Annotated in this window: 58 protein-coding genes, 3 tRNA genes, 1 rRNA gene and 1 other RNA gene (1 of these 63 cut by a window edge); 25 read left to right on the top strand and 38 right to left on the bottom strand. The window is 68.7% G+C overall.

Annotated features, from left to right (window positions below; translation table 11 throughout):
• The 4 genes in view from ABZV40_RS07705 to ABZV40_RS07690 are tightly spaced (at most 19 nt apart) and all read left to right on the top strand, a layout consistent with a single transcriptional unit that may run on beyond the window.
• Positions 1 to 646, top strand: the 3' portion of a protein-coding gene (locus ABZV40_RS07705; protein ID WP_355437249.1) for a cytochrome P450. The gene continues 560 nt to the left of window position 1, outside the view; 646 of the gene's 1206 nt are visible here — the last part of the coding sequence; its start codon lies beyond the left edge, outside the window; its stop codon occupies positions 644 to 646.
• Positions 643 to 1443, top strand: coding sequence for an SDR family NAD(P)-dependent oxidoreductase (locus ABZV40_RS07700; protein ID WP_355437247.1), 801 nt, complete (start codon positions 643 to 645; stop codon positions 1441 to 1443). The genes ABZV40_RS07705 and ABZV40_RS07700 overlap by 4 nt, the downstream gene beginning before the upstream one ends.
• A gap of 15 nt (positions 1444 to 1458) precedes the next feature.
• Complete coding sequence (locus tag ABZV40_RS07695; RefSeq protein ID WP_355437245.1) at positions 1459 to 1824, top strand: carboxymuconolactone decarboxylase family protein; 366 nt, start codon at positions 1459 to 1461, stop codon at positions 1822 to 1824.
• 19 nt (positions 1825 to 1843) lie between these two features.
• Positions 1844 to 2071, top strand: coding sequence for a hypothetical protein (locus ABZV40_RS07690; RefSeq protein ID WP_355437243.1), 228 nt, complete (start codon positions 1844 to 1846; stop codon positions 2069 to 2071).
• Between the two features lie 70 nt (positions 2072 to 2141).
• Here ABZV40_RS07690 and ABZV40_RS07685 read toward each other — a convergent pair whose 3' ends face one another.
• The gene (locus ABZV40_RS07685; RefSeq protein ID WP_355437241.1) at positions 2142 to 2792 is read right to left on the bottom strand and encodes a TetR/AcrR family transcriptional regulator; all 651 of its coding nucleotides are present in this window, start codon (positions 2790 to 2792) and stop codon (positions 2142 to 2144) included.
• A gap of 440 nt (positions 2793 to 3232) precedes the next feature.
• Positions 3233 to 3305 (bottom strand) — tRNA-Ala (locus ABZV40_RS07680).
• Between the two features lie 123 nt (positions 3306 to 3428).
• Here ABZV40_RS07680 and ABZV40_RS07675 point away from each other — a divergent pair.
• The gene (locus ABZV40_RS07675) at positions 3429 to 4667 is read left to right on the top strand and encodes a phenylacetate--CoA ligase (RefSeq protein ID WP_355437240.1); all 1239 of its coding nucleotides are present in this window, start codon (positions 3429 to 3431) and stop codon (positions 4665 to 4667) included.
• On the opposite strand, the gene ABZV40_RS07670 is transcribed toward ABZV40_RS07675, so the two are convergent.
• From ABZV40_RS07670 to ABZV40_RS07660, 3 genes are read right to left on the bottom strand one after another with little or no spacing between them, the layout of a single operon-like run.
• Positions 4660 to 5442, bottom strand: coding sequence for a thioredoxin domain-containing protein (locus ABZV40_RS07670; protein ID WP_355437238.1), 783 nt, complete (start codon positions 5440 to 5442; stop codon positions 4660 to 4662). The genes ABZV40_RS07675 and ABZV40_RS07670 overlap by 8 nt on opposite strands.
• A gap of 46 nt (positions 5443 to 5488) precedes the next feature.
• Entirely contained in the window at positions 5489 to 6775 is a 1287-nt protein-coding gene (locus tag ABZV40_RS07665; protein WP_355437236.1) for an MFS transporter, read from the bottom strand.
• Between the two features lie 50 nt (positions 6776 to 6825).
• Entirely contained in the window at positions 6826 to 7635 is an 810-nt protein-coding gene (locus ABZV40_RS07660) for a GNAT family N-acetyltransferase (protein WP_355437235.1), read from the bottom strand.
• A 26-nt stretch (positions 7636 to 7661) separates the two neighbouring features.
• On the opposite strand from ABZV40_RS07660, the gene hrpB reads away from it, so the two are divergent.
• The 4 genes from hrpB to ABZV40_RS07640 are packed head-to-tail and all read left to right on the top strand — an operon-like array spanning position 7662 to position 13204.
• Complete coding sequence (hrpB, locus tag ABZV40_RS07655) at positions 7662 to 9932, top strand: ATP-dependent helicase HrpB (RefSeq protein WP_355437233.1); 2271 nt, start codon at positions 7662 to 7664, stop codon at positions 9930 to 9932.
• Positions 9929 to 11497 (top strand): GMC oxidoreductase, encoded by a 1569-nt coding sequence (locus ABZV40_RS07650; protein ID WP_355437231.1) that lies wholly within the window; start codon positions 9929 to 9931, stop codon positions 11495 to 11497. The genes hrpB and ABZV40_RS07650 overlap by 4 nt, the downstream gene beginning before the upstream one ends.
• 25 nt (positions 11498 to 11522) lie before the next feature.
• Complete coding sequence (locus tag ABZV40_RS07645) at positions 11523 to 12605, top strand: macrolide family glycosyltransferase (RefSeq protein WP_355437229.1); 1083 nt, start codon at positions 11523 to 11525, stop codon at positions 12603 to 12605.
• A complete protein-coding gene (locus tag ABZV40_RS07640; RefSeq protein ID WP_355437227.1) occupies positions 12602 to 13204 on the top strand; it encodes a hypothetical protein in 603 nt (200 codons plus the stop codon). The genes ABZV40_RS07645 and ABZV40_RS07640 overlap by 4 nt, the downstream gene beginning before the upstream one ends.
• Here the strand turns inward: ABZV40_RS07640 and menC are convergent.
• From menC to ABZV40_RS07620, 4 genes are read right to left on the bottom strand one after another with little or no spacing between them, the layout of a single operon-like run.
• On the bottom strand, positions 13189 to 14292 hold the full coding sequence (menC, locus tag ABZV40_RS07635; protein ID WP_355437225.1) for an o-succinylbenzoate synthase: 1104 nt from the start codon (positions 14290 to 14292) through the stop codon (positions 13189 to 13191). The two genes, ABZV40_RS07640 and menC, sit on opposite strands and share 16 nt — an antisense overlap.
• On the bottom strand, positions 14289 to 14996 hold the full coding sequence (locus ABZV40_RS07630) for a hypothetical protein (protein ID WP_355437223.1): 708 nt from the start codon (positions 14994 to 14996) through the stop codon (positions 14289 to 14291). Before ABZV40_RS07630 ends, menC begins: the two co-directional genes overlap by 4 nt.
• Entirely contained in the window at positions 14986 to 16398 is a 1413-nt protein-coding gene (locus ABZV40_RS07625) for an amino acid permease (protein WP_355437222.1), read from the bottom strand. Before ABZV40_RS07625 ends, ABZV40_RS07630 begins: the two co-directional genes overlap by 11 nt.
• A 25-nt stretch (positions 16399 to 16423) precedes the next feature.
• Complete coding sequence (locus tag ABZV40_RS07620) at positions 16424 to 17371, bottom strand: helix-turn-helix domain-containing protein (RefSeq protein WP_355437220.1); 948 nt, start codon at positions 17369 to 17371, stop codon at positions 16424 to 16426.
• A gap of 53 nt (positions 17372 to 17424) precedes the next feature.
• Here ABZV40_RS07620 and ABZV40_RS07615 point away from each other — a divergent pair, with 53 nt between their 5' ends.
• Positions 17425 to 18411 (top strand): saccharopine dehydrogenase, encoded by a 987-nt coding sequence (locus ABZV40_RS07615; protein WP_355437218.1) that lies wholly within the window; start codon positions 17425 to 17427, stop codon positions 18409 to 18411.
• 32 nt (positions 18412 to 18443) lie between these two features.
• On the opposite strand, the gene ssrA is transcribed toward ABZV40_RS07615, so the two are convergent.
• Positions 18444 to 18816, bottom strand: a transfer-messenger RNA (tmRNA) gene (ssrA, locus tag ABZV40_RS07610).
• Positions 18817 to 18946: 130 nt separating this feature from the next.
• On the opposite strand from ssrA, the gene ABZV40_RS07605 reads away from it, so the two are divergent.
• Complete coding sequence (locus ABZV40_RS07605) at positions 18947 to 20176, top strand: sensor domain-containing protein (RefSeq protein WP_355437216.1); 1230 nt, start codon at positions 18947 to 18949, stop codon at positions 20174 to 20176.
• Positions 20164 to 20805, top strand: a complete 642-nt coding sequence (locus ABZV40_RS07600) for a response regulator transcription factor (protein ID WP_355437214.1) — start codon at positions 20164 to 20166, stop codon at positions 20803 to 20805. Before ABZV40_RS07605 ends, ABZV40_RS07600 begins: the two co-directional genes overlap by 13 nt.
• Positions 20806 to 20812: 7 nt before the next feature.
• Here the strand turns inward: ABZV40_RS07600 and smpB are convergent, their stop codons facing one another.
• From smpB to ABZV40_RS07575, 5 genes are all read right to left on the bottom strand, one after another.
• Entirely contained in the window at positions 20813 to 21289 is a 477-nt protein-coding gene (gene smpB / locus ABZV40_RS07595; protein WP_204764515.1) for an SsrA-binding protein SmpB, read from the bottom strand.
• A 30-nt stretch (positions 21290 to 21319) separates the two neighbouring features.
• Positions 21320 to 22222, bottom strand: a complete 903-nt coding sequence (gene ftsX / locus ABZV40_RS07590) for a permease-like cell division protein FtsX (RefSeq protein ID WP_355437211.1) — start codon at positions 22220 to 22222, stop codon at positions 21320 to 21322.
• A gap of 39 nt (positions 22223 to 22261) precedes the next feature.
• On the bottom strand, positions 22262 to 22951 hold the full coding sequence (gene ftsE, locus ABZV40_RS07585) for a cell division ATP-binding protein FtsE (RefSeq protein ID WP_189255772.1): 690 nt from the start codon (positions 22949 to 22951) through the stop codon (positions 22262 to 22264).
• A gap of 247 nt (positions 22952 to 23198) precedes the next feature.
• Entirely contained in the window at positions 23199 to 24302 is a 1104-nt protein-coding gene (gene prfB, locus ABZV40_RS07580) for a peptide chain release factor 2 (protein WP_355437209.1), read from the bottom strand.
• 70 nt (positions 24303 to 24372) lie between these two features.
• Positions 24373 to 24873: a helix-turn-helix transcriptional regulator gene (locus ABZV40_RS07575; RefSeq protein WP_355437207.1), complete on the bottom strand. Its 501-nt coding sequence runs from the start codon at positions 24871 to 24873 to the stop codon at positions 24373 to 24375.
• 388 nt (positions 24874 to 25261) lie between these two features.
• Here ABZV40_RS07575 and ABZV40_RS07570 point away from each other — a divergent pair, with 388 nt between their 5' ends.
• Entirely contained in the window at positions 25262 to 25462 is a 201-nt protein-coding gene (locus ABZV40_RS07570; RefSeq protein WP_030470381.1) for a hypothetical protein, read from the top strand.
• An 84-nt stretch (positions 25463 to 25546) separates the two neighbouring features.
• Here ABZV40_RS07570 and ABZV40_RS07565 read toward each other — a convergent pair.
• The 3 genes from ABZV40_RS07565 to ABZV40_RS07555 form a co-directional block, all read right to left on the bottom strand.
• Positions 25547 to 25620: transfer RNA gene (locus ABZV40_RS07565), tRNA-Met, on the bottom strand.
• Between the two features lie 256 nt (positions 25621 to 25876).
• Positions 25877 to 25950, bottom strand: a tRNA-Met gene (locus ABZV40_RS07560).
• 53 nt (positions 25951 to 26003) lie between these two features.
• Entirely contained in the window at positions 26004 to 29009 is a 3006-nt protein-coding gene (locus ABZV40_RS07555; RefSeq protein ID WP_355437205.1) for a UPF0182 family protein, read from the bottom strand.
• A 94-nt stretch (positions 29010 to 29103) separates the two neighbouring features.
• Between ABZV40_RS07555 and ABZV40_RS07550 the strand changes: the two genes are divergently transcribed.
• Together ABZV40_RS07550 and ABZV40_RS07545 are read left to right on the top strand one after the other, a co-directional pair.
• Complete coding sequence (locus ABZV40_RS07550; RefSeq protein ID WP_355437203.1) at positions 29104 to 29643, top strand: PPA1309 family protein; 540 nt, start codon at positions 29104 to 29106, stop codon at positions 29641 to 29643.
• Positions 29644 to 30008: 365 nt separating this feature from the next.
• Positions 30009 to 30242, top strand: a complete 234-nt coding sequence (locus tag ABZV40_RS07545; protein ID WP_355437201.1) for a hypothetical protein — start codon at positions 30009 to 30011, stop codon at positions 30240 to 30242.
• On the opposite strand, the gene ABZV40_RS07540 is transcribed toward ABZV40_RS07545, so the two are convergent.
• Positions 30243 to 31322, bottom strand: a complete 1080-nt coding sequence (locus tag ABZV40_RS07540; RefSeq protein ID WP_355437199.1) for a PDZ domain-containing protein — start codon at positions 31320 to 31322, stop codon at positions 30243 to 30245.
• Between the two features lie 44 nt (positions 31323 to 31366).
• On the opposite strand from ABZV40_RS07540, the gene ABZV40_RS07535 reads away from it, so the two are divergent.
• Entirely contained in the window at positions 31367 to 32674 is a 1308-nt protein-coding gene (locus ABZV40_RS07535; protein WP_355437197.1) for a zinc-dependent metalloprotease, read from the top strand.
• Positions 32675 to 32877: 203 nt separating this feature from the next.
• Here ABZV40_RS07535 and ABZV40_RS07530 read toward each other — a convergent pair whose 3' ends face one another.
• Positions 32878 to 33405: a M48 family metallopeptidase gene (locus tag ABZV40_RS07530; protein ID WP_355437195.1), complete on the bottom strand. Its 528-nt coding sequence runs from the start codon at positions 33403 to 33405 to the stop codon at positions 32878 to 32880.
• 195 nt (positions 33406 to 33600) lie between these two features.
• On the opposite strand from ABZV40_RS07530, the gene ABZV40_RS07525 reads away from it, so the two are divergent.
• From ABZV40_RS07525 to ABZV40_RS07510, 4 genes are all read left to right on the top strand, one after another.
• Entirely contained in the window at positions 33601 to 33756 is a 156-nt protein-coding gene (locus tag ABZV40_RS07525; protein ID WP_169774275.1) for a DUF5679 domain-containing protein, read from the top strand.
• A 45-nt stretch (positions 33757 to 33801) separates the two neighbouring features.
• Positions 33802 to 34602, top strand: a complete 801-nt coding sequence (locus ABZV40_RS07520) for a hypothetical protein (protein WP_355437193.1) — start codon at positions 33802 to 33804, stop codon at positions 34600 to 34602.
• Positions 34599 to 35909 (top strand): AarF/ABC1/UbiB kinase family protein, encoded by a 1311-nt coding sequence (locus ABZV40_RS07515; protein WP_355437191.1) that lies wholly within the window; start codon positions 34599 to 34601, stop codon positions 35907 to 35909. The genes ABZV40_RS07520 and ABZV40_RS07515 overlap by 4 nt, the downstream gene beginning before the upstream one ends.
• 86 nt (positions 35910 to 35995) lie before the next feature.
• Entirely contained in the window at positions 35996 to 36565 is a 570-nt protein-coding gene (locus ABZV40_RS07510; RefSeq protein WP_355437189.1) for a hypothetical protein, read from the top strand.
• 554 nt (positions 36566 to 37119) lie between these two features.
• On the opposite strand, the gene ABZV40_RS07505 is transcribed toward ABZV40_RS07510, so the two are convergent.
• The 4 genes from ABZV40_RS07505 to ABZV40_RS07490 all read right to left on the bottom strand — a co-directional run bounded on the left by ABZV40_RS07505 (position 37120) and on the right by ABZV40_RS07490 (position 41181).
• Complete coding sequence (locus ABZV40_RS07505; RefSeq protein WP_355437187.1) at positions 37120 to 37941, bottom strand: methyltransferase; 822 nt, start codon at positions 37939 to 37941, stop codon at positions 37120 to 37122.
• Positions 37942 to 38276: 335 nt separating this feature from the next.
• Entirely contained in the window at positions 38277 to 38600 is a 324-nt protein-coding gene (locus ABZV40_RS07500; protein ID WP_355437185.1) for a WhiB family transcriptional regulator, read from the bottom strand.
• 99 nt (positions 38601 to 38699) lie between these two features.
• The gene (locus ABZV40_RS07495; RefSeq protein ID WP_355437183.1) at positions 38700 to 38969 is read right to left on the bottom strand and encodes a hypothetical protein; all 270 of its coding nucleotides are present in this window, start codon (positions 38967 to 38969) and stop codon (positions 38700 to 38702) included.
• Positions 38970 to 39111: 142 nt separating this feature from the next.
• Positions 39112 to 41181 carry an ATP-dependent DNA helicase UvrD2 gene (locus ABZV40_RS07490; protein ID WP_355437181.1) on the bottom strand — a complete coding sequence of 690 codons (2070 nt, stop codon included), beginning with the start codon at positions 41179 to 41181 and terminating at the stop codon, positions 39112 to 39114.
• A 61-nt stretch (positions 41182 to 41242) separates the two neighbouring features.
• On the opposite strand from ABZV40_RS07490, the gene ABZV40_RS07485 reads away from it, so the two are divergent.
• Positions 41243 to 41971, top strand: a complete 729-nt coding sequence (locus ABZV40_RS07485; protein ID WP_355437179.1) for a DUF4191 domain-containing protein — start codon at positions 41243 to 41245, stop codon at positions 41969 to 41971.
• 71 nt (positions 41972 to 42042) lie between these two features.
• Here ABZV40_RS07485 and ABZV40_RS07480 read toward each other — a convergent pair whose 3' ends face one another.
• Positions 42043 to 42516: an RDD family protein gene (locus ABZV40_RS07480; RefSeq protein ID WP_355437177.1), complete on the bottom strand. Its 474-nt coding sequence runs from the start codon at positions 42514 to 42516 to the stop codon at positions 42043 to 42045.
• Positions 42517 to 42685: 169 nt separating this feature from the next.
• Here ABZV40_RS07480 and glnA point away from each other — a divergent pair, with 169 nt between their 5' ends.
• Positions 42686 to 44110 (top strand): type I glutamate--ammonia ligase, encoded by a 1425-nt coding sequence (gene glnA / locus ABZV40_RS07475; protein WP_355437175.1) that lies wholly within the window; start codon positions 42686 to 42688, stop codon positions 44108 to 44110.
• 30 nt (positions 44111 to 44140) lie between these two features.
• On the opposite strand, the gene ABZV40_RS07470 is transcribed toward glnA, so the two are convergent.
• The gene (locus ABZV40_RS07470; RefSeq protein ID WP_355437173.1) at positions 44141 to 44425 is read right to left on the bottom strand and encodes a hypothetical protein; all 285 of its coding nucleotides are present in this window, start codon (positions 44423 to 44425) and stop codon (positions 44141 to 44143) included.
• 60 nt (positions 44426 to 44485) lie between these two features.
• Between ABZV40_RS07470 and ABZV40_RS07465 the strand changes: the two genes are divergently transcribed.
• A complete protein-coding gene (locus ABZV40_RS07465; RefSeq protein WP_355437171.1) occupies positions 44486 to 45076 on the top strand; it encodes an NUDIX hydrolase in 591 nt (196 codons plus the stop codon).
• Here ABZV40_RS07465 and ABZV40_RS07460 read toward each other — a convergent pair.
• From ABZV40_RS07460 to ABZV40_RS07450, 3 genes are all read right to left on the bottom strand, one after another.
• Positions 45047 to 45430, bottom strand: coding sequence for an NADAR family protein (locus ABZV40_RS07460; protein ID WP_355437170.1), 384 nt, complete (start codon positions 45428 to 45430; stop codon positions 45047 to 45049). The two genes, ABZV40_RS07465 and ABZV40_RS07460, sit on opposite strands and share 30 nt — an antisense overlap.
• Before the next feature lie 121 nt (positions 45431 to 45551).
• Positions 45552 to 45713, bottom strand: coding sequence for a hypothetical protein (locus ABZV40_RS07455; RefSeq protein ID WP_355437168.1), 162 nt, complete (start codon positions 45711 to 45713; stop codon positions 45552 to 45554).
• A 31-nt stretch (positions 45714 to 45744) separates the two neighbouring features.
• On the bottom strand, positions 45745 to 46284 hold the full coding sequence (locus tag ABZV40_RS07450; RefSeq protein WP_355437167.1) for a hypothetical protein: 540 nt from the start codon (positions 46282 to 46284) through the stop codon (positions 45745 to 45747).
• 137 nt (positions 46285 to 46421) lie between these two features.
• Here ABZV40_RS07450 and ABZV40_RS07445 point away from each other — a divergent pair, with 137 nt between their 5' ends.
• Positions 46422 to 46655, top strand: coding sequence for a hypothetical protein (locus tag ABZV40_RS07445; RefSeq protein WP_355437165.1), 234 nt, complete (start codon positions 46422 to 46424; stop codon positions 46653 to 46655).
• 64 nt (positions 46656 to 46719) lie between these two features.
• Here the strand turns inward: ABZV40_RS07445 and ABZV40_RS07440 are convergent, their stop codons facing one another.
• From ABZV40_RS07440 to ABZV40_RS07415, 6 genes are all read right to left on the bottom strand, one after another.
• Complete coding sequence (locus ABZV40_RS07440) at positions 46720 to 47652, bottom strand: NADP-dependent oxidoreductase (RefSeq protein ID WP_355437163.1); 933 nt, start codon at positions 47650 to 47652, stop codon at positions 46720 to 46722.
• The gene (locus ABZV40_RS07435; protein WP_355437162.1) at positions 47649 to 50549 is read right to left on the bottom strand and encodes a bifunctional [glutamine synthetase] adenylyltransferase/[glutamine synthetase]-adenylyl-L-tyrosine phosphorylase; all 2901 of its coding nucleotides are present in this window, start codon (positions 50547 to 50549) and stop codon (positions 47649 to 47651) included. The genes ABZV40_RS07440 and ABZV40_RS07435 overlap by 4 nt, the downstream gene beginning before the upstream one ends.
• 27 nt (positions 50550 to 50576) lie before the next feature.
• Positions 50577 to 50762 (bottom strand): hypothetical protein, encoded by a 186-nt coding sequence (locus ABZV40_RS07430; RefSeq protein ID WP_355437160.1) that lies wholly within the window; start codon positions 50760 to 50762, stop codon positions 50577 to 50579.
• Positions 50759 to 51892, bottom strand: coding sequence for an inorganic phosphate transporter (locus tag ABZV40_RS07425; RefSeq protein ID WP_355437158.1), 1134 nt, complete (start codon positions 51890 to 51892; stop codon positions 50759 to 50761). Before ABZV40_RS07425 ends, ABZV40_RS07430 begins: the two co-directional genes overlap by 4 nt.
• Before the next feature lie 85 nt (positions 51893 to 51977).
• Positions 51978 to 52733, bottom strand: a complete 756-nt coding sequence (locus ABZV40_RS07420; RefSeq protein ID WP_355437157.1) for a type 1 glutamine amidotransferase — start codon at positions 52731 to 52733, stop codon at positions 51978 to 51980.
• A gap of 25 nt (positions 52734 to 52758) precedes the next feature.
• Positions 52759 to 53181 (bottom strand): rhodanese-like domain-containing protein, encoded by a 423-nt coding sequence (locus ABZV40_RS07415; RefSeq protein WP_355437155.1) that lies wholly within the window; start codon positions 53179 to 53181, stop codon positions 52759 to 52761.
• Between the two features lie 81 nt (positions 53182 to 53262).
• On the opposite strand from ABZV40_RS07415, the gene ABZV40_RS07410 reads away from it, so the two are divergent.
• Entirely contained in the window at positions 53263 to 53712 is a 450-nt protein-coding gene (locus ABZV40_RS07410; RefSeq protein ID WP_355437153.1) for an Lrp/AsnC family transcriptional regulator, read from the top strand.
• On the opposite strand, the gene ABZV40_RS07405 is transcribed toward ABZV40_RS07410, so the two are convergent.
• From ABZV40_RS07405 to rrf, 3 genes are all read right to left on the bottom strand, one after another.
• Entirely contained in the window at positions 53709 to 54518 is an 810-nt protein-coding gene (locus ABZV40_RS07405) for a GNAT family N-acetyltransferase (RefSeq protein WP_355437151.1), read from the bottom strand. The genes ABZV40_RS07410 and ABZV40_RS07405 overlap by 4 nt on opposite strands.
• Positions 54506 to 55333 (bottom strand): GNAT family N-acetyltransferase, encoded by an 828-nt coding sequence (locus ABZV40_RS07400; RefSeq protein WP_355437149.1) that lies wholly within the window; start codon positions 55331 to 55333, stop codon positions 54506 to 54508. The genes ABZV40_RS07405 and ABZV40_RS07400 overlap by 13 nt, the downstream gene beginning before the upstream one ends.
• A 100-nt stretch (positions 55334 to 55433) precedes the next feature.
• Positions 55434 to 55531: ribosomal RNA gene (rrf, locus tag ABZV40_RS07395) — 5S ribosomal RNA — on the bottom strand; the annotation flags it as partial.

The raw sequence follows: 55531 nt of genomic DNA, 5'->3' as shown, positions 1-55531 counted from the left end.
CGGCCGGCTCAACGAGCTGCTCGCCCGGTGCGCCCGGCAGAAACAGGAGCAGCCCGACGAGCGCCTGCTCAGCCGACTGGTGAACCAGCACGTGCCCAGCGGTGAACTGACCTTCGACGAGGTCGTCCGGCTGGGTGTGCTGGTGATCGGCGCCGGGCACGAGACCACCTCGAACATGCTCGGCCTGTCCGTGCTGGCCCTCCTGCAGCACGCCGACCAACGCAAGAAGCTCCTGTCCGACCCGGGCGACTACGCGGCGACCTGCGCCGAGGAGATGCTGCGGTACTGGAGCATCGTGCAGACCGAACCCCGCCGGTTCGCCCGGGAGGACGTCGAGATCGGCGGGCAGCTGATCAACGCAGGTGAGGGCATCATCTGCTCGCTCGGCGCGGCCAACCGCGACCCCGCTGTGTTCACCGCTCCCGAGGAACTGGACGTCACCCGGCCCGGTCGCCAGCACCTCGCGTTCGGGCACGGCGTGCACCAGTGCCTCGGGCAGAACCTCGCCCGCATCGAACTCCAGGCCGCGCTGCCGCGCCTGTTCCAGCGGGTGCCGGAGCTACGGCTGGCGGTGCCGGAAGACCAGTTGCGGTTCCGGGATACACACATCGTGTACGGCCTCTACGAACTGCCGGTCACCTGGTGAGCGGGAAGCTGGCCGGGCGGGTCGCGATCGTCGTCGGTGGCGGCCAGACCGAGGGCGAGACCATCGGCAACGGCCGCGCCGCCTGCCTGACCTACGCTCGCGAAGGCGCCGGCGTCCTGGTAGTCGACCGGGACCCGGCCGCCGCCGAGCAAACCGTGACGCTGGTGCGCGAGCAGGACGGGCAGGCCCACCCGCTCCAGGCGGACATCACCTCCGAGACGGACTGTCGCGGCATTCCCGAGGCCGCGCTGGCCGCGTTCGGGCGCATCGACATCCTGCACAACAACGTCGGCATCGTCCCGGGGGGACCGACCGAACAGCTGACCGCCCGGCAGTGGCGCACCGGTTTCGAGGTCAACCTCACCGGGATGTGGTTGACCTGCAAGTACGTCCTGCCCCACCTGCGTGCGCAGGGGAGCGGGACGGTGATCAACATTTCCTCGATGGCCGGGCTGATGGCCGGCGGCGAGGCGATCGCCTACGTCACCTCCAAGGCCGCGGTCAACTCGATGACCCGCTCCCTCGCGCTGCAGTACGCGCCACACGGCGTCCGCGTCAACGCCATCGCGCCGGGCATGATGGATACCCCGATGGGCGTGGACCACCTCGCCCGCACCATCGGCGCGTCCCGCGACGAGATAGCCGCGCAGCGGGCCGCAGCTGTCCCGATGGGCCACCAGGGCACCAGCTGGGATGTCGCGAACGCGGCCCTGTTCCTGGCATCCGACGACGCGGCCTACATCACCGGTGTCGTACTGCCGATCGACGGTGGCTACACCCTGCAAACCGGTTCATGACGAAAGGTGTCCACAATGGACGATCGTGACAAGGGTATCAACGTTGTCCGGGAGATGATCCCGGCCATCACTGCCGATCTGGAGAATGGCTTTCCCGAGGGCGCATTCGGCCGCGAGCTACCGGAACTGGCGCTGGTGAACGTGTTCGGCCGGCTGTGGTCGCGCGACGGCCTCGACCGGCGCTCACGCAGCCTGGTGACACTGGGCATCCTGATCGCGCTCGGCTCGACCGATGAGCTGAAGATCCACTTCCAGATCGCCCTCACCAACGGGATCACCCGGGAAGAACTCGAAGAAGTCATCTACCACGCGACCGGCTACGCGGGCTTCCCCGCGGCCAACGTGGCGTACAAGATCGCCACCGAGGCACTCGGCCAGTGAGCCGGCAGCCTGGAGGGAAATGACGGCCGCGGGGCAGACCGCCGTGGCTTCGCGGACGCTTGCGTGCTCGGAGCCGGGTGGCTCGGCGTCGAACTGGATCACCACGCCGTCGTTCTCGCGCTGGTCGAAGACTGCGGATGCTGCGGAGCACGCCCTGGCCTGCTCCGCAGCATTTGGCTTCGTCGATGGTCACCTTCATCGTCATTCGTCATTTATTTCCAAACAAATGGAAATTGCACACGTGTAATTAGTGAGACAAGGTGTCACGAGGTCGACGTCATCCTCGGACAGTGTTGCGGCACCGTCGCAGGTGCGGACTATCGGCGGGCGACTCGGAGGATCTCGCCGACGACCTGCTCGACGAATTGGCGGATATCGCTCATCTCCGGGACCGAAGCGAGCAGTGGGCTCAGGGCCAGTCGGCCGTGCACGGCGCTCCACAGGTACATCGCCGCGCCGGCGGGGTCGGTCATGGCCACGCCGTCGTCCCGCAGCTGTGCCGCGGCCCGTCGCCATCGTGCCAGCACCTCGCGCACCACCAGCCTGGTGTCCACGGTCACCCCGAACATCACGGGCTCCACCGCGAACATCAACCGGAAATGACCACGATGCTCGGCGGCGAACCGGCAGTAGGCGTGGGCCTGGGCGATCAACCGGTCGGCCGCGGGGCTGTCGGCGGCCTGCACGTCAGCTTCGTCCATCGCCGCCACCAGCCGGGTGAACCCGTCCTGGGCCGCGGCCCAGGCGACCTCGCCGACCGTGGCGAAGTGGGGATAGATCGCCGGTGCGGTCACCCCGGCCTCCCGCGCGAGTTCACGCAGCGACACCGACACCGGCCGCACCCGCTCGTCATCGGAGACGATGCGGGCCAATGCCGCGATCACGTCGTCTCGCAGTCGGTCGCCCTGCCCGCGCGGATTGCGCTCCCGGCGGGCGCCCGGGGCCGGTTGGTCTGCGGTCGTCCCCATTGCGCCACTGTAGCCCGGATCGTCGCACGTGCCCGCCGGCATCCCCGGCGGGTGGCTCGAACGCAACAACGCCGAATCACCGGGCAACCTCCCACGACTGCCAGAATCGTGGCCGGACCGCTACCAGCGACTTGCTGCCAGTCACGGCACAGAAATCCCGCCGTACGTCGCAGCGGTGGCCACTGCGCTCCAGCTATGGCGCACCATCTTCCCCCGCGAGTAGGCACATAACAGCCATCGCTCGAGCCAAGAACACCGTGCGAACCCTTGGGCGGCGGCAACCTCTGACCTAAACAACGCCAACCCGCAGGCAAGACACCTTAGGGGAATTACAACCCGAAAAGAGCCCCTGGCCAGCAAACCCTCTCGCTCAAATCAGGAGCGAGAGGGTTGCTCCGTGTACGAATCCGCAGGCCAGAGCATGAAAATCGAACTTTCGGTGGAGCTGAGGGGACTCGAACCCCTGACCCTCACACTGCCAGTGTGATGCGCTACCAGCTGCGCCACAGCCCCTTGAAGGTCCACGTTCCCGGTAGGTTTCCCTTCCGTTCTCGTGTGGCAATACCGTACATCACCCCTGCCACAAGATAAAAATCGGGGGTACCCAAAGCGCATTCGGCCTGGTAGGACCGGGTGATGACCGCCGGAGCGCCGTTCGACCCCGAGATCGAGTGCATGGACCCCGAGGCCCGCCGCGAGCTGCAGGAACAGCGTCTGCAGGGGCTGGTGGACCGGCTTCTCGCCACGGACAACTTCCAGGGGAACAGGATCCGGGAAGTTGGAGTGATGCGCGGCACAGACGTGCGGCTCGACGAGATCCACTTGCTGCCGACGATCACCAAGCAGGACCTGTGGGATCACTACCCGTTCGGGCTGCGGATCGCGGAGCAGGAGGACATCGTCTGCGTGCACGGGTCGTCGGGCACGGGTGGTCGGCCGACGCTCATCCCTTACACGGCGCACGATGTCGAGGTGTGGGCCGAGGTCATGGCCAGGGCGCTCGCGGGGGCCGGGGCCACGCGGCGGTCGATCATTCACAACGCTTACGGCTACGGGCTTTTCACCGGCGGGCTCGGGGTGCATCACGGCGGAACGAGGCTGAAGGCCACGGTGGTTCCCGTGTCGGGCGGGATGACGGAGCGCCAGATCAGGCTCATCGAGGACCTGAGGCCGGACGTGCTCTGCTGCACGCCGTCGTACGCGCTGAGGCTTGCGGACGACCTCAAGAACACGAGCATCAAGGTGGGGATCTTCGGGGCCGAGCCGTGGACTGAGGAGATGCGGCAGGAGATCCAGCAACGGCTTGGCATCAGGGCGTTGGACATCTACGGGCTGTCCGAGGTGATCGGGCCCGGTGTGGCGTGTGAGTCCCTTGACTCGGAAGGGCTTCTCAACATCGCCGAAGACCACTTCTATCCCGAGACGGTGGACGGCGAACTCGTCTTCACCACGCTCACCAAGACCGGCATGCCGCTGCTGCGGTACCGGACGGGGGACTTGGCGACGCTGCACGGGCCGGCAGGGCAGCGGACGCTCAGGAGGATGAGCAAGCTCAAGGGGCGCAAGGACGACATGCTCGTCATCCGCGGTGTCAACGTGTTCCCGACGGAGATCGAGGCGGTGGTGCTGGAGCACGCGAGCCCGCACTACCTGATCGTCGAGGACCGGCGCACGACCACGGCGCAGCTGCACGTGGCGGTCGAGTCCACTCAGGACGTCCGAACAGCACTGACGAACCGGCTCAGGGAACGGCTGGGCATCACGTGCCGGGTTCACGTGCTGGAGCCGGGAAAGCTGCCGCGCACGGAGGTGGGCAAAGCACAACGCCTGGCCCGGTGGACCCAGGGCCAGGCGCCGATCGACGGTCTCACTTAGTCAGGTCAGCGAGCCAGTTCTTGTTGTCCAGGTCGACGAGCTTGCCGTTGGCGGCGACGCTGGGGGTGCCGCGGAAGCGGCCAGTCTCCGGGTCCTTCAGGACGGGGTCGTTGCTGGTCTTCGTCATCAGGTCGTCCAGCTGCGACTTGTAGGTCTGGTTCTGCACGCACGACTCGAACGAGGCGGACGTGACGCCGACGTCCTTGCCCAGCTTGATGAGCTGGTCCTTGGTGTAGCCCGCTTTGCCCTCTTCCGGCTGTTTGGCGAACAGCGCCGCGTGGAAGGCGTTGAACTTGCCCGCGTCGGCCACGCACAGACCGGCGTTGGCCGAGTCCGCCGAGTAGCCGGGCGGGTTCGAGCGGCTGCTCAGCATCGGCAGGATGTGGTAGCGGATCTTGGCCTTGCCGTCGTCCACGGCCTGCTTGATGGTGGCGCCGTAGGTCTTCTCGAACGTGCCGCAGATCGGGCAGAGGAAGTCCTCGTACACGTCCACGGTGACCGTCGCGGAGTCCTTGCCGACGAGCACGGTGTTGCCGTCGCGGACCGCGGGGGCCGAGATCGTGTGGTCGGCCGGGGCGAGCGGGATCGCCTCGGTGCCCGACGTCGACGGCTTCATCTGCTGGAACACGACGTAACCGATGACGGCGATGGCCAGCACGGCGACCACCGCGATGCCGGCGATCACCTTGGTTCGGTCAGAGCCCGACGACCGGGCCTGGGCCACCGCACGCGCGGCCTGCTTCCTCTTCCGCGCACTGCGCTCTGCACCACCCACGGCGACGAGGGTAGCGAGCCAAGCTAAAAAGAAGCTGAGTGGGCGATCACGCTTCCGGGTGGCGTGGCTTGCCGCCCACGCGTTCGCCCGTTGGGATCTCCGCACTCTCGTCCAAGCAGCCGCACTCCGGTGCCACTGCCACGGCCGTGTGCTCCTCCTCGTGTGTGGGCAGCGTCTCGGGCGCCACGAGCCAGAAGCCCAGGGACAGCAGCAGCGCAGCACCGGTGATCGCGAACGACGCTTCGAAGCCCAAGGTGTCGGCCAGCAGACCGGCGCACATCGGGCCGATGATCGCGCCGAGGTCGGTCACCATCTGGAAGCCCGCCAGCACCGGGCCGCCCTTGCCGCGGGCGCCGATGACGTCGGCCACCACGGCGTTCTGCGGCGGGTTCAGCAGGCCCGCACCCATGCCCGCGACCAGCGACGCGGCCATGAACGTCCACACGTCACCGGTGAAGCCCATCCAGACGGTGGCGAGGCCGCTCACGACGAGGCCCGCCACGGCGACCGGCTTGCGACCGCGGGTGTCGGCGATCTTGCCCGACAGGAACAGCATCGCGGCGTTGCCGGCGGCGAACACGGACATCGAGATGCCGGCGACGGCCGGGCTGTGCTTCAACGCCTCGATGACGAACACCGGCACCAACGAGATCCGCACGCCGAACACGGCCCAGCCGTTCGCGAAGCCGGACGCCAGCGCCGCCCGGTAGGTCGGGTGCCGCACCGCCTCACGCATCGACATGGGCGTGTCGGTGCTGGTCTTGTCCAGCGCCGCGAGCGTCGACCGCCGCAGGAAGAACCAGACCACGAACGCCGCGAGGCACAGCATCACGCCGTAGGACACGAACGGCACCCACAGGCCGAGCGGCACCAGGCCGGCGCCGACGATCGGTCCGCAGACGTTGCCGACCAGGAAGCCCGCCGCCCACAGCCCGGACGCCCGCCCGCGCATCGGCGCCGGCGTGATCCGGATCAGCAGCCCCAGCGCCGCGACGGTGAACATCGTCGATCCGACGCCCGCCAGCGCACGCCACGTCAGCATCTCCGGGTAGCTCGACGAGAAGCCGGACAACGCGGTGCCGAAGGCCACGATCAGGATGCCGACGATGTAGACGCGGGGCTCGCCGAACTTGTTCACGAGCCGACCGCTCATGGGCGCGAACGCCAGCCGCACGAACGCGAAGGTGCTGATCAGGGCCGCGACCGCGGTGTGACCGACGCCGAACGACGACGCGTACACCGGCAGCACCGGCGCCACGATCCCGAACCCGATGGCGATGATGAAACTCGCCGCGACCAGAACCCACACCTCGACTGGCAACCGCTCGCGCACACAGCCTCCCTTAGCCCTGCTAAGGATATGTCACGCGGCAACTAAGTAACTCAGTCGAGCAGCTCATCAACTCTGCGTACATATGCCGTCACGGGATATGCGGCGACGAACCCGCACGCCTCCGCGAACCGCTCCCCCGGCCCTTCGTCCACCTGCGAAGCGACCAACGCCGCACCGGCAGAACGCAGCGCCGCAGCAGCAGACACCACCAACGACCGCCCAACGCCCCGACGCCGCCGCGCCGGACGCACGACGCACTGCTCGACCAGCCCCACCCCGCGCTCGGCGAACCCCGACGCGAATCCGCCGATGCGGTCGCCGTCGTCCATCACCAGCAGCAAACACCGCGGGTCGTCCAGCCGATGCCCGAGCCACCGCGCGAGCCGCGCCCGGTTGCCGACCAGTTCGTCCGACAGCAGCTCGACGATGCCCTCGACATCCGCGTCGACAGCCCGCCGGACACCATCCGAAACGATGGCAGGCCCCCGGTGCACCACGGTCAACAGCTCCTCGACCGCGTACCAGCCGGAGTCGTCAGCGATGCCCTCGATCTCGTCCACGGTCGTCGGCGACGCGTACACCACGGCTTCGGCGCGCCCCACGTCCGCGAACGTCTGCTCCAGCTGCAGCAAGGTCGACGCGACCTCGACCGACGACCCGTCCAGCGCGCAGCCGAAGTTCCCGGAGGGCAGCGGGTTCTCGCGGTTGATCACCACCGCCGCGCACCCGACCCGGCCGACCTTGCCGTACCGGACCGCGCCGGACGCCAGCCGCGCTCCTTCCACCAGGATCGCGAGCGACCGCGACTGGTACGGGTCCAGCAGCTCCGGGTCGTCCGGGTCGCGCAACGGGTCAACCATGCCTTCACCCTGACACACTCTGCGATGTGCACCTGCCTGATCTCCCGGTGAAGTCGGTCCTGCCGGAACTGCTCAGAACCCTCGACGACCGCGGTTCGGCCGTGCTCGTGGCCCCACCGGGCACCGGCAAGACGACGCTCGTCCCGCTCGCGCTTCCCGGCAAGGTCGTCGTCGCCGAGCCTCGCCGCATCGCCGCCCGCGCCGCCGCCGCACGCATGGCGAGCCTCCTGGGCGAACCGGTCGGCCACACCGTCGGCTACTCGGTCCGGGGCGACCGCAAGACGAGCAAGCACACCCGCATCGAGGTCGTGACCAGCGGACTCCTGGTCCGCCGGCTCCAACACGACCAGGAGCTCAAGGGCGTCGACACGGTCCTGCTCGACGAGTGCCACGAACGCCACCTCGACGCCGACCTGCTCCTCACGCTCCTGCTGGACGCCAGAGCAGGCCTGCGCCCGGACCTCAGGCTCCTCGCCACGAGCGCGACCGTTGCCGCACAACGACTCTCCGACCTGCTCGGCGACGCCCCGGTCCTGCACACCGAGTCGCGCATGTACCCGACGGAGATCACCTACGTCCCACCGGTGCGCAACGAGCACATCGAGAACACCGTCGCCAGGGCGATCAACAAGGCCTTGTCCGAAGTGGACGGAGACGTGCTCGCGTTCCTGCCCGGCGTCAAGGAGATCAACCGGACCGCGCGGCTGCTCGACGCGGAGACGGTCGTCCTGCACGGTCAGCTCACCGCACAGACCCAGGACGCCGCGCTGAAACCGGGCGACCGCCAACGCGTGGTGCTCGCGACCAGCATCGCCGAGTCCAGCCTGACCGTCCCCGGTGTGCGAGCGGTCGTGGACGCGGGTCTGGCCCGCGTGCCCAGGGTCGACCACCGCCGAGGTCTGGCCGGGCTCACCACCATCCGCGTCTCCCAGGCCGTCGCCGACCAACGGGCGGGCCGAGCCGGACGTGAAGCCCCCGGCCGCGTCTACCGCTGCTGGCCCGAGCACGAGCACTCGACGCTCCCCCGCTATCCGGAACCGGAGATCAGAACCGCCGACCTGACCAGGCTCGCCCTCGAACTTGCGGTGTGGGGCACTCCGGACGGCAGCGGCCTGAGCTGGTGGGACGCCCCGCCGGAGGGGGCGCTCAAGGCCGCCCGGGAGACCCTGAACGCGATCGGCGCCCTGGACCCGGACCGCCGCGACCGCATCGCGAACGTCGGCCTGCACCCTCGGCTGGGCCGAGCCCTGATCGACGGCAGCGAGCTGGCGGGCAACCGCACCGCAGCCGAGGTCGTGGCACTGCTCGACGACAGCGCCCACCCCAGCACGACGGACCTGGCGACCGCGTTGAAGTCACCGGGAAAGTGGCGCAAAGAAGCCAAGAAGCTCGAAAAACTGGGTACGAACCCGCACGGCAACGGCGATCCGGCACTCGTCGTCGCGCTCGCCTACCCGGAACGGCTGGCGAAGCGCCGGTCCAAGAACAGCAACGTCTACCTGATGGCCAACGGCACGGCCGTCGAGCACACCGACTCGCACGCCCAGTGGCTGGCGGTCGCGATCGCCGACCGCGAACCGGGCAGCAAGCACGGCCGCATCCGCCTCGCCGCCCCCGCCGACGAGGAGCTCGCGGTCACCGCCGCCAGTGCCCTCGTGCACACCGAGGACGACATCCGCTGGAACGGCGACGTGATCGCGAACGAGGTCCGCAAGCTGGGCGCGATCACCCTCGACGAACGCCCGCTGGGCGACCTCGCCAAGTCGCAGCAGGCACTGCGCCTCGGCCTCGAAACCGAAGGCCTCGGCCTGCTCAAGTGGACCGATGCCGCCAAACGCCTGCGCGAACGCATGGCGTTCCTGCACCGGACCCGCGGCTGGCCGAGCGTCGACGACGAGCACCTGGTCCGCGCGATCGACCTCGGCAAGGCAAAGAAGCGCTCGGACCTGGCCAAGATCGACACGGTCGCGCTGCTGCGGAGCCTGCTGCCGTGGCCGGAAGCGGCGGAGTTCGACCAGCTCGCCCCGGAACGCATCGGTCAGGGCAAGGTCGACTACACGCAGGACCAGCCGGTCCTCTCCGTCCGCATCCAGGACGCCATGAAGTGGGCCGACACGCCGCAGATCGCGGGAGTTCCGGTGGTCGTGCACCTGCTCTCCCCGGCGGGCCGTCCCACCGCCGTGACCAGCGATCTCAGGTCTTTCTGGCGCAACGGCTACCTGCGGGTGCGCAGTGAGCTGAAGGGCAGGTATCCCAAGCACCACTGGCCCGAACGGCCCTACAGTAAGGGCACATGAGGGGTTTTCAGGTATCTCGCCGCGGCTTCCTGGGGATGGCGGCGCTGGGCATGACCACGATCGGCACGGCAAGAGCGGAAACCGACCACTCAGAAGCCGTCGTCGTCGGAACCGGCTACGGCGCAGCGGTCGCGGCACTGCGACTGGGCCGAAAAGGCATCAGGACCACGATGCTGGAGATGGGTCAGCGCTGGAACCAACCGGGTCCGGACGGCAAGGTCTTCTGCTCGATGCTCAACCCGGACCGCCGCGCGATGTGGTTCAAGGACCGCACCGAGGCACCGCTGGAGACCCTGCTGGGCCTGCCGATCGTGAACCGCCCGATCCAGCGCCACGCCGGTGTGCTCGACAAGGTCCACTTCGAGGAGATGGCGGTCTACCTCGGCCGCGGCGTCGGCGGCGGAAGCCTGGTCAACGGAGGCATGGCCGTCACCCCGAAGCGCGAGTACTTCGAGGAGGTCCTGCCGCAGGTCGACGCCGACGAGATGTACGACAGGTTCTTCCCGCTGGCCGACAAGACGCTGCGGGTCAACACGATCCGCAGCGCGTTCCTGGAGTCGACGAGCTGGTACCAGTACGCCCGCACCGCACGCCGTCAGGCCGCGAACGCGGGCTTCGGCACCCAGGTCATCCCGAACGTCTACGACTTCGCGTACATGGAAGCGGAAGCCCGCGGCACCGCACCGAAGTCGGCACTGGCCGGCGAGGTCATCTACGGCAACAACCACGGCAAGATGAGCCTGGACAAGACCTATCTCGCCGACGCGCTGGCCACCGGCAACGTCACGATAAAGCCGCTGCACCAGGTCAAACGCATCCGTCAGCAGCCGGACGCGACCTACCTGCTCACCGTCGAGCAGCGCGACCCGTTCGGAAAGCTCCTGGCCACCAAGGAGATCGGCTGCCGCCACCTGTTCCTCGGCGCGGGCAGCCTCGGCACCACCGAACTGCTGCTGCGCGCCCGTGAGAACGGCGACCTGCCGGACCTCAGCGAGGAGATCGGCCGCGGCTGGGGCCCCAACGGCAACGTGATGACCGCACGCACGATGCTCGGCGGCATGCGGCAGTCCGGCATGCCGGTGCTCGCGATCGACGCCTGGCGGGACCGGCAGGTGTTCGCCGAGATCGCCCCGGTGCCCGCGGGCGTCGAAACCCTCGCCTCGCTCTACCTCGCGATCACCAGGAACCCCGAGCGCGGCACGTTCCACTACGACCGCGGCACCGACGGCATCACCCTCGACTGGCGGCGTGAGCAGATGAAACCGTCGATCCGCGCGGTGAAGGGCGTGTTCGACGAGGTGAACAGAACAAACCTCACGACATATCGCGCCGACCTGTTCGGAATCGGGAAAGTCTTCTCGGACGACTTCACCTATCACCCGCTGGGTGGTTGCCTCCTCGGCCGCGCCACCGACGAATACGGCCGGGTCAAAGGCTACAAGAACCTCTACGTGACGGACGGTTCCCTGATCGGCGGTTCGATCGGCGCCAACCCGTTCGTGACGATCACGGCGCTGGCGGAACGGAACTTGAGTCGAATCACCGCGACGGATCTGAACCATTAGGAATCGAACAACGTTAGTCTCAGCTATGGCGCACATCGCGATCTTCCTCATGCCCGAGCGCGGACACCTCCTGCCCGCGCTCGGCCTGATCGCCGAGCTCGTGCGCCGCGGCCACCGCGTGAGCTGCCCGGTCCCGGACGCGTTCACCGCGCCCGTGACCGAGTGCGGCGCGACAGCGATCCCGTATGAGACAACGCTTCCCGGCGTGCTGCCCGAGTCCCTCTACACGGCCGCGCAGCTCGCGCTCGTCGAGGCCGAGTCGATGCTGCCGCAGCTGGAGGACAGGTTCCGGCAGGACCCGCCCGCCGTGGTGCTGTGGGACATCGCGGCCTGGGCCGGCGGGGTGATCGCCCGCAGGCTCGACGTGCCGAGCGTGTTGCTGGAGAGCTTCCTGACCAGCAACACGCACTGGTCGCTCGGCGCGTCGGTGATGCCCGCGCGCACGTTCGACACCGACGCGATCCGGTTCTTCACCAGGGTGCAGGAGTTCCTCGGCGGCTCGCTGCCGGAGTTCGTCTCGGGCGCGCGGCGCCGGATCGCCTTGTTCGCCAGGGAGTTCCAGCCGGAGGGCGACACGTTCGACGAGCGGTACGTGTTCACCGGCCCGTGCCTGACCGAACGCCGGTTCCAGGGCACGTGGACACCACCAGGCGACACACCCGTGGTGCTCGCGACGATCGACGCGCAGACGTGCGCCGACGCGGCGCGTGGAATGCCGTGGCACCTGGTCGCGAAGGGCGAGGTCGCGAACCCAGCACCGAACGTCGAGGCGCACGAGGAGGTCCCGCAGCTCGCCGTGCTGGAGCACGCCGGCGTGTTCATCACGCACGGCGGCCTCTGCGGCGTGATGGAGGCGTTGCACCACGGCGTTCCCATGATCGTCGTGCCGCGCATGACCGACCAGCGCCTCAACGGCCAGCGCGTCGAGGAGCTCGGGCTCGGCGTCGTGCTCGACCGCGTCACGGTGGAGGGCGTGCGTTCGCTGGTCGGTCAGCTGACCTCGGATTCGGCGATCTCGGCTCGGGTGAAGGACATGCGGCGGATGATTCACCAGTCAGGCGGCAGCGCGCTCGCCGCGGACGTGGTGGAGGAGGAACTGGCGCGGTGAAACAGATCTGGGGCGACGCGGTCCGCGCCCTCGGCGGCACACCGGACGCCGGTGACCTGGTCGAGCGCTACGCCGAACCGCATCGTGCCTACCACAACACGGTCCACGTGGCGTCCGTCGTCCGCGACTCGTGGGCGCTGGCCGACGCGTTCGCGTTCACGCCGGAAGAACGCGCGGTGCTCACCTTGGCCGCCTGCGCGCACGACGTGATCTACAACGGCAAACCGGGTGACGACGAACGCGCGTCCGCGGCCTGGGCACGGGAACACCTGACAGGGCTGGAAGAAGGGCACATCGCGCGCGTGGAGTCGTTGGTGATGGCCACGATCACGCACTCGTCCGACGACCCGCTCGCACACGTGCTGCTCGACGCCGACCTCGCCGTCCTCGGTTCCGAACCTGCGGACTACGACCGCTACAGCCGCGCCGTGCGCCGGGAGTACGCGCAGTACAGCAACGAACAATGGCGCGCGGGCCGCGCGCACGTGCTAAGAACCCTGCTCGACCGCGAGGCCCTGTTCGTGACCGAGCCCGCACGGCAGCTGTGGGACGCCGCCGCGCGGATGAACCTCGCCCGCGAGCTTCAGTCCTTGGCGTAAAGCACGCGCGTCGCCGTGGTGAACCGCTTGAGCGTCTCCGGGATCGGGTCGACGCCGATGCCCGGCCCGGTCGGCACGTGCATGAAGCCGTCCCTGAGCTCGAACGGTTCGGTGACGTCCTCCGCGAAGTACCGGCGGGACGCCGACACGTCACCCGGCAGCACGAACCCGGGCAACGCGGCCAGCGCCAGGTTCGGCCCGCGCCCGACGCCGGTCTCCAGCATGCCGCCGCACCACACCGGAATCCCGTGCGCGACCGCGACGTCGTGGATCCTGCGGGCCTCCAGGTAACCGCCGACCCGTGCGGGCTTGATGTTGATGACCCGGCAGGCGTCCAGCGCGATCGCCGTGGCCGCGTCCTTGGCCGACGTGATCGACTCGTCGAGGCAGATCGGCGTGCGGACGCGCTGGGCGAGCAGCGCGTGCCCGCGGATGTCGTCCTCCTCCAACGGCTGTTCCATCAGCAGCAGGTCGAACTCGTCGAGGCGGCGCAGGTGTTCGGCGTCGGCCAGGGTGTACGCGGTGTTCGCGTCGACCTGCAGCAGGACGTCACCGAACCGTTCGCGCACGGCCCGCACGGGTTCGACGTCCCAGCCCGGCTCGATCTTGAGCTTGATCCGCGCGTAGCCCTCGGCCAGGTAACCCTCGACGTCGCTGATCAGCTCGGGGATCGAGTTCTTGATCCCGACCGAGACCCCGGCCGGCACCCGGTCCGCGGTGGCGCCGAGGAACGTGCCGATCGGCATGCCGTACGACCGCAGCTCCGCGTCCAGGATCGCGGTCTCCAGCGCGGCCTTCGCGAGCTCGTGCCCCTTGATCGCGTGCGTCCGCGGCTGCACCTCGGCGGCCGTGACCTCGGGCGTCACCCGCGGCACGAGGTGCTGGTCCAGCACGAGTTCCGCGGCACCGACGAACTCCGAGCAGTACAGCGGTGCCGGGTCGGCCGCGAACTCCGACCAGCCCTCGGCCGAGTCGGTGACCACCCGCAGCAGGAACGTGTCCTTGGTCGTCATCGTCCCGAACGACGTGCGGAACGGCGACACCAGCGGAATCGCGACGTGCAGCAGCTCAACCCGTTCGATCTTCACCGGCGCTCCAACTCGTACCAGCCCTCGCGCGACATCGACGTCGCCGCGCAACCCCGTTCGAAGGCGTCGACGAACACGCCTCGCACCGCCTGCCGCCACTGCTTCGCGAGCTCGGCGGACTCCTTGCGCACCCGCACGATGTCGCGCGGCACCCGGCACCAGATCCGCTCGCCGTCCGTGCGCGCCAACGGTTCCCCGTCCGGCGCCGTCGAGATGACCTCACCGGCGGGCACCGATTCGCGTGCCTCACGCGTGCCCGTGAGGTCCCACTGAACGGTGAGCCGATCGCTCTCGTCGCCGTCGTTCACGCCGTCACGCATCGGCCCGTAGAAGTCCACCGTGTACTCGGTGGCCACCGCACCGAGCTTGACCAGGTTGAACCGGGCGTTGCGCGACACCAGCGGGTCGTAGGTCCACCGCATCGACCTGGCGCCGAGCCCGACCGCCCAGTCCTTCTGCGCGAGCTTCAACGGGTACCCGACACCGGGACGCGCCGCCGCGATCATCGAGTACACCGACCCGTCCGGGCAGAAGAGCCCCGTCGTGGCACCGACCAGCTCGTCGCCGTCGAACGCCCCGATGGTCGCGCCGCCCGCGTGCCGCAGGCAGTGCAGCGTCTCCGTGGACAGCACGTCCTCGGTCGTCTCCCAGACCTCGGCGTAGTAGGCGGCGACACGGGCGATCCCGGGAACGTCACTGATCACTCGGAACCGCAAGGCGTGCCTTCCTGATGCTGTAACCGAAGTAGATGCCGAACCCGAGCACCATCCAGACGATGAACGCGATCCACGACGGCAGCCCGAGGCTGAACATCATGTAGATGCAGAACGCCAGCCCCAGCAGCGGCGTGACCGGCGAGAACGGCACCCGGAAGCTGCGCTGCCGGTCCGGTTCGGTGCGGCGCAGGATGATCACCGCGATGTTGACGAGACCGAACGCGAACAGCGTCCCGATGCTGGTCACGTCGGCCAGCGAGCCCAACGACACGAACGCGGCGAGGACCGCGATGAAGGAGCCGACGACCACCGTGTTCACGAACGGCACGCCGGTCCTCGGGCTGAGCTTCGCGAACACCGACGGCACCAGTCCGTCGCGGGACATCGCGTACAGGATGCGCGTCTGTCCGTAGAGGACGGTCAGCACCACGGAGGCCGTCGCCACCACCGCACCGATCGACAGCAGGATCGGCCAGATGTCACCGCTCACGTTCTCGGTCAGCACCCGGCTCAGCGCGGCCTCCGAGCCCTCGAACGACGGCCACGGCATCGCGCCGACCGCGGCCAGCGCGACCGCGCAGTACAGGGCCGTGATGACGACCAGCGACAGGATGATCGCGCGCGGCAGGTCGCGCTGCGGGTTCTTGGCCTCCTCACCGGCCGTCGACGCGGCGTCGAACCCGATGTAGGAGAAGAACAACGTGGCCGCACCGGCGCTCATCCCGGCCAGCCCCAACGGGAACAGCGGCTGCAGGTTGCCCGCCTTGAACGCGGTGAACGCGACCGCGCAGAACATCAGCAGCGAGCCGACCTTCACCCACACCAGGATCGTGTTCGTGCGCGCACTGCCCTTGGAACCACCGAGCAGCACCAGCATCGAGAGCACCACGACCAGCACGGCCGGGATGTTGACGATCCCGCCCGCACTCGGCGGCTGGCTCAGCACGTCCGGAATCCTGAGCCCTGTCACCAGGTGCAGCAGCTCGTTGATGTACTGCCCCCACCCGACGGCGACCGCCGCCACCGAAACCCCGTACTCCAGCACGAGACACCAGCCGCACACCCACGCGACGATCTCGCCGAGCGTGGCATAAGCGTAGGAGTACGACGAGCCGGACGCGGGGATCAGGCCCGCGAGCTCGGCGTACGACAGCGCGGAGAACAACGCGGTGATGCCGGCGAGCACGAACGACACGACGACGGCGGGACCGGCCTTCGGCACCGCCTGCCCCAGCACGACGAAGATGCCGGTGCCCAGCGTGGCACCGATGCTGATCATCGTGAGATGCCCGACACCCATGGTGCGCTTCATCTCGCTGCCGGGGTGGGTCAGCTGGTCGATCGGCTTGCGCCGCAACACCCGCGCCCCGACGCGCTGTTCGTTGCTCATCAGGACAACCTAACCGGTGAGTCAGTTATCGGCGGCCACCAACCGGGCGGAACGTGCGGCGATATGTGTCCGGCGGCACACCGACCGTTCGGTGGAAGTGCCGGCGCAACGTCGTGGCGGTGCCCATGCCGGACGCCTCGGCGATCTGGTCCACGCTGCCGTCAGTCATCTCCAGCAATTCCTGGGCGCGCCGGATCCGCTGGACGTGCAGCCACTGCAACGGTGTGGTGCCCGTCACCGCCTTGAAGAGCCGGGCGAGATGCCGTGAGCTCATGTTCGCCTGACGCGCCAGGTCCTCGACCGTCAACGCCTGGTCGAGCCGCTTGCCGACCCAGTCGAACAGCTCGGTCAGCGGATGCCCTTCCTCGGACGGCACCGGCGCGAGCACGAACTGCGCCTGCCCGCCGTCCCGATGCGGCGGCACGACGAGCCGGCGCGCCGCGGTGTTGGCCGTCGCCGCGCCGCGGTCGCCGCGGATCAGGTGCAGACTCAGGTCGATCGCCGCCGCCTTGCCCGCACTGGTCAGCACCTGACCGTTGTCGACGTACAGCACGTCCGGGTCGACCTCGACCCGCGGATACCGCTCGGCCAGCACGTCGGTGTGCGCCCAGTGCGTCGTCGCCCTGAGCCCGTCGAGCACCCCCGCCTCCGCCAGCACGAACGCCCCGGTGCACAGCGACACGATCCGCGCACCCTTCTCATGAGCTGCCCGGACCGCTTGGACGAGCTCCAAGTCAATCGGCTCGTCGACGTCCGCGATGGCCGGAACGATCACCGTGTCAGCCCGTTCGAGCCGGTCAAGGGCCAAATCGGGCTCCATCGTGAACCGCCCGACGCGCACCGACCCGGCACCGCAGATCTTGACCTCGTAATCCAACTGCGGAGCAGTGAAGATCTCGTACGTGGCAGCCAGCTCGAAGTGAAGCATCCCCTCCGCCACAGCAAACGCAAGCATGTCCGAAACTGTACGCATCACGTCATTCCAGACACTAGTGCACTCTCAGCCCCACGACTTCAATGCTCCCCATGGGACACAAGATCGCGGTATACGGCGCCTCCGGCACAACCGGCCGCTTCGTCGTGGCAGAACTGCAAAAACGCGGCTTCGAACCCCAACCGTTCGGCCGAGCCCAGGCAACGCCCGACACCCCCACCGCCCTGGACCGAGCTCTCACCGGCGCGGCCGCAGTGATCAACACGGCGGGCCCGTTCGCCGTGACAGCCGCCCCGCTCATCTCCGCAGCCGAACGCGCGGGCATCCCGTACGTGGACGTGGCCGCCGAAATCGAGGCCAACGCCGACACCCTCGCCCGCAACACCACGATCCCGGTAGTGCCCGCAATGGCGTTCTTCGGCGGCCTGGCCGACCTGCTGGTCACCGCAACCATGGCCGACTGGCCCACCGCCGATTCAGCCCACATCGCCTACGGCCTCAGCAACTGGCAACCCACCCCAGGCACGCTGAGCGCCGGCGCCGTCTCCCACGCCCGCCGAAACGGCCAACGCGTCCGCTTCCACAACGGCGAACTGCAGTACCACTCCGACCCACCGCAGACCCTGCAATGGGAGTTCCCGAGCGGCCCCCGCGAGGTGATCGCCGAGTTCTCAATGGCCGACATCGTCACAATCCCCAGCCACCTGCACATCCCATCGGTGACCTCCTACATGTCCACCGCAGCAGCCAACGGCCTGAGCAAGGCAGCCAAGCGACAGGAGCCAGAAACCTTCGAGGTGGACGTCCGCGTCCGCCGAGGCAACGAGGAACGCCGCACAACCGCCACCGGCCGCGACATCTACGCAGTAAGCGCACCGCTGGCCGTCGAGGCGGTAGAACGCCTGCTCACCGGCCGCTACAACATCACCGGCACAGCCTCAGCAGGCGCAATGTTCAACGCCGCCGGCTTCCTAGCCGAGCTGGCAACCCAGGGGCGAAGCCCCGAAGGGGGGTCCGGGGCACAGCCCCGGCTGGGGGTCTGGGGGCTTGGCCCCCAGACAACACCCGGAACGAGCTAGGCGAGCGCTCTCCGCGAGCACACCTCGCCCACGAGTGGAGGTGCCGGGAATCGAACCCGGGTCCTGTGGCGGCTCATCAGGGCTTCTCCGTGCGCAGTTCGCTTCGCCTCTGCTTGACCCCACCAGTCACGCGAACGAGCTGGTGTGACGGGCCCAGTCGCTGTGAGTTTCCCGAACAGTCCCCGCGACCGGGACTGCTGGTAAGCCCTCTAGCTGATGCCGGACTCTAGGCCGAAGGCACTCCTAGGCCGACAGTGTCGCTACTCGCCTCAGGCGGCGAGAGCGTACACGCGCTTGTCGTTAGACGTGGCGCTTATTGGTTTGCGATGACGCTTGCGGTGGTCTCTCGCCTGCACCGGCACGCTTCCCCTGAATCAACGTCCACAGTCGAAACCGTTCACCCCCTTGTAGTGGTACGCATAGCATAACGACCGGGGCCAACCAGTTCTTCCCGAGGCAGGTAGGGCTGTCCCCACCAAGGACCGCCTGGCTAGCCTGATGGTCCCTGACCAGCGGGAACGACACCATGGACGGCATGAGGAAACCGAACGCGCTCGCAGCCGGGTTCTACCTGTTGACCAACCTGGTGACCGGCATCTTCTGGTTCACCCTCTCCGTGGTGCTGATCGTGGTCGGGTTCGCGACGTCGGTTCTGTGGGTCGGTCTGCCGATCCTGTGGCTCGCGATGAACGTGGTGCGCGGCGGCGCGACGATGGAGCGGGCGTGGGTCGGGGCGGCGTTGCGCACGGACGTCCCCAGGCCGTACCGGGAGAAGCCGACGGGCACGCTCTGGCAGCGGTGGAAGCACCAGTTCACCGATCCTGCGACCTGGCGCGACTTCGGTTATCTGGCGCTCCTGCTGCCGGTGGGCGCTCTGGAGTTCGCCGCGGTGGTCGCGATGATCGCGATCGTGGGCGCGTTCGTCGTGGTGCCGCTCTGGATCGGTGAGGCGCCGTTCGCGATCGTCGTCGGTGAGTTCTGGACCATCGACTCGTTCTTCTCCGCTTTGCCGTTGACGGCCATCGGGCTGGCTTTGATCCCGTTCGCGCTGATGGGTGTCAGGGCGCTGGGCTCGTTGCACGGCAGGATGGCGCGCAACATGCTCGGACCCACGCGGGCCCACGAACTGGCGATCGAGGCGGAACGGCTGCAGTCCAGCCGGGCGCGGGGTGTGGAGGCGGCCGAGGCGGAGCGCCGGCGCATCGAACGCGACCTGCACGACGGCGCGCAGCAACGACTTGTCGCGGTGGCGATGGGCCTGGGCCGGGCCAAGTCCAAAATGGACACGGATCCGGAGGGTGCGGCCGCGCTCATCGCCGAGGCGCACGCGGACGCGAAGCTCGCCATCAAGGAGCTGCGCGACCTGGCCCGCGGCATCTACCCGTCCGTGCTGGGTGACCGAGGCCTCGACGCGGCTCTCTCCGCGCTGGCCGCGCGCGTCCCGATCGAGGTCGACCTCCAGGTGGACGTCGACCCGCGCCCACCGACAGCGGTCGAGAGCGCCGCGTACTTCACCGTCGGCGAGGCGCTCACGAACATCACCAAGCACTCGAACGCCACCAGGGCGACCGTGAAGGTCAACCGGGTCGAGGAGGGTGTGCTGGTGGAGGTCACCGACAACGGTCAGGGCGGCGCGGAGCTGAAGCCGGGCGGCGGGCTCGCCGGGCTGGCCGACCGCGCTGCCACGATCGACGGTGTGGTTGTCGTCTTCAGCCCCGTTGGCGGGCCGACCGTGATTCGAGCGGAGTTGCCGTGCGCGTGGTGATCGCCGAGGACTCGGTGCTGCTCAGGGAGGGCGTGCAGCGGCTGCTCGCCGACGAGGGCATCGACACCGTTGCCGCCGTGGAGAACGGCGACGACCTGCTCGACGCCGTGACCGAGCACCAGCCGGACCTGTGCGTGGTGGACGTGCGGATGCCTCCGACGTTCACCGACGAGGGCCTGCGCGCCGCCATCGAGGCCCGCCGCCGGCATCCGGGACTGCCGGTGCTGGTGCTCTCGCAGTACGTCGAGGAGCGCTACGCCGTGGAACTCCTCGCGGGCGGTGCGAGCGGCGTCGGCTACCTGCTCAAGGAGCGGGTAGCGGACGTGAAGGAGTTCGTCGACGCGGTGCGACGGGTCGCCGACGGCGGCACCAGCATCGACCACGAGGTGATCACGCAGCTCATGGTGCGCAGCAAGAAGAGCCCGGTCGACTCGTTGACGCCGCGCGAACGCGAGGTGCTGGGGCTGATGGCACAGGGACTGTCCAACACCGCCATCGCCGCCACTCTCGTGGTGTCCGACGGCGCCGTGGAGAAGCACGTCGGCAACATCTTCGCCAAGCTCGGCCTGGAGCCGTCGAACTCCGAGCACCGCCGTGTGCGGGCGGTGCTCGCCTACCTCGACAGCTGAAGCAGGGTCAGTAACGGCCCTTCAGCGCCCGTCCGTGCGCCCGCGCGATCTCCCGGTTGGCGTCCCGCTTGGCGATGTCCTGACGCTTGTCGTAGGCCTTCTTGCCCTTGGCGAGGGCGATCTCGACCTTGACGTAGCCGTCCTTGAAGTACATCTGCAGCGGGATGAGCGACAGACCGGACTCCTTGGTCTTGCCGATCAGCCGCTCGATCTCGTGCTTGTGCAGCAGCAGCTTGCGCTTGCGCCGGACGTCGTGGTTCGTCCACGTCCCCGCGACGTACTCCGGGATGTGCAGCGCGTGCAACCAGATCTCGCCGTCGTCGACCTGGGCGAAGGCGTCCACGAGGGACGCCCGTCCCATGCGCAGGCTCTTCACCTCGGTGCCGACGAGCTGAATGCCCGCCTCATAGGTGTCCAGAATGGTCCAGTCGTGCCGAGCCTTGCGGTTCGACGCGATGGCCTTCTGCCCGCGTTCCTTGACCATGACGACAACTCTACGTGGTCAGCACAACCGTTAAAGCCGCACGTAGAGACGCAGTGTCACGTAGCCCGTCGTGGCCGAGATGACGATCGCGACGAGGAACAGCCACGGTGACACGATCAGGATGTCCAGGTACCCGATCGGCGGGATGATGCCCGACTCGGTGAGGTTCCTGGTGATCCGGTCGAGGAAGAAGGCCTTGAACAGCACCAGGCCGGCGACCGCGGAGACCGCGCCGATGATGCCCGCGACGACCGCCTCGATGAGGAACGGCAGCTGCGTGTACCACCGGGTCGCACCGACCAGGCGCATGATGCCGACCTCGACCCGGCGGGTGAACGCCGACACCTGGATGGTGTTCGAGATCAGCAGCAACGCGGCGAACGCCTGGATGAGCGCGAGGATCAGGGCGACGTCGCGCAGGCCGTTGAGGCCCTCGAAGAACCGCTCGAGGAACTTGCCCTGGTCGTCGACGCCCTTGACGCCCGGCTTGCCCTCGAAGGCCTTCTTGATGACGTCGGTGCGGTCCGGGTCCGTCAGCTTGATGCGGAACGTCGCCGGGATGGCCTCGGGACGCGCGAGCTTGAGCAGCTCGGGCTGCGCCTCGAAGATCCGCTTGAAGCGCTCGAAGCCCTCGTCGCGGTTCTGGTACACGACCGACTCGACGCCGGAGGTCGCCTCGAGGTTGGAGCGCAGGCCAGCACACGGCTGCTGGGTGCAGTCCTTGTCGTTGGCGCTGACGTCGTTGGTCAGCAGCACGGAGACCTCGAGCTTGCCCGCGTAGTTGGCCTGCATCTTGTCGACCATGCGGACGACGAGCAGGCCACCGCCGAGCAGCCCGAGCGAGATGGCGGTCGTGAGGATCATCGCGATCGTCATCGTGACGTTCCGGCGAAGTCCGGTGACGACCTCGCTGAACACGAAGCTGGTACGCATCGGGGGCGGGGTTCCTTGGGGGTCGGGGGTTAGGAGTGTTTAACGGCCGACGCCGTAAACACCGCGCGCGTCATCACGAACGACCTTGCCGTACGCCAGCTCCACCACACGACGGCGCATCGAGTCGACGATGCCGTGGTCGTGGGTGGCCATGATGACCGTCGTGCCGGTGCGGTTGATCCGCTCCAGCAGCAACATGATGTCCTGGCTCGTGTCGGGGTCCAGGTTTCCGGTCGGCTCGTCGGCGATCAGCACCAGCGGCCTGTTCACGAACGCACGGGCGATCGCGACGCGCTGCTGCTCACCACCGGACAGCTCGGTCGGGAACCGGTCCTCCTTGCCGTCGAGGCCCACCAGCTGCAGCACCTCCGGCACCACCTTGACGATGGTGTTGCGAGGCTTGCCGATGACCTCCAGCGCGAAGGCCACGTTCTCGGCGACCGTCTTCGTCGGCAGCAGGCGGAAGTCCTGGAACACGCAGCCGATGGACTGACGCAGGCGGGGGACCCTGCGCCGCGACATCTTGGCGACGTCGAAGTTGGACACGTAGACGCGTCCCCGAGTCGGCACCTCTTCGCGCAGCAGCAAGCGCAAGAACGTCGACTTACCGGACCCGGAGGGCCCGATCAGGAACACGAACTCACCCTTGTCCACCTCGACGGACACGTCGTCGAGCGCGGGACGCGTGGAGGTCTTGTAGACCTTGGAAACGTGTTCGAGGCGAATCACGAGGCGCGAGTCTACCCATGGGTCGGGTAAAGCCCCCGTTCCGGTTAACTTCCAGCACCGGAAGGGCGGTCCGAACCATCCACACGGCGTGGTCGGACCGGCACATCCGGTTGACGAAAAGCGCACGTTCGGGCCACCGTGCGGCCGAACGTGCGCTTCACCTCAGATCAAATCCGGGACCCGGGATGTACCCGGGGGACACGCGGCACGAGGAATCGCCGGCACGCCTCTCCCCGAGCCCAGCCGACTACGCCTGCTGGGTCTGCTTGCGCCACCGGATGCCGGCCTCGAGGAAGTCGTCGATCTCCCCGTCCAGCACCGCGGACGGGTTGCCGACCTCGTGTTCGGTCCGCAGGTCCTTGACCATCTGGTACGGGTGCAGCACGTAGGAGCGCATCTGGTTGCCCCAGCTGGACCCGGAGTCCTTCAGCGCGTCCAGTTTCGCCTGCTCCTCCTGCCGGCGGCGCTCGAGCAGCTTGGCCTGCAGGACGGCCATGGCGGTCGCCTTGTTCTGCAGCTGCGAACGCTCGTTCTGGCAGGACACCACGATGCCGGTCGGGATGTGCGTGAGGCGCACTGCCGAGTCGGTCGTGTTGACGCCCTGGCCACCGGGGCCGGACGAGCGGTAGACGTCGACGCGCAGGTCCTTCTCGTCGATCTCGACGTGGTCGGTCTGCTCGACGACGGGCACGACCTCGACGCCGGCGAACGACGTCTGGCGGCGGCCCTGGTTGTCGAACGGCGAGATGCGCACGAGGCGGTGCGTGCCCTGCTCGACGCTCAGCGTGCCGTAGGCGTACGGGGCGGTGACGCGGAACGTCGCGGACTTGATGCCCGCCTCTTCCGCGTAGGACGTGTCGAACACGTCGACGCCGTAGCCGTGGCGCTCGGCCCAGCGCGAGTACATGCGCAGCAGCATCTCGGCGAAGTCCGCGGCGTCGACGCCACCGGCCTCGGCACGGATGGTGACCAGCGCGTTGCGCTCGTCGTACTCGCCGGACAGCAGCGTGCGGACCTCCAGCGACGCGATCTCCTCGCGCAGCTTGGCGCGGTCGTTGTCGGCGTCGGCCCGGGCGTCGGCGTCCTCGGCCTCCTCCGCGAGCTCGTAGAGCAGCGGGAGGTCGTCGAGGCGTTCACGCAGACCGGTGACACGGCGCAGCTCGCCCTGCTTGTGCGACAGCTGGCTGGTGACCTTCTGCGCCTTCTCCTGGTCGTCCCAGAGGTCCGGGCGCGCGGCCTGCTCCTCCAAGTCCGCGACCTGGGCGCGCAGGCCATCGAGGTCCATCACCGCCTCGATGCTGGAAAGGGTGGCGGAGAGGTCCTTGATGTCTGCTTCGACGTCCGGGTTCACGGCAAAAGATTACGCCAGCACCGGTCGTCGGTCGCGACCGGTGCTTCGCTGGCGCCCTCTTCTGCGCGCTTTACGCGGTCGGGATCGCGTCGAGCAGCTTGAGAACGGCCTTCGCGTGAGCGAGACCGAACTCGGCCACCGCCTTGGCGTAGGGGTCCTCCGCAGTCTTGGCCGCAGTCTTCGCGCTCTCCTGCTCCTGACCGTACGTCGAGCGCGCGGTCGTGATCAGGGCCTCGCGCTGCTTCGCGGTCAGCGAGCCGGCGTGCACCAGGCGCAGGATGAGCGGGCTGCGCAGGTGGTCCGGGCCGGGCTCGGACAGCAGCCAGTTCTTGAAGGCCTTCTTGCCCGCCGCGGTGAGCACGTACTGCTGGCTGGACCGCGGTCCTTGCTTGCCGAGACGCAGCAGGCCCTGGTCGGCCAGCGCGGGCAGCTCGCGGTACACCTGGCTGCGGGTGACGCTGAAGAACGCGCCGAAGCGGTCTCCTGCCTCCGCAACCAACTGGCCACCGGTCTTGGGTCCGTCGTGCAGCAGCCCGAGCAGGGCGGCTGCGGTCGCATTCAGGTCTGACACAACGACAACGTTCCCACGTCTGGGGGAAGCTGTCCACAATGGTCAGCCGTTCTGTCCACAGTGGCTGATCACCGGGCTAGTCTGATGGGCCATGCGGAGCAACGAAAAGTCTCGCTGAGTAAGCGGCAGTTTCCGCGCCTCACGCGTTTGGCCGCTTGACCGTCCGTGTCCATCCCGGATGGAAAAACCCTTCCGCAGAAACGAAAGTCCCTCGATCTCACTCGATCGGCGGTACGGCTCTCACGGGCCGGAGCCACCCGAATGGACGGACGTGAGCCTTCGTCGCACGACCTGGTGATGTCCGCGCGGACCTCTTTCCCGCGCCTGCACAACCGGGAAAATGATCATTGCCCAGGCAGGCGGACGACACCCACGGAGGTCGGGGACGATGAACATCAAGTGGCTGGATCACAAGAAGGTGGCGGCGCACACGGTGGCGTGGATGACCGGAGGCATCCCGGAGCAGGCCGGCAAGGACGAGTGCATGGTGTGCGGCAAGCAGATCCGCAAGCACCGCACGGTCAACGGCGAGGGCCGGATCTGCTCCAGCATGCTGTGCGCCCAGTACTGGGCGGAGAACATGACCTGAACCACACCGGCCCCAGAGGGGCATGTCACGGTGACCTTGAATGAACAGAAGGCCGGAACCTGATGGTTCCGGCCTTCTGACAAGTAGCGGGGACAGGATTTGAACCTGCGACCTCTGGGTTATGAGCCCAGCGAGCTACCGAGCTGCTCCACCCCGCGCCGCTTAGAACTTGTCTTGCTGTTGTAGGTAGAACTATACACCCCGCCAAAACCCAGTTTTCACCACCCCCTCCGAACCCTCGCCAACCACCATCCTCGCAGGTCACCGCACGAGCTGGATGCTGCCGAAGCCGAAGGCGAGGCAGCCGGGGGTCCGGGGGCTTGCCCCCGGGGTGGGGTTTGGGGACTCCGCCCCCAATGTGAAATGCGAAAAAGCCCTGTCTGCGTTCTCCGCAGACAGGGCTCTCCCACTTTGTAGCGGGGACAGGATTTGAACCTGCGACCTCTGGGTTATGAGCCCAGCGAGCTACCGAGCTGCTCCACCCCGCGTCGGTATGAATAGAACCTTACGCGGGGGGAGCAGCTGAATGCAAATCGGCCGGTCAGCCCGACGGAGTGGGGCTGGGAGCCACCGACGACTGGCCCGTCGTCGGCGGCGAGGCGGCCCCGGTGTTGTACTGCTTGAACCGCTTCGTCGCGTCGTCCAGGCGCTGGTACGCCTGGCCGAGCGCGGCGAAGTCACCGCTCGACTGCGCCTTCTTGATGTCGGACAGCGCCGAGTCGATGTCGTTGACCGCCTTCTGCAGGTCGGGGCTCAGCGTCCCGTTGGTCGGCGGTGTCGTCGACGGCGGCGTGGAGGTCTGGCCGTTGCCGTTGTTGTTGCCGTTCTGCGGCGGCACGACCGCCCCGGTGCCGCTCAGCACCTGTTCCAGCGCCTCGCCCAGCGTCGACGCGTAGCCGACCCGGTCGCCGTACCAGACGAGGACCTTGGACAGCTGCGGGTACGAGGTGTTGTTGGACGCGCGCTCGATGTAGACGGGTTCGACGTAGAGCAGCGCGCCACCCACCGGGAGGGTGAGCAGGTTGCCGTAGACGACGGTCGTCTTCTGCTGCGCCAGCAGGTTGAGCTCGCGGCTGACGTTGTCCGACGTGAGGAACTGCGTCTGGATCTGCTGCGGGCCCTTGGCGTCGGTGTTGAGCTGGAGCACGCTGATCTTGCCGTAGTTGTCCGGGTCGGATCCCACTGACACGTAGGCCGCCATGAACTCCCGGTTCTCGCGGACGAGCGGGCTGGTCAGCTGGAAGCGGACCTTGCTCGGCTCGCTCGGGTCACCGGCGAGGACGTAGAACGGCGGCTGGGCGTCCCTGCGCTTGCTCGCCGCGTCCTGCTGGGCCTGCGCCGTGGTCACGTTGTCGATCGTCGGGTCCTGCGGCGCCGCCCAGTAGGAGACACCCGAGTAGAAGTCCGACGGGGACTGCACGTGGTACTTGGACAGGATCTGCCGCTGCACCTTGAACAGGTCCTCCGGGTAGCGGAAGTGCCGGCGCAGCTCCTCGGAGACCTCGCCGGCCGACTTGACCGTGCCCGGGAAGACGCCCATCCACGCCTTGAGGACCGGGTCCTTCTCGTCGATCGCGTACAGGCTCACCGTGCCGTCGTAGGCGTCCACAGTGGCCTTGACCGAGTTGCGGATGTAGTTGATGGGCTTGTTGGCCTGCCCGGCGACCACGCCGTCCGCGGTGAGCGAGTCGTTCGTGGCGTCGCTGAGCTGGGTGCGCTGCGCGTACGGGTAGTTGTCGAGCGTGGTGTAACCGTCGACGATCCACGTGATGCGGCCGTTGACGACGGCCGGGTACGGGTCGCTGTCCACGGTCAGCCACGGCGCCACGGCCTGCACGCGGTCGCGCGGCGTGCGCTTGAACAGGATCTTCGAGTCGTCCGCGATCGACTGGTTGAACAGGATGTTCCGCTCGCCGTAGTAGGCGGCGAACGCCAGCTTGTTGAACAGGTTGCCGATCGGGACGCCACCGGCACCGGTGTACGTGTAGGACTTCGAGTCCGTGTCGTACTCCGCCGCCGAGCCCTGCGGCCTGCCGCCGACGATCGAGTAGTCGTTCACGCCGAACAGCTCGCCGTAGTACGTGCGCGGCTGGTCGACCCGGATGCCGTTCTCGGCGTTGCGGATCGTGCCGTCCGGCGCGACCTCACCGGTCTTGAAGTCCGGGTAACCGCCGTTGGTCTGGTCGGCGTCGGCGTTCACCTTGTTCGCCTCGGCGTAGACGAAGCCGTTGCCGTGCGTGTAGATGAGGTGCTGGTTGATCCAGTCGCGCTGCCCCTGCGGCAGGCTGTCGAGCTTGAGCTCGCGAACCGCGACGATGTAGTCGCGCAGTTTGTCGTCCACTTTGTACCGGTCGACGTCGAGCTTGGTCGGGAACCCGTAGAACGGGCGCAGCTGCGTGAACTGCGTGAAGGTCCGCGACAGCACGGCCGGGTCGAGCAGCCGGATGTTGCCCAGCGTCGCCGCGTCGTTGGTCTTGATCTGGTCGTTGGTGACGGTCTGCTTGCCCTCGTACGGCTTCGTCGAGACCTTGTCGTCGGTCAGCCCGAACGACTGCCTCGTCGCCGCGAGGTTGCGCTTGATCGACTCAGCTTCCTTCTGGATGGCGTTCGGCTTGACCGAGAACTGCTCCAGCACCGCGGGCCACGCGGCGCCGACGAGCACGCTCGACAGCACCAGCAGGACGGTCGCGATGGCGGGCAGCTGCACGTTGCGCATGAACGCCCCGGCGAAGAACGCGACCGCGCAGAACACCGCGATGCACAGCAGGATCAGCTTGGCCGGCAGCACCGCGTTGAGGTCGGTGTAGCTGGCGCCGACGAACTTCTCGTTCTCGTGCAACAGCAACTCGTACCGGTCGAAGAAGTACGCGACCGCCTTCAGCAGCACGAACGTGCCGGCGACCAGAACGAGGTGCAGCCGAGCCGGGCCGGAGAGCTGACCACCGCGACCGGCCAGCCGGATGCCGCCGAACAGGTAGTGCGCGATCACCGAGCCGATGAACGACACCGCGGTCGTGATGAACAGCCACGACAGCAGCCACTCGTAGAACGGCAGCTCGAACGCGTAGAAGCCGATGTCGTGCCCGAACTGCGGGTCCGTGACGCCGAACGGCTGGGCGTTGAGGAAGAGCTGGACCTGCTGCCAGTCCGCCTGCGCCGACGCACCCGCGATCAGACCGATGAACACCGGGATGCCGATGGCGAACAACCGCATCCGACGCATCACGACGGTGCGGTAGCGGGCAACCGGGTCATCGGGCCCGGACACCGGCACGAACACCGGCCGCGACCGGTACGCGAGGTACAGGTTGAGGGCGACGACGCCGCCGACCACGACCCCTGCGGCCAGGAACAGCCCCAGCCTGGTGAGCAGCACTGTGCTGTAGACGTTGCGGAAATTCACCTCGCCGAACCACAGCCAGTTCACGTAGGTGTCGAGCAACCGCGATCCCGTGATGAGACCGAACAGCAGCACAACACCTACGATGAGCAGGATTCGGCTGCGTCGGGACAGTTTCGGCAGTCCGACTGGAGGCCGTGTGGCCACGAGGCACGCTCCTGGATCGCGGAATTTCAATACGTACGTTTAGTCCAACTCTACGGACGACGCCCCGGGTTCCCGTGAAGCCGACGGTCTTACGATGACACGCGTGTCAGCGAGTGAAACGCCAGCGGTCATCCTCCCGACGGTCGCCCGCGAGGTAGAGGAGTTCGTAGCGGCAGGCGGCTGGGAGCAGCCCCCGCAACTCTTCGCCCTCGTGGCCACCTCAGACCTGATCGCCCAGCAACCGGAGCTGCGGGCCCAGCTGGACCCGGAGTCGTCCCCGCTGACGCCGATCGCCCAGGACGCGCTGGAAGGCGACCTGGGCGACGCGCTGGCCGGCATCGAGTGGCCCCCGGCCGTCACCGGCTGCGCGCTGGCCCAGGAGATCGTCGTCCTGCCCCCGGAGGCCGAGACCGAGCTGAGCCACGGCGACCTCGACGACGAGGCGGCCCGCAAGTTCGCCGCCGAACACCCCGCCCGCCGCGAGGCGCGCCTGGTGGCCGCGGTGCTGCGCGACGGCTCCGTCTCCTGCGTGCTGCGGCTGCGCGGAACGGTCGAGGTGCCGGAGGAGGTCGTCGAGCACCCCGAGCTCGCGCCCAACCTCACCGACGCCCTGCTCGCCACGCTGCGGCCCTAGTCGTCACGCCTCCAGGCTGGCACAACCCCGGCACCTGATCACGCCGGGGTTGTGCTCTCCCGTGTTCGCGGTCAGCGGACTCCCGTCGGCCGGCGTCACGCCGGGCTCGCGCTCGGACGGCTCCGGCACTCTCAGCCGATCTTGTCGGACCCCCTGAGTACGTTGAGATGTAGGGGTTCCCAGGCCTGGGGTACGCCTGCGAAAGCGCGCGCTCGTGTCCATGACAGGCCATCGGTCCGTCAGTCGGCCTCGTGCCGCTGACAGGCTTAGCGCTGACGACCGTCGCTTGAAGAGGCAGAACAGCGGTCCGTGGCGGTCGGCGAGCACGCGCCCTCGACCGGCCCATCCGCCGCAGGTCCGACTTCGTGGCCTTGACCGGGGACGGTGCGACGACAGTCGCGTTCGACCACGCCGAACCGTCCTTCAAGCCGCAGCGGACCTGGATCGGCATCGTGATCGCGCTCGTCGACATCAACCTCTTCATGCTGCAGCCGCCGGAAGAACCACCCCGACCGCGGGGGCGACTTCGGCTCGCGCTGCGAGATGCGCCAATTCGCCACCTGGACGGCCGGCCTCCAGCCGTCCAGACCGCGAGCTGATCAGCAGCTGGGCGTGTCCTTGCCGGCGTTGAGCGCCTCCAGCGACGACACCGCGTCCTTGAGGTTCTCGACCTTGATCAGCTTGAGCCCTTCCGGGGCCTGCTGCTTGGCGTCCTGGCAGTTCGCCGCCGGCACCAGGAACGTCGTCGCGCCCGCTTCCTTGGCGGCGACCATCTTGAACGCGATGCCGCCGATCGGCTTGACCGTGCCGTCGCCGGTGATCTCGCCGGTGCCCGCGATGGCCTTGCCGCCGTTGAGCTCTCCGGGTGTCAGCTTGTCGACGATCGCCAGCGCGAAGATCAGGCCGGCGGACGGGCCGCCCACGTCGGAAAGGCTGATCTTGATCTTGAACGGCACGTCGGCGCGGTCGACCGGCGAGATGCCGATGAAGCCCGCCGGGCGGCCGTCGTCGCGGGTGCCGAGGGTGATCTGGGTCGACTTCGAGGTGCCGTCCTTCTCGAAGGCCACCTCGATGCGGTCACCCGGCTTGGTGTTCTCCAGTGCGGCGCTCACGTCGGCCGAGCTCTGCACCTGCTTGCCGTTGACCGAGATGATGCGGGCGCCGAGCGGGATCACGTTCTCCGCGGGACTGCCCTTGGTCACCTGGTTCGCGATCACCTTGCCCGGATAGCCGAGGTAGTGCAGCGCGGCGACCTCCGCGGAGGTCTGGGACTCGCTGAACGCGAGCTCGTTGTTCTTCTGCACCTCCTCCTCGGACTCGCCGGGCTTGAAGAACTCCTCGCGCGGCGCGAGGGCGTAGCGGCCGGACAGCCACAGGCCGAGTGCGCCGAAGAGCGACACGTCGTCGGTGAGCGAGACCGTTGTCATGCGCAGGGTTCCGCCGGTGGGGAACGTGTTCTGGCCGTCCACCGAGACCACGTCGGTGTCCTTGACCTTGCCGAGCACGTCGTAGGTCGGGCCGGGCCCCAGCGCGACGTACGGGACTCTGGCGAAACCGCCGAGCAGTCCGAGTGCCGCCACCACTAGGAAGCTGATGATCAGCGTCCACGTCCGGCGGGTCAGTCCGCGCTCCCTCGGCGGGGGCGCGGGCAGGGGTGCGGTCGTGACGGTTTCACTCACGGCTGAACAGCGTACGACCATGTGGATCCGCGTACGGTAGAGGCATGAGTGACGTGCCGTTCGGGTTCAGCCCGCACGACCCCGACGACAAGAGCGGGAAGCCGGGAGACAACCCGTTCGACTTCAGCCAGCTGGGCAACATGCTGAGCCAGCTGGGCGCGATGCTGAGCAGCGCCGGGTCGTCCAGCGGACCGGTGAACTACGACCTCGCCAAGCAGATCGCGTTCCAGCAGCTGTCCTCGACGACGACCACGATCGGGTTCGCCGCCGACCAGTCGAGCGCGGTCACCGACGCCGTGCACCTGGCCGAGATGTGGCTCGACCCGGTCACCTCGCTGCCCGCCGGCACCCGCACCACGCAGGCCTGGACCGCGCGCGACTGGATCGAGCGCACCATCCCCACCTGGCAACGCCTGTGCGATCCGGTCGCGCAACGCATGTCCACCGCCTGGGTCGAGGCGATGCCCGCCGAGGCGAAGCAGGCGGCCGGTCCGCTGCTGTCGATGCTCGGCCAGATGGGTGGCATGGCCTTCGGGTCACAGCTGGGCAACGCTTTGGCGCAGCTCGGCGCCGAGGTCCTCACCTCGACCGACGTCGGCCTGCCGCTCGGCCCCGAGGGCACGGCGGCACTGCTGCCCGCGAACATCGAGAAGTTCACCGAGGGCCTGGAGCGCCCGGCCTCCGAGGTGATGGTGTTCCTCGCCGCCCGCGAGGCCGCCCACCAGCGACTCTTCACGCACGTGCCGTGGCTGCGGCAGCGCCTGCTCGACACCGTCGAGGAGTTCGCCAAGGGCATCAAGGTCGACACCTCCGCCCTGGAGCAGCTCGCGGGCCAGATCGACCCGTCGAACCCCGCCTCCATCGAGGAGGCCATGAGCTCCGGCCTGCTCGAACCGCAGACGACCCCGGAGCAGAAAGCCGCGCTGACCCGACTGGAGACCCTCCTGGCCCTGGTCGAGGGCTGGGTGGACGTCGTCGTCGACGCCGCCGTGGCCGACCGCCTGCCCGGGGCCCCCGCCCTGCGCGAGACGCTGCGCCGCCGCCGCGCCTCCGGTGGCCCGGCCGAGCAGACCTTCGCGACCCTGGTCGGCCTCGAACTGCGTCCCCGGCGCCTGCGGGCCGCCTCGGCGCTGTGGAAGCTCATCGGCGACCAGCACGGCGTCGAGGTGCGCGACAGCGTGTGGGACCACGCCGAGCTCATCCCGTCCGCCGAGGACCTGGACGACCCGCTGGAGTTCGCCGAGCGCCTCGCCAACACCCGCAAGGCGCTGGAGGACCCGATCGCCGAGCTCGAACGCACGATGCGCGCGGACGAGGGCAAACCCGAGGACGGCAAGCCCGACGAGAGCTGATCGATCTTCTGAACATCACGCCCGGCGAGAAACCTTCTCGCCGGGCGTGACACGTTCGGGGGTCCGGGGGCTTGCCCTGGGCGTGGGGCCTGGGGGCTCGGCCCCAGAAACACCTGAGCGAGGAGTGGCGAGCGCTCTACGCGAGCACACTTCCCCCGAGCAAGGCGCTCTCCACGAGCGCATCTCACCCCCGAGCGGGGGCTCTAGTCCTCTGACAGCCCTAAATCCGCGGCGGCCGAGATGCCCTCCAGGTAGCCCATGGCCCGCTCGGACTTCGGATAGCGGTGCACCCACTCCCAGAAATCCTTGCCGTGGCCTGGCACGAGCAGGTGCGCGAGCTCGTGCACCAGCACGTAGTCGAGCACCCACGGCGGCACCTCACGCAGACGCTCGGACACGCGGATCGTGCCCTCGGTCGGCGTGCAGGACGCCCAGCGCGTGCGCATGGGCGGCACCCAGCGCACGCTGACGGGGTCGGCGAGCGAGTCCAGGTACCGCGCCGACAGCTCGGCACAGCGCGCCATCAGCGCCTCGTCCGACGTTCGCGCAGGGGATCTCCTGCGCGTCTCGCTGCGCTGGAGGCGGCTCAACATCTCCGCCACCCAGTGCTTCTCTTCCCCCTTGGTCATCCGTGCCGGCAGCAGGACGACGACGGTGTCGCCCTCCCGGTACGCGCTGACCATGCGGCGGCGCCGGGGGCTCCGCCGCACCTCCACCCGCGGTTCGGCCATGCAGTCACCGTAAACGTCGGCACCGACAATTTTCGGCCCCCAACCGGCCGCACGCCCGCACCCGGCGGGTGAAGTTCCGCCGAACGGCGGCTGGACACGCGCGGAATCGACATGCGCGGAATCCCCGCCTCGCCCAGGTACCTTCGCGCCAAGGTCCCCGAGTGTGTCCGCACTCACAACTGCAAGGGAGGGGCTGTGGCCGAGAAGTACAACGGCTACTGCGTCAAGTGTCGGGAGAAGCGCGACTTCGACGGCAAGGTCGAGGAGACCAACGGCCGGCGCATGGCGAAGGGCACCTGCCCAGTCTGCGGCACGAAGATGACGCGGATCCTCGGCAAGGCCAAGGTTTGACGTTTCCGCTGGCAGGGGGCGTCGCCCCCTGCCAGTCTTTCCCATGTGGACATCAGACCTCGCGTACGTGCAGGACTCGCCGTGGTGCGCCGCGGCCCCGGCGTCGTGCAGGTCGGCACCGACCCCAAGCACGCCGTCGTGATCGACTCGCTGCCCGAGGCGCTCATCGACGAGCTGATCACCCTGGACGGCCGTCACACTGTCGCTGAACTGGGTGAAAGACTGAAGGAACGCGGCGAGGACCCCGACCAGCTGACCGACGTTCTCGTCTCGCTCGAACAGGCGGGCCTGCTCGACACCGGGTCCCCCGCGACGGGCGCGACGGCCGCCGTGCACGGCGCCGGACACCTTGCGCTTTCAATTACTTCGCTTCTAGCTGAATCAAGCGTGCGTCTGGCGCACCACGCGGATCTGACGGTCCTGGCGGCCACGCAGGTGCCCGATCCGACCCTCGTGAGCGCACTCATGGCGTCGCGGACGCCGCATCTGGCCGTGCGCGTGCGTGAAGGCGTGGGCATCGTCGGGCCGTTGGTCCTGCCTGGTCGGTCGTCCTGCCTGAACTGCGCGGACCTGCACCGCACCGACCACGACCCGGCATGGCCCGTCATCGCGACGCAGCTCGTCGGCAAACCGGCGTCCTCCGACGTGCTGTTCGCGTCGGGCACGGCAGCGCTGGCCGTGGTGCAGGTCCTGGAGTCGTTGATCTACCTCCGCGGCCGCGACCTGGCCCCGCCGCCCGTGCTCAACGCCACCCTCGAACTCGACCTGGTGGCGGGAGTTGCTGAGAGGCGAAGCTGGTATCCGCACCCTGACTGTCAGTGCTCCGCACATAACATGGCCGAGTGACCGAGATTCCGCGCAAGGCCGTGCAGCGCACCGCCAAGCTGGCGAGCCTCCCGCTCGGGGTGGCCGGCCGGGTGGTCGGTGGCTGGGGGAAGCGACTGACCGGACGCGCGGCCGACGAGGTCAACGCCGAGGTGACGGCCAAGACGGCGGAACAGGTCTTCGCGGTGCTCGGCCAGCTCAAGGGCGGCGCGATGAAGTTCGGCCAGGCGCTGAGCGTCTTCGAGGCGGCCGTCCCTGACGAGCTCGCCGCCCCCTACCGCGAGGCCCTCACCAAACTGCAGACCGCGGCCCCGCCGATGCCCGCCCGCACGACCCACCGCGTGCTGGCCGAACAGCTCGGCGCGTCCTGGACGAAGCGCTTCCAGTCGTTCGACGACGAACCGGCCGCGTCGGCGTCCATCGGCCAGGTGCACCGCGCGGTGTGGCACGACGGCCGCGACGTGGCGGTGAAGGTCCAGTACCCCGGCGCCGACGAGGCCCTGCGCGCGGACCTGAAGCAGCTGCTGCGGTTCTCCCGGCTGCTGCAGGCGATCATGCCCGGCACCGACGTGCGACCGCTGCTGGAGGAGCTGCGCGACCGGTACCTGGAGGAGCTCGACTACCGCGACGAGGCCGCCAACCAGCGCACGTTCGCCAAGGCCTTCGAGAACGACCCGCACGTGCTGGTCCCGCGCGTCGTCGCCTCGGCGCCCAAGGTCATGGTCACCGAGTGGACCTCCGGCGTCGGGCTCTCGACGATCATCCGCGAGGGCTCGGTGGAGGAGCGCGACCGGGCCGGCCAGCTCCTGGCCGAGTTCCACTTCTCGGCCCCGTCCCGCTCCGGCCTGCTGCACGCCGACCCGCACCCCGGCAACTTCATGCTGGGCGACGACGGCCGCCTGCGCGTGATCGACTTCGGCGCCGTCGCCCGCCTCCCCGACGGCCTGCCCAAGACCCTCGGCCTGATGACCCGCCTGGCCCTGGACGGCCGGTCCGCGGACCTGGTCGAACTGCTGCGCACCGAGAACTTCATCCGCGAGGGCATGGCCCTGCGCGGTGACGACGTCCTCGGCTACCTGGCGCCGTTCGTCGAGCCGCTGCGCACCGAGTCGTTCCACTTCACCCGCCGCTGGCTGCAGTCCCAGGCCGAACGGGTGGGCGACCTGCGCAGCCCGGACTCGCAAACGGGCCGGTCCCTGAACCTCCCGCCGCAGTACCTGTTGATTCACCGCGTGACATTGGGCGCGACGGGCATTCTCTGCCAGTTGGACGCCCATGTGACCGCACGGGAAATCGTCGCGCGCTGGCAGCCGGGATTCGACGACTAACTCGTCCGAGTGAACATCGGCCGAGTTGTCCACAGGTTGGCCCGCACCCCGATTTTCTGTCGTACCCGCAGGCCACGATGGACCACATGACACCCATCGCGACAACCGCTGACCTGCGCGAATCCGGCCTCTCACCACGCGAGATCCTGCGTCACTGCACCCCGACCGGTCCTTGGCAACGGCTGCTTCCCGGCGTCGTCCTGCAGAAACCGTCGCCGCCCTCCCGCCTCGACCGGCTGCGCGCGGTCCTGTTCTTCGCGGGCCTCGATTCCGTGATCACCGGGGCGGACGCGCTGACCCGGCAAGGCGCCACGGTGCCTCTCCCCCGGCACATTCACGTGCTGGCGGGAAGGAACACCCGAAGAGCTCATCCGGGAATTCTCATCGAACGCACGAACCGTCCACCGGGCGTCGTGCACCGCCACGGCCTGCGCCTGGCGGCCCCGGCCCGAGCCGCACTGGACATGGCTCGGCGAGAGACGAACCCGCGTGCGGTCGTGACGATCCTCGACGCGGTGGTGGACGCGCGGTTGTGCTCGCCCGATGAGCTGCGCGAGGAGCTGGAGCTCGGCAGCCGACGGGGATCAGCGCTGGTCAGGCAGGCCTTACGCCACCTCTACCCGCGCGGGGCGTCGATGCCGATCACGCCCATCTGAACGGGGCCGTGACTCGCCAGACCGCCGAGCGCGGCCGCACGCCCGGCCTCGGCTGAGCAGCTCACCGACCCACGCGTCCTCACCAGACTGACGCGCTGCCACAAGCCAAACCGGAGACACCTCGACCGGAGGGAGACATGCCGCCCCACTGACCCGGTGTGGAATGCGAAGCGCCACAACCCGTGCCAACAAGAGCCACGCGACCTCACCGGGCTGAGGTGAGCGCGAAGCCCGCCGATCGACGAACCGCCGCACCATCAACCCAGCGCGAACCGGCACCGACTCGAACCGGGCCGGGCAGTCCCACCAACCCCCTCGGAACGCGAAACCGGCCACAAGCCGCTCACTCGGCCCGAGTCCAGCGCAGCCCAGCCCGACCGGCACCGGTCAGCGCCAGTACTCGTCCGGCAACTTCCCTTCGATGTCGCGCACGTGCGCCTTGGCGCACACGTGACACAACCACCGGATCGACCCACCGGTCCGCTCAGACGACCAGGCCAGGAACTCCAGGTCGGAAACGGAGGCACGCAGCCGACCACATCTGTGGCACGCCGTCATCGGCGCCGTCCGAGGTGGACGGTGTCGGTCTCCAGCAGGAACACGTCCTCCCTGGCGCCGACGTACTCGGAGTCGGAGGGGTTCAGCAGCCGGCGCAGCGCGTCGCGGTCGGCCGGGTGCAGGTAGGGCCCGGTGATCTCGGCGAGCCAGGTCAGGCGGTCGACCGCCCATTCGCGGACGAGTTGCTTCGAGGGTGCCGGGTGGTCGACGACGAAGCTGAAGGCGCTGATCTCGCCCAGGCCCGCGTCGGCCAGTGCGACGTTCCAGCCGACGGGCAGGCGCACGGAGCCGGTCATGTTCTCGCGCATCGACACGAACCACTCCGCACGGGCCGCGGCCATGCGGTCCTGCAGACCGGGTTCGCCCACGCCGAGGTCCCACGGCAGGAAGCGGGTCTCGAGGCCGCCTTCGGCCAGGGCCAGCCAGCCGCCGGGTGCCAGTGCGGAGACCAGACGGCGCAGGCCGCGCAGCTGGTCGGGGAGGTGGTGAATCACCCGCGAGCCCCAGATGAGCTCGACCGGGCCGGCGAACGACAGCGGATCCTCGGTGGCGAGGTCGGCCAGCACCGGTTTCACCGACACGGCGCCGTCGGCTTCGGCGCGCGCGGCGGTGCACGCTGCGTCGAGCAGTTCGGGAGTGGCGTCGACCAGGACGAGGACGCCGCCGCCGTGTTCGCGCAGCGCCGAGACGAGCGGCACGCTCATGGAGCCCGCGCCGCAGCCGACGTCCATGACGACCGGCGAGTCGGGCAGCAGCCCTACGAGTCTGCGGGCGACGACCGACAGCGCTTCGGCCTGCAGCGAGCCGTAGCGCCTCATCGCGTGAAGCCTTGCGGACCAGTCGATCCCGTCGTGGGTGTGGTGCGGCACAAATGCAAACGGTACGGAGGAACGGCCGAGGCCGCCATCCACCTTCTCGTGGATGACGGCCTCAGCTCGGGACTGTCAGAGGTCGAAGCGAGCCGCTCTGCGACCGGCCCATCGCGACAACCTGCGCCAACGTTGCGCTGACGCGAGGCGGTTCGCCAGGCGTTGCTCTTCAGCGAACCTCTGGGCTTCTTGTATTCGTATTCGCACGAGTTCTTCGTTCAGAGACATGGGTGTCAGGCCCTCGTTCAGGTAGGTGGGGAGCGCGCTGTTGCTGGTCACGGTGTTCACGCCGCCGCCTCCGTCTTGTCGGTGGTGACAACAGCTGCCGCGTCCTTGCGCGGACGGCCACGGGGCCGCTTCCGCGCGATCACGACACCGCGCTCGAAGATCTCTCCACCCCAGACGCCCCACGGCTCGTGACGGGCGAGCGCGCCGGCGAGGCACTCCGCCAGCACCGGGCAGGTTCCGCAGAAGGACTTCGCCTTCTCGAGGTCGGCCGGCGCGTCAGCGAACCAGAGGTCGGGGTTGTGGGTGCGGCAGGGCAGGTCGAGCCCCTCCGCGAGGTCCGGAAGTGTCTCGCCGGTGAGCGGGACAGTCGCGGTCAACATCAGGGTTTTCTCCTTGTGTGGGGTACTGCAAAAACACGAAGGCCGCGGACTCTGTGCGAGTCCGCGGCCTTCGTGAGCCTGGTGGTCCTTCGACCCCCTCTATGGGGTCGGCAGGAGCCTTCTCACTTGATGCGCGGACGGCGCATTCGTGTAGTTGTGAACGTCGATGACCGGCAGCACGATCGGCTGCTCGCTACCCAGTTCGATGCCGCGCAGTGCGGTCCCGCGCAGAGCGGTGCCGCGCTCACGACCCAGCAACGCCACCGGCTTCAGGGCAGACTTCCGCCACATGGCCTGAGCGGCTGCGGACGCGCAGAGGCCCTCGGACACGGGGAGGCCGAGCGCGCGCGAAGTCGTGAAGAGCTTCACAACGGCCACCTCCTCCAAGAGAGCTCTGCTGTAGAGAGCTAGTAGTAGTTCTTCTTCCCCAGACGGGTCCTCCGGACCCGGCATGAGCAGGTTATGACCCCGTCCCACGGGCTCGCAACCTATTTAACGAAACTTGTCCCGATCAGGTGGCGGAGTACCCGACACCGGCCCGGACCAGGCCCAACACGTCGTCGCCGAACTTATCAAGCTTCGAGGCGCCGATGCCCGAGATCGCCACGAGTCCGGCCGAATCCGTGGGTCGCTGCTCCGCGATCGCCATCAGCGTCGCGTCGGTGAAGACGACGTACGCGGGCACCTTCAGCTCCCGCGCCCGCGCCGCACGCCACTGACGGAGCGACTCGAGCAGTTCTTCGTCCACATCGGACGGGCAGGACTTGCAGCGTCCCAGCTTGACGGCCTGCGCCTCGACCAGCGTCGCGGCGCACACCCGGCAGGTCGGCTTCTCCTTCTTCATCAAGGGAGGCCGCTGCGCACCGCCAGATACTCGGGCGGCCGGGTGGTTCTCGGGTACGAGGCTGTAGAGGAACCGGGACCGGCGGCGGTACTTGCGTCCACCGGCGGCGCGCGACAACGCCCACGAGAGCCAGAGGTGTTCACGCGCGCGCGTGACTCCTACATAGAGAAGGCGGCGTTCTTCTTCGATCTTGGCCTCGTCGCCGTCGGCGTACTGGATCGGCATCGTGCCCTCGACCAGCCCGACGAGGAACACGGCATCCCACTCCAGGCCCTTCGACGCGTGCAGCGACGCGAGCGTCACGCCCTCGACGGTCGGCGGGTGCTGCGCCTCGGCCCGCACGTCGAGTTCCGCGCAGAACCGCGGCAGGTCGGCACCGGGCACGGCCGCGACGAACTCCTCGGCGAGCTCGACGAGCGCGAGCAGCGACTCCCAGCGTTCGCGCGCGGAGCCGCCGGTCGGCGGCTCGTCGGTCAGCCCGACGCGCGCCAGCACCGAGCGGACGACCTCGGGCAGGCTGCCGTCGAGATCACCCGCCGCGCGCAACGCGATCATCGCCTGGCGGACCTCGGCGCGCTCGAAGAACCGCTCGCCGCCGCGCACGAGGTACGGGATGCCGTGCGACGCGAGCGCCTGCTCGTACACCTCGGACTGCGCGTTGACGCGGTAGAGGATCGCGATCTCGGAGGCCGCGACCCCCTCGTCGAGCAACGTCTTGATGCGCCGCGCGACCGAGTCGGCCTCGGCCGGCTCGTCGTCGAACTCGTGGAACCGCGGCGGCGGCCCGTCCGGCCGCTGCCCGATCAGCTTGAGCCGCGAACCGGCGGGACGGCCGCGCGCCCACTTGATCACGTCGTTCGCCAGCGCCACGACCTGAGGCGTCGACCGGTAGTCGCGCTCCAGCCGCACGACGACGGCCTCGGGGAACCGCCGCCCGAAGTTGAGCAGCGGCTGCGGCGAGGCACCGGCGAAGGAGTAGATGGTCTGGTTCGCGTCGCCGACCACGGTCAGGTCGTCGCGGTCGCCGAGCCACGCGTCGAGCACGCGCTGCTGCAGCGGCGTCACGTCCTGGTACTCGTCGACGACGAAGCAGCGGTAGCGGTCGCGGAACTCCTGCGCGACCTCCAGGTTGTCCTCGAGCGCGGCGGCGGTGTGCAGCAGCAGGTCGTCGAAGTCGAGCAGCTGCGCCTCGTTCTTGAGCTGCTCGTACATCGCGTAGAGCTTCATGATCTGCTCGGCGGGCGCGGGGATGTCGCGTGCGGCGCGCGAGGCGGCGGCCGGGTACGCGTCCGGTGTCAGCAGCGACGACTTCGCCCACTCGATCTCGCCGGTGAGGTCGCGCAGCGCGTCGGCCTCCGTCGGCAGCCCCAGCCGGGACGCGGCACGGCCCACGACGCGGATCTTCTGGTCGATCAGCTCCCACCGCGGGCCACCGATGACCCGTGGCCAGAAGTAGCGCAGCTGGCGGGACGCGGCAGCGTGGAACGTCACGGCCTGTGCGCCGTGCACGTCCAGAGAACGCAGACGGGTGCGCATCTCCCCCGCGGCACGCTTGGTGAACGTGACGGCGAGAACCTGCGACGGAGCGACGTGGCCGCGTTGGCACAGGTAGGCGATGCGGTGGGTGATCGTGCGGGTCTTGCCGGTGCCGGCGCCGGCGAGCACGCACACCGGGCCGCGCGGCGCTTCCACCGCTGCGCGCTGTTCCGGATCAAGACCCTCCAGCAACGCCTCCATGCCCGGCAGTCTCGCAGATGGCCGATGCAACACGGAGACCAGCGCGCCGTATCCTGTCCATATGGCAGGTAAGCAGGACAAGGCGGCGGCCAAGGAAGCGGCGAAAGCTCGTCGCGCGGCTTCACGCGAACGGCGCAAGCAGATCTTCGAGGCGTTCAAGATGCAACGCCGCGAGGACAAGGCGCTCGTTCCGCTGATGCTGGCGGCGCTGCTCGGCGTCACCGCGATCGCCGTGGTCCTGGGCCTGGTCCTGAACGCGGTCTGGATGTTCGTGCCGCTGGGCGTCGCGATCGGCGCACTGCTGGCCGTGATCATCTTCGGTCGCCGCGTGCAGAGCAACGTCTTCCGCAAGGCCGACGGCCAGCCCGGTGCCGGCGCCTGGGCGCTGGAGAACCTGCGCGGCCGCTGGCGCGTCACGCCCGCCGTCGCGGGCACCACGCAGCTCGACGCCGTGCACCGCGTGCTGGGCCGGCCGGGCGTCGTCCTGGTCGCCGAGGGCGCGCCGCAGCGCGTCAAGCCGCTGCTCGCGCAGGAGAAGAAGCGCATCTCCCGCGTCGTCGGCGATACCCCGATCTACGACTTCATCATCGGCTCCGCCGAGGGCCAGGTCCCGCTGAAGAAGCTGCAGTCCACGCTGATGAAGCTGCCGCGCAACATCACGACCGCCCAGGTCGACGCGCTGGAGACCCGCCTCGCCGCGCTGTCGAGCCGTGGCGCCGCACTGCCCAAGGGCCCGATGCCGCAGGGCGCCAAGATGCGCAACGTCCAGCGCACGCTGCGACGCCGCTGAACCAGTCCTGACCAGCGAAAAGGCCCGTCGCACAGCTCGTGCGGCGGGCCTTTTCGCGTTGCTTGGAGGAGCTAGCGGACCTTGATGACGACGGTGCCCGCCGCCTTGTCGTGCAGGCACCGGCCGTCCGCGTCCCAGACCAGCGCCGGAATCAGCGGGAAGATGAGGATGGTGCGCAGCAGCGCGCGGGGCAGGTGCACGAACGCCTTGCCGTCGATGCGCGCGACCCGCAGCCCGAACAGCGCGTGCCCCGGCGTGAACCCGAAGAACGCCACCGCGACCACGGTGATGACGAACCAGGCCAGCAGGCTCCAGTTGCGCGGCAGTTCCGGCCGGGTGAACAGCCCGGCGACGCCGGCCGCCAGCAGGAAGTCGACGAGGATGGCGAGCGTGCGCCGCCCGATCGAGGCGATGGAGCCCGGCCCCTTCTCCGGGAAGCCGTGGCGCTCACCACGCCAGCGCTGCTGCTTGCCGTCGTTCGACTCGTCACCCGGTTCCAGCACCGAGCGCGGTCCCGACAGCCACGAACCGGTCCACCTGCTCACCCCACCAGAGTAAGCCTGTGAACATCGGGTGAGGATCGGCAGGTCGTCTTGCCCCCTCAGACGGCCCCGTTAACACTGGCGAAACATCAGAGTGACGGACGGGCAACACCGCCGACATACGGTCGCTCGCGATGACCAGCCGTTGTCCATAGTCAAGGAGTCGACGAGGGTGTTCAAAAATTCCGACGAGGTGCTGAAGTTCATCTCCGACGAGGGCGTCAAGTTCGTCGACGTGCGGTTCAGCGACCTGCCCGGCGTGATGCAGCACTTCACTCTGCCCGCCAAGGCGTTCGATGCCGACGCGATCGAAGAGGGTCTCGCCTTCGACGGCTCCTCCGTGCGCGGCTTCCAGTCCATCCACGAGTCGGACATGCTGCTGCTGCCCGACCTGTACACCGCGCGCCTGGACCCGTTCCGCATCGAGAAGACGCTGATCGTCAACTTCTTCGTGCACGACCCGTTCACGCGTGAGGCGTACAGCCGCGACCCGCGCAACATCGCGCGCAAGGCCGAGCAGTACATCACCGACTCGGGCATCGCCGACACCGCGTACTTCGGTGCCGAGGCCGAGTTCTACATCTTCGACTCGATCCGGTTCGACACCACCGCGAACGCGTCCTTCCACGAGATCGACTCGATCTCGGGCTGGTGGAACACCGGCCGCGAGGAAGAGGGCGGCAACCGCGGCTACAAGGTGAAGTACAAGGGCGGCTACTTCCCCGTCACGCCGACCGACCACTACGCGGACCTGCGCGACAAGATGGTCCTGAACCTCGAGTCGAACGGCTTCGCCGTCGAGCGCGCCCACCACGAGGTCGGCACCGCGGGTCAGGCGGAGATCAACTACCGCTTCAACACGCTGCTGCACGCCGCCGACGACCTGATGCTGTTCAAGTACATCATCAAGAACACGGCGTGGCAGGCCGGCAAGACCGTCACGTTCATGCCGAAGCCCCTCTTCGGTGACAACGGCTCGGGCATGCACACCCACCAGTCGCTGTGGAAGGACGGCGCGCCGCTGTTCCACGACGAGAGCGGCTACGCGGGCCTGTCCGACACCGCCCGCCACTACATCGGCGGCATCCTGCACCACGCCCCGTCGCTGCTGGCCTTCACCAACCCGACGGTGAACTCCTACCACCGCCTGGTCCCCGGCTACGAGGCCCCGGTCAGCCTGGTCTACTCCCAGCGCAACCGCTCGGCGTGCGTCCGCATCCCGATCACGGGCAACAACCCGAAGGCCAAGCGCATCGAGTTCCGCTGCCCCGACTCGTCCGGCAACCCGTACCTCGCCTTCTCGGCGATGGTCATGGCGGGCCTCGACGGCGTGAAGAACAAGATCGAGCCGCCGGCCCCGATCGACAAGGACCTCTACGAGCTCCCGCCCGAGGAGGCCCGCGACGTCAAGCAGGTCCCGGCCACGCTCGACGCGGTGCTCGACAACCTGGAGGCCGACCACGAGTTCCTGCTCGAGGGCGGCGTGTTCACGCCGGACGTGATCGACACCTGGATCTCGTTCAAGCGCGAGCAGGAGATCGACCCGCTGCGTCTGCGCCCGAACCCCTACGAGTTCGCGCTCTACTACGACGTGTGATCGACGCTTGACCGCCGAGGGCCGGGTGACCTAGTCGCCCGGCCCTCGGCCTGTCTGGCTTCCGAGCAGCGTCACGCTCGTCGACAGACCCTTCGCGCCAGGGTGAACCCGGACGTTGGTGACCACGACCGCGGCCTCACCGCCGGTCGGCAGCCTGAGCAGGGCTTCACCGCCGTCCAGTTCCTCCGCGGCCGTGCCGGCACCGGACAACTGCCAGATGCCGTCGGTCACCGTCTCGATCAGGTCCACCCGATCCAGCTCAGCCCTGTTCCCGTCCGCGTAGACGAGCAGGGCCGGCCCTGAGTAGCTGAACACGCCAGGTACACGTGTGGCGCGGCCGCGGGGTTCACACGGTCACGTGGTAGAGCTAGCGCCGTGACACAGTGGACAGTGCACGGCACCCGCCGCATCTACGAGTCGGCGTGGCTGAGCGTCGACCTCGACGACGTGGAGATCCCCGACGGCGAACGGTTCGAGCACCACGTCGTCAGGCTTCCCCACCCTTCGACGGGTGTGGTGGTCGTCGACCAGGACCGCGTGCTGCTGATGTGGCGTCACCGCTTCACCACCGGCGCGTGGGGCTGGGAGATCCCGGCCGGTCGTTGCGAGGCGAACGAGACGGTGGAGGCCGCGGCGATCCGCGAGACCGAGGAAGAAACCGGTTACAAGGTGAGCATCGAGCCGCTGGTCACCATCAACCCGTTGACCGGCATCAGTTCTCACACGACGCACATCTTCGTCGGCGCCGACCCGGTCAGGACCGGTGAGCCGGATCCCGCCGAGGCGGCGAAGGTCGAGTGGGTGCCGCTCGACGACATCCCCGGGATCATCCGAAAAGGACTCATCCCGTGCGGGATCACGTTGGCGGCGCTCACGACCTACCTCACGCTGCGGACAGCCGGGAACGAACCTCCATCAGGGCCTCGCCGAGCAGGTTCAGGCCCCGCCACGACGACGGGTCGGTAGCGCACGGGAACCCGTGCCCAGCAGGTAGGAGCGAAGCGCCGGGTCCTGGCCGAACTTCGCCAGGTTGCCGGCCACCACGATCTCCAGGCGCGCGGAAACCCAGGCGGACTCCGAAAACCCCGACACCTGGCGGCCCAGCGCCTTCGCCTCGCCCGGTGAGGCCGCGGCGAGCACGCGGGCGGCGACTGCGTCGTCGTCGAACAGCAAAGCCTTGCGCCACATCATGTAGTGCTCGGCGGAAGCGAACGTCGCGCCGTCCACGACGAACGAGCACGGCCACCACTGCGACAGGCAGCCCCTGCCGATGCTGCCGTCGCGTTCGGGCTGGTGGCCCCAGAAGAAGAGGAACTTCACATGAGCACGGTACGCAGCCAAGGAGCCCGGAGGCCGTGTTCGCCAGGTGGATGAAGGGCGCCTTCCTCCACCTGGTGTGGATGAAGGCGCCCTTCATCCACCTCACTGCCCGGCAAGGCGACTAACGGTCGTCCGGCTCAAGGTTTTCGTCGGGTTCCGGCATCTCCGGCTCGCGCCAAGACTGGGCGCGCGTCGGGCCTCCCGCGCGCAGCTCGTTGGCGAGTTCGCGCTTCAGCTGGTCGTCGCGGGCGGGGCCGTGCTGATCACTTCCGCGTTGAGTCATGCACGAGGCGTACCCATCCGCGGGAACGAAATCACTTCGGGACCGGGATGCCCGTCACGGTGATCGCGGCACCGGTGGGCGCGAACTGACCGGAGATCGAGTTGAACGTCAGGGTGAGCGAGCTCACACCCGCGCCGAGCTTCTGGTCGAGGATCACGATGCCCGACGCGGTGGTGCCCTGGGTGACGAGGCCGTCCCACTTGCTGCTCGACGCCGCGTAGGTGCGCTTCAGGTCGTCCAGGACCGCGATGCCGTCGACGGGGAGGGTCATCCTGGCCTGGGAGGCGTTCGTGGCCGTCACGAAGAGCTTCACGCGGCCGTTCGCGGCTTCCACGCGGGTCACCTCGACGGTGAGCATGCCGCGCTGCTGCTTGAAGGAGCCCGTCGCGACCTTGACCTCGGCGGACGGCTCGGTGGTTTCCAGTGCGCCGTCAGGGGTTTGGGCGCTGTTCGACGTAGTCGTGGCGGACGTGGTGTTGGGCTGTGCGGCGGAGTTGTCACCGCTCAGTGCAAACTGGATCACACCCAGTAACGCGAGCACACCGGCAGCCACGCCCGCAATGGCGATCACGGTCTTCCCTCGGCGCGTGACCCGACGATGCTGCATGACTTCCTCTGTTCGACCCCCGTGACAAAACACAGCTCCCCCTCGAGCGGGGCCTAGTCTCATATCGAACGGGTGAAACGTCAATGCGCTAGGGTCCGCGCGTGTCTCAAGATGTCGCCGAATTCACGGCTCCGCAGCTGCTCACCACCCACATCGTCGGCTCGGCAGCCGAGGCGCTCGAAGCGGTTCAGGCCGCTGACGTGCTCGACCTCGGTGTTCGCGCCTACAACCGCCTCGTTCCCGACGCCGACGACGCCGAGTCGTTGGAGGAGGAGTGGGTGGTCGAGGTCTACACCAGCGCTCCTGCTGTCGACCCCGACGCGGACGAGGACTGAGCAGCCCAGAAGTGGGGGCACCCCGTCCGGAGTGCCCCCAAACCTGAAGAAATACCTGAAGATTTCAGACCGTCAGTACAACTTTTCCGCGCACGTGCCCACCTTCGAGCAGCTTGTGCGCTTTCACCGCCTCCGCCAACGGGAACGTCTGCTGCACCTCGACGCGCAACGAACCGGCGGCCACCAGGTCCACCAGCCACTGCGTCTGCTCGGCGTTCGGCCGCGCCCAGGTGTTGATCACTCCGTGCTCCAGCGCACGCGGCCCGTCCACAATGGACGTCATTCGCGCCCGGTCCCGCACCAGCTGCAACGACTGGTCGAACGCGAGCCCGCCGACGTTGTCGGTGACCACGTCGACCTTGCCGTCCCCGCCGATCAGCTCCGCGACGGTGTCGACCAGCGCGTCGCCGTAGGCCACCGGTTCGGCGCCCAGCGACCGGACGAAGTCGTGGTTGCGCGGCGACGCCGTCCCGAGCACCCGTGCGGCACCCAGCTCACGCGCGATCTGCACCTGGAGGTGGCCGACCCCGCCCGCGGCCGCGTGCACCAGCACGACGTCACCCGGTCCGGTGCCCACGGCCTTCAGCGACTGCAACGCGGTCAGCCCGGCCAGCGGCAGTGCGGCGGCTGTCACGAAGTCCACGGTGGACGGTTTGCGGGCGATCATCCGGTCCGGCAGCGCGACCAGCTCTGCGCAGGTGCCGAACTGGACGTGGTCCTTGCGCGCGTAGGCGAGCACCTCGTCGCCCGGCTTCCAGTCCTGCACGCCGATGCCGACCGCGCGCACGACGCCCGCGACGTCCCAGCCGGGGATCAACGGCAGGTGGTGCGGCAGCAGACCCTGCAGGTACCCGGCTCTGATCTTGAAGTCCACCGGGTTCACGCCGGCCGCCCGCACCTCCACCAGGACCTGGTCAGGCCCCAGCAGCGGATCGGGCAGCTCCTGCCACGACATGACGTCGGCGTCGCCGAACTGGGTAAACGCGATCGCTTTCACAGTTCCTCACCGTAGAAGACTCGTTCGGCCACTGCACGTGCACGGCGGGTCGTGCGGCGATATTCCTCCAGGAACACTCCAGGATCACCACCGGGCGGATACCCCATCACGGAAGCGACCGCCACGAGGTCGCGCCCGGACGTCGGCAGCTGGTCGGAGGCCTTGCCCCGCACCAACGTCACGGCGTTGCGGGCGCGTGTCGCGAGGTTCCACGCGGCGGTCAGCGCGTTGGCGTCCTCCTCGGCCAGCAGTCCCGCGGAGACCGCAGCGGACATCGCGGCCATTGTGGACGGTGTGCGCAACCCGGGCACCGCGCCGGAGTGCTGCAGCTGCAACAACTGCACGGTCCACTCGACGTCCGCGAGCCCACCGCGGCCGAGCTTGGTGTGCGTGCTCGGGTCGGCACCGCGCGGCAAGCGTTCCGCGTCGACGCGCGCCTTGATCCGCCTGATCTCCCGCACGGACGCCGCGTCGAGCCCGTCGGCCGGATACCGCAGCGGCTCGATCAGCGCCTCGAACTCGGCCCCCAGCGCCGCATCGCCCGCGATGAACCGGGCCCGCAGCAGCGCCTGCTTCTCCCAGATCTCCGCCCACTGCCGGTAGTACGCGCGGTAGGAGTCCAAGGTCCGCGCCAGCGGCCCCTGCCTGCCCTCCGGTCGCAGGTCCGCGTCGACCTGCAGCGGCGGGTCCTGCGACGGCGCGCCGAGCAGCCGCCGGATGTTCTCGACGACACCGCTCGCCCACTTCGCCGCCTCGGCGTCGGACACGCCGTCGAACGGCCGGCAGACGAACATCACGTCCGCGTCCGATCCGTAGCCGAGTTCGTGGCCGCCGAGCCGGCCCATACCGATCACGGCCAGCGCGGCGACGGGCTGCCCGGCCGCGCGCAGGGCCGCGTCGAGCGCGCTCTGCAGCACCGCGGCCCACACCTCGGACAGCGACACGCAGACCGTGTCCACCGACATGAACCCCAACAGGTCCGCGGCGGCGACGCGCAGCATCTCGTGACGCCGCAACGACCGCGCGGCCGCGACGGCGCGCGGCAGGTCGTCGTAGCGGGAAACCGCGCTGCGCAACGGGTTCCCGATCGCGTGCGGATCGCGGCCGACCAGCGCGTCGGTGTCCGCGAGCAGGCGCAACACCTCCGGCGCCCGCACCAGCAGGTCGGGCACGAAACGCGACGTGCCCAGCAGCACCGCGAGCCGTTCGACGACCGCGCCCTCGTCCCGCAGCAGCCGCAGGTACCAGGGCGTTTCCGCGAGCGCCTCGGACACCTTCCGGTAGGCGAGCAGCCCGCCGTCCGGATCCGGTGTGCCGGCGAACAGGTCGAGCAGCACCGGCAGCAAAGCACCCTGGATGCGAGCCCGCCGCGAAACGCCGTGCGTCAACGCCTGGATGTGCCGCAACGCCCCGTCAGGCGACGTGTAGCCCAACGCCGCCAACCGGGCCACGGCCTCCTTGGTGGTCAGCCGCAGCGCCTCGGTCGGCACGCCCGCCACGGACTGCAGCAGCGGTCGGTAGAACAGCTTCTCGTGCAGCCGCCGGACCTGGTTGGCGTGCCGGCGGAACTCCGCGAGCAGCACCTGCCCCTCCGACTTCCGGCCGTCCGCGTGCAGCCCGATCGAACGCGCGAGCCAGCGCAGCGCCGTGACGTCGTCGTCCGCCGGGAAGAGATGCGTGCGCAGTAAACGCTGCAGCTGCAGCCGGTGCTCCAACGTGCGCAGGAACCGGTACGAGCGCCCGAAGTCCGCCGCGTCGTTGCGTCCGATGTACCCGCCCTTGCCCAGTGCGGCCAACGCGGCGGTCGTCGCCTGAATCCGCAGGTCCTCGTCGGACCTGCCGTGCACGAGCTGCAGCAGCTGCACCGCGAACTCCACGTCGCGCAGACCCCCGCGGCCCAGCTTCAGCTCGCGGTCGGCGAGCCCGGACGGCACGTGGTCCTCGACGCGGCGGCGCATCGCCTGCACGTCCTCGACGAAGTTCTCGCGCTCGGCCGCCGTCCACACGTACGGCCGCACCACGTCCAGGTACGCCTGGCCGAGCTCGGCGTCGCCCGCGACCGGCCGCGCCTTCAGCAGCGCCTGGAACTCCCAGGTCCGCGCCCACTTCTGGTAGTAGGAGGCGTGCCCGTCGAGCGTGCGGACCAGCGCGCCCGCCTTGCCCTCCGGCCGCAACGCCGCGTCGACCTCGAAGCACGACCGGCCCGCGATCTGCATCATCGTGCTGGCCAGCCGCGTCGCCGCACCGAGATCACCTTCGGCGACGAACACGACGTCGACGTCGCTCACGTAGTTCAGTTCGTTCGCGCCGCACTTGCCCATCGCGATCACCGCGAGCCGGCACCGGTCCGCGCCGTTGACGCGTTCGGCGGCGAGCCGCAACGACGCCCGCAACGCGGACACCGCGAGGTCGGACAGCTGCGCCGCCACCGTGTCGTACGGGATGTACGGCAGCGTCGGCTCGACGACGTGCGCCAGGTCGTTGGCCGCCACGAGCAGCAGCTTCGCGCGGTACTCGGTGCGGAGCACGGCACCGTCCGGCAGGTCCAGCGACACGTCGACCTCGTCGGTCAGCGATCGCCACCGCTCGGGGTTCGCGACGAGGAAGTCCGACAGCGCGGTCGACGACCCGAGAACGGCGAGCAGCCGGCCGCGGAGCACGACGTCCTTGTGCAGCGCGGCCGAGAGCTCAGCCCAGTCGGCGACGCCGTGCAGGCGCTCCAGCCCGCGCAACGCGAGGTCGGGATCGGGAGAGCGGGACAGGGCGGCCAGGACCGGCTCGGCGCCGTCGGCCGGGCGACGGTCAGCCCACAGATCGAGGCCGCGCAGCACTTCTTCGCTGCGCGGCTCGGTGAGTCCGAATCTGGCTGGTGAGGCGGCGCGGGCTGATTCGCTCATCACGCACCAACCTAGTGGCAACCGGTGCTAAACGATGATCAGGAACAGCCCGTAGCCGACGGCCGCCACGCACCCGGCGAAGCTCGCCACCGCGGCGGTCTTGGAGTTGTTCGACAACGCCCTGATGCCGAGCACGAACAGCGTGACCACCAGGAGCGTGACCAGCAGCGTTGCCCCGAAAACGGTCAGCAGTGCGGTGAAGTCGATTTTCACGCCGCCACCTTGTGCAGCTCCGCCTGCGCGGCGACCTCGTCGACGATGTGCTCCGGCTTGACCGGTTCGCGTCGCGACAGCACCCAGATGCCGACCGCGATCGCACCGCCGATGACGGCGACGCCGATGACGCCGGCCGTGCCGCTGGACGCCCACTTGCCCGCGATGGCACCGACGATCCCCGCGGCGGGCAGGGTGACCAGCCAGCCGGCGGCCATCTTGCCCATGGTTCCCCACCTCACGCCGTGGCGGTCACGACCGAGGCCGGAGCCCATGATGCCGCCGGACGCGACGTGCGTGGTGGACAGCGCGAACCCGAGGTGCGACGACGCGAGGATCGCCGCGGCCGTCGAGGTCTGCGCCGCGAAGCCCTGCGCGGGCTCGATGGTCGTGAGGCCGCGGCCGAGCGTGTGGGTGATGCGCCAGCCGCCGAGGTACGTGCCGAGCGCGATCGCCGCACCGGCGCTGATGATCACCCAGGTGGGCGGCGCCGAACCGGGCGCGAGCGAGCCGGACGTGATCAGCGCGAGCGTGATGATGCCCATGGTCTTCTGCGCGTCGTTGGTGCCGTGCGCGAGCGAGACCAGCGAGGCGGACGCGACCTGGCCGATCTTGAACCCGGTGTGCGACACGCGCGGGTCCGTGGCCTTCTTGAGCCGGTAGACCACGACCGTGGCGAGGGCCGCGACGACACCGGCGACCAGCGGCGCCACCACCGCGGGCACGATCACCTTGTCGAGGACCTTGGTGAAGTGGATGGCGTCCACACCGGACGCGACCCACGCGGCGCCGATCAGGCCGCCGAACAGCGCGTGCGACGAGCTCGACGGCAACCCGGCGTACCAGGTGACCAGGTTCCACATGATCGCGCCGACCAGCCCGCCGAAGATGATCGCGGGCGTGATCTTGGCGTCGTCGACGATGCCGCCGGAGATGGTCTTGGCCACCTCCACGGACAGGAAGGCACCGACGAGGTTGAGAACCGCGGACAGCGCGACAGCCGTCTTGGGCTTGAGCGCACCGGTCGCGATGGAGGTGGCCATGGCGTTGGCCGTGTCGTGGAACCCGTTGGTGAAGTCGAAGATGAGAGCAGTGACGACAACGATGATCACTACAAGAGCGGGATCCACACTGATCCTCCGGCTGGATCGAACAAGGTGCTCGATGATGACGGTACCGGGTACTCAGGATGCCCTATAACCTACGAAAGTAACGTCACACCAACGGAAGTTGTGTGCCCGGCCACCCCGCGGGCGGCAGTTCTCCCCGCACCAGCTTGGCGAATCTGCCCACGAACGGCTGCCACACCTCCTCGAAGTCGCGGTGCGCTTCTTCGAGGAAGTCCTGGTCGAAGTGGTGGGGCCGCGCGCAGGCCGCGGAGTCGGGATCCTTGGCGGCCCAGTTCAGGACGATCTCCGGGGTCGTCTCGATGTGGAACTGCAGGCCGTAAGCGCTTGCGCCGACCCGGAACGCCTGGTTGGGGTACTTCGGCGACGCCGCCAGGTGCTCCGCGCCGGGAGGCAGCACGTGCACCTCGTCGAGGTGGAACTGCAGCACGTCCGGGGTGAACGGCAGATCCGCGAACAGCGGGTCGTTGCCGGCGACGTCCCGCTTCGCCACCAGCAACACCCCGACCTCAGGCCCCTGCGGACCCCTGCGCACCTGTCCCCCGGTGGCCGCGGCCAGCAGCTGCGCGCCGAGGCAGATCGCGAGCACCGGCACCCGCTGCGCGACCGCGCTCGACAGCAGCCTCCTGACGTCGGCCAGCCACGGGTGTTCGACGTCGTCCAGCGCGCCCATCTCGCCACCGAGGCAGATCACGCCCTGGTAGCCGTCCAAATCGGCCGGTGCGGGCTCGTCCCGCAACGACACCAGGTGCAGCTCGACGCCGTCGGCCTCCAGCCAGTCACCCAGCTTCGCCAGCGGGTCTGACTGCGAGGGCTGCAGAACGAGCAAACGCGGTGCGGTCACGTACCTGAGCCTATGTCGGCTTCACTCAACAATGACACGCGACCTTAGAAACATCCGCTTGGTTCCGCTCGACCGGATAGCCCGCTTCCCGCCACGCCGTGATACCTCCGGCCAGCCGCTTCACCCGGAAGCCGCGTTGCGCGAGGGCGAGAGCACCCTTGGTGGCGGCGTTGCACTGGAAGCTCTCGCAGTAGCAGATGTAGACCAGGTCCGGGTCCAGGTCGAGCTGTTCGGGCAGGTCGCGGTAGGGCAGGTTGACGGCGCCGGGGATGCGTTCCCGCGCGAACGCCTCGGGGCTTCTCGTCTCCACGAGGACGTACCCGCTCGTGTTGCCCGCCTGCAGATCGCGGTGGACGTCGTCGGGGTCGGCTTCGAAGGCGAGCTCGGCGGCGAAGAAGGCCGCCGCGGTCTTCGGGTCGGCGGCGGGGAAGCGCAACGCGTTGGTCATGCCGTTGATCCTGCTTGCCCGGACGGGCTGTTCGGCATGCAGAAGTCCAGGCGTTCGCGGCTGTTTGCTTATGATTTCCAGGTGGAACTCGACGCGGTGGACTGGAAGATCCTGTCGCTGTTGCAGGTGGACGGCCGGATGTCGTTCACCGCGCTGGGCCGCGAGGTGTCGCTGTCCGCGCCGGCCGTGACCGAACGGGTGCGGCGCCTGGAGTCGCTGGGCGTGATCACCGGCTTCGTCGCGGTGGTCTCCCCGGCACGCCTGGGCCTGCCGATCGAGTCGATCGTGCGCGTGCGGGTGCGGTCCCTGGACACGCCCCGGTTCCGGACTCAGGTGCTGGTGCTGCCGCAGGTCCTCGACGCAGACCACGTGACCGGCGACGACTGCTGGCTGCTGCGTGTCGTGTGCCGGTCGATGGTGGAGCTCGAGGAGCTCGTCGAGGTGATGCAGCGGTACGGCGACACCACCACTTCACTGGTGTTCTCGTCGCACGTGCGCAACCGGCCGCTCACGCCCGCGCTGTTCGACTAGGACCAGCGGTACTCCACCCAGTCCGAGACGTGCCGGAACCCGATCCCCCGGTAGACCGAGTTCGCGGTCGGGTTGGCGAAGTCGGCGGTCAACACGACGTGGTCGGCACCGGCCGCGTACGCCCACTGGCTGACCGCGGCCGTGACGGCGGCGGCATAGCCCCGTCGGCGGTGCTCGGGCGGGGTGTAGACCGGGCCGACCCGTGACACCCCGGCGATCGGGTCGGTGCCGGCCGCCCACGACACCGGTACACCGTCGACCTCCCAGATCAGGTGGCCCGCGGGCATGGTGCGGCTGCCGCGCATCGCGTCGCGGGCGTCGTCGCGGCTCAGTCCGTCCAGCTCGGCGACGAAGTCGGTCCACCACTCGGTGATGAGGTCGTCGTCCGGTTCCGCGGCCAGGCGGGATCTGCCCGGCACGTCGGGGATCGTCAGCTCGTCCAGGTGGTAGAGCTTCAGCCGGAAGGTCTCGTGGCCGCCGGTGCGCCAGAGGGTGCGGAAGGCTTCGACTCGGTCCAGCGGGCCGGTGACGGCGTCGACGTCCTGGCCGCGCAACGCCTCGGCCACCAACGGGGCGGCCGCGGGTGGCATGGCGGCCACGTGGAGCGGGCGGTCCTGCATGCGAGTCGCCACGCCGACGAGCGTTCCGTTGTCGTACAACGTGATCAGCGCCGCCGGTACGCGAAGGCCGCGCAGGGCCGAGTCCACTGTGGTCAAGTGGACGCTGTGGTTGACGGGGTCGGCGTCGAGGAAGCCGCCCGCCACCGCGAGGAAGTCGTCGATGTCGTCGTGGGTCAGTGCTTCCACCAGAACTCCGCCCAGTCGTCGAGTGCTCGGTAGCCGATTCGTCGGTAGATCGAGTTCGAGGTCGGGTTGGTCAGGTCCGCGAAGAGGATGACGTCGGTGGCGCCCCGGTCGAGTGCCCACTGGCTGACCATCGCGGTGACGGCGGCACCGTAGCCGTGCTTGCGGTGCTCGGGCGGGGTGTAGACCGGGCCGACTCGGGTCATGCCGAACTGCGGAAGGCTCGCCACGGCCCAGGCGACGGGGGCGCCGTCGACCTCCCAGAGGGCGTGGCCGTTGCCGAGGCGCAGCGACCCGCGCATGGCTTCGGTCGTTCCGTCGTTCGGGGCCTCGGGCACGGCTTCCGCGAGGAACGCCCGGCGCCAGGCACCGAGCAGTTCGACGTCCTCCTCGGTCGCCATCCGCCCGGAGCCGGCCGCGGTCGGAGGGGCCAGCGTGCCGAGGCGGTACTGGCGGGTGGTCAGCGACTCGGCGAAGCCGGCGCCCATGGCTGTGGCGAGAGCCTCAGCTCTTTCTCGCGGGCCTGTCACGCCCTGGGCGTCCGGATCGACCTCGCGGGCGATCTGCGCGGCCAGTTCCGCCGCTTCAGGCGGCAGGTCCGCGGCCTGGAACAGCCACGGCGGTGTGCGGATCAAGGAGCCGATCACCTCACCGCGGTCGTGGAAGGTGATCAGGGTCGGGGGATGGTCGCTGCCCGGCAGGCGGCGGAGGCGGTCCAGTGAGGTGAGCGCCACCGTGTTCCGCACCGGATCGGCGGTCAGCCGATCGAGGATGGCGGCGTCGAACGACTCCAGAGTTGTGTGCACGACCGCGTCCATGGGTCCATCAGACCAGGCCGGGCAAGCGAAAATCGGCACGCAGAAGACCCCTGCGGGGAGCACTCGAGGTGCTCGACCCGCAGGGGTCTTCTGAACGATTGTCCGGCGGCGACCTACTCTCCCACACCGTAACCAGTGCAGTACCATCGGCGCAGAAGGGCTTAACTACCGGGTTCGGAATGGGACCGGGTGTTTCCC

Origin of the sequence: Lentzea sp. NPDC004782 (genome assembly GCF_040609115.1) — a bacterium.
GTDB lineage: Bacteria > Actinomycetota > Actinomycetes > Mycobacteriales > Pseudonocardiaceae > Lentzea.
Note: the sequence above shows the minus strand (reverse complement) of the source record. Positions and strands in the feature narration are given on the sequence as shown.

Coding starts and splice junctions, on each gene's coding strand:
- ABZV40_RS07415 (WP_355437155.1), bottom strand. CDS start 53,181: ATGACCAACGCGTTGCGCTTCCCCGCCGCCGACCCGAAGACCGCGGCG.
- ABZV40_RS07690 (WP_355437243.1), top strand. CDS start 1,844: ATGACGGCCGCGGGGCAGACCGCCGTGGCTTCGCGGACGCTTGCGTGC.
- ABZV40_RS07510 (WP_355437189.1), top strand. CDS start 35,996: ATGACACCCATCGCGACAACCGCTGACCTGCGCGAATCCGGCCTCTCA.
- ABZV40_RS07625 (WP_355437222.1), bottom strand. CDS start 16,398: ATGAGCAACGAACAGCGCGTCGGGGCGCGGGTGTTGCGGCGCAAGCCG.
- ABZV40_RS07645 (WP_355437229.1), top strand. CDS start 11,523: ATGGCGCACATCGCGATCTTCCTCATGCCCGAGCGCGGACACCTCCTG.
- ABZV40_RS07650 (WP_355437231.1), top strand. CDS start 9,929: ATGAGGGGTTTTCAGGTATCTCGCCGCGGCTTCCTGGGGATGGCGGCG.
- ABZV40_RS07490 (WP_355437181.1), bottom strand. CDS start 41,181: ATGGAGGCGTTGCTGGAGGGTCTTGATCCGGAACAGCGCGCAGCGGTG.
- ABZV40_RS07685 (WP_355437241.1), bottom strand. CDS start 2,792: ATGGGGACGACCGCAGACCAACCGGCCCCGGGCGCCCGCCGGGAGCGC.
- ABZV40_RS07500 (WP_355437185.1), bottom strand. CDS start 38,600: ATGTTGACCGCGACTGTCCCGCTCACCGGCGAGACACTTCCGGACCTC.
- smpB (WP_204764515.1), bottom strand. CDS start 21,289: ATGGTCAAGGAACGCGGGCAGAAGGCCATCGCGTCGAACCGCAAGGCT.
- ABZV40_RS07505 (WP_355437187.1), bottom strand. CDS start 37,941: ATGAGGCGCTACGGCTCGCTGCAGGCCGAAGCGCTGTCGGTCGTCGCC.
- ABZV40_RS07695 (WP_355437245.1), top strand. CDS start 1,459: ATGGACGATCGTGACAAGGGTATCAACGTTGTCCGGGAGATGATCCCG.
- ABZV40_RS07485 (WP_355437179.1), top strand. CDS start 41,243: ATGGCAGGTAAGCAGGACAAGGCGGCGGCCAAGGAAGCGGCGAAAGCT.
- ABZV40_RS07615 (WP_355437218.1), top strand. CDS start 17,425: ATGGGACACAAGATCGCGGTATACGGCGCCTCCGGCACAACCGGCCGC.
- ABZV40_RS07660 (WP_355437235.1), bottom strand. CDS start 7,635: ATGGTTGACCCGTTGCGCGACCCGGACGACCCGGAGCTGCTGGACCCG.
- ABZV40_RS07535 (WP_355437197.1), top strand. CDS start 31,367: ATGAGTGACGTGCCGTTCGGGTTCAGCCCGCACGACCCCGACGACAAG.
- ABZV40_RS07435 (WP_355437162.1), bottom strand. CDS start 50,549: ATGAGCGAATCAGCCCGCGCCGCCTCACCAGCCAGATTCGGACTCACC.
- ABZV40_RS07605 (WP_355437216.1), top strand. CDS start 18,947: ATGAGGAAACCGAACGCGCTCGCAGCCGGGTTCTACCTGTTGACCAAC.
- ABZV40_RS07530 (WP_355437195.1), bottom strand. CDS start 33,405: ATGGCCGAACCGCGGGTGGAGGTGCGGCGGAGCCCCCGGCGCCGCCGC.
- ABZV40_RS07620 (WP_355437220.1), bottom strand. CDS start 17,371: ATGCGTACAGTTTCGGACATGCTTGCGTTTGCTGTGGCGGAGGGGATG.
- ABZV40_RS07550 (WP_355437203.1), top strand. CDS start 29,104: ATGACACGCGTGTCAGCGAGTGAAACGCCAGCGGTCATCCTCCCGACG.
- ABZV40_RS07570 (WP_030470381.1), top strand. CDS start 25,262: ATGAACATCAAGTGGCTGGATCACAAGAAGGTGGCGGCGCACACGGTG.
- ftsX (WP_355437211.1), bottom strand. CDS start 22,222: ATGCGTACCAGCTTCGTGTTCAGCGAGGTCGTCACCGGACTTCGCCGG.
- ABZV40_RS07455 (WP_355437168.1), bottom strand. CDS start 45,713: ATGACTCAACGCGGAAGTGATCAGCACGGCCCCGCCCGCGACGACCAG.
- ABZV40_RS07675 (WP_355437240.1), top strand. CDS start 3,429: ATGACCGCCGGAGCGCCGTTCGACCCCGAGATCGAGTGCATGGACCCC.
- ABZV40_RS07400 (WP_355437149.1), bottom strand. CDS start 55,333: ATGGACGCGGTCGTGCACACAACTCTGGAGTCGTTCGACGCCGCCATC.